At 56.0% G+C, this 57,671-nt stretch carries 53 protein-coding genes and 1 pseudogene (1 of these 54 running past the window's edge); 23 read left to right on the forward strand and 31 right to left on the reverse strand.

Features of this window, described 5'->3' with window-relative positions; genetic code table 11:
* Positions 1-337 precede the first annotated feature (337 nt).
* From ACR0C3_RS20075 to ACR0C3_RS20090, 4 genes are read right to left on the reverse strand one after another with little or no spacing between them, the layout of a single operon-like run.
* A complete protein-coding gene (locus ACR0C3_RS20075; RefSeq protein WP_170660777.1) occupies positions 338-1,099 on the reverse strand; it encodes an ABC transporter permease in 762 nt (253 codons plus the stop codon).
* A 2-nt stretch (positions 1,100-1,101) separates the two neighbouring features.
* Complete coding sequence (locus ACR0C3_RS20080; RefSeq protein WP_480760170.1) at positions 1,102-1,842, reverse strand: ABC transporter permease; 741 nt, start codon at positions 1,840-1,842, stop codon at positions 1,102-1,104.
* 9 nt (positions 1,843-1,851) lie between these two features.
* Positions 1,852-2,616: a transporter substrate-binding domain-containing protein gene (locus tag ACR0C3_RS20085; protein ID WP_170380295.1), complete on the reverse strand. Its 765-nt coding sequence runs from the start codon at positions 2,614-2,616 to the stop codon at positions 1,852-1,854.
* Between the two features lie 38 nt (positions 2,617-2,654).
* On the reverse strand, positions 2,655-3,452 hold the full coding sequence (locus ACR0C3_RS20090) for an ABC transporter ATP-binding protein (RefSeq protein ID WP_425085476.1): 798 nt from the start codon (positions 3,450-3,452) through the stop codon (positions 2,655-2,657).
* Between the two features lie 51 nt (positions 3,453-3,503).
* On the opposite strand from ACR0C3_RS20090, the gene ACR0C3_RS20095 reads away from it, so the two are divergent.
* The 4 genes from ACR0C3_RS20095 to ACR0C3_RS20110 are packed head-to-tail and all read left to right on the forward strand — an operon-like array spanning position 3,504 to position 7,761.
* Positions 3,504-4,193, forward strand: coding sequence for a TetR/AcrR family transcriptional regulator (locus ACR0C3_RS20095; RefSeq protein WP_480760298.1), 690 nt, complete (start codon positions 3,504-3,506; stop codon positions 4,191-4,193).
* Positions 4,190-5,374 carry a pyridoxal phosphate-dependent aminotransferase gene (locus ACR0C3_RS20100; protein WP_480760172.1) on the forward strand — a complete coding sequence of 395 codons (1,185 nt, stop codon included), beginning with the start codon at positions 4,190-4,192 and terminating at the stop codon, positions 5,372-5,374. Before ACR0C3_RS20095 ends, ACR0C3_RS20100 begins: the two co-directional genes overlap by 4 nt.
* The gene (locus ACR0C3_RS20105; RefSeq protein ID WP_480760174.1) at positions 5,371-6,975 is read left to right on the forward strand and encodes a 5-guanidino-2-oxopentanoate decarboxylase; all 1,605 of its coding nucleotides are present in this window, start codon (positions 5,371-5,373) and stop codon (positions 6,973-6,975) included. Before ACR0C3_RS20100 ends, ACR0C3_RS20105 begins: the two co-directional genes overlap by 4 nt.
* Before the next feature lie 3 nt (positions 6,976-6,978).
* Entirely contained in the window at positions 6,979-7,761 is a 783-nt protein-coding gene (locus ACR0C3_RS20110) for an arginine deiminase family protein (protein WP_480760176.1), read from the forward strand.
* Between the two features lie 467 nt (positions 7,762-8,228).
* Here the strand turns inward: ACR0C3_RS20110 and ACR0C3_RS20115 are convergent.
* The 11 genes and pseudogenes from ACR0C3_RS20115 to ACR0C3_RS20165 form a co-directional block, all read right to left on the reverse strand.
* A pseudogene (locus ACR0C3_RS20115) lies at positions 8,229-8,471 on the reverse strand (IS6 family transposase); the annotation flags it as partial.
* A 131-nt stretch (positions 8,472-8,602) separates the two neighbouring features.
* Positions 8,603-9,163 (reverse strand): D-glycero-alpha-D-manno-heptose-1,7-bisphosphate 7-phosphatase, encoded by a 561-nt coding sequence (locus ACR0C3_RS20120; RefSeq protein ID WP_480760177.1) that lies wholly within the window; start codon positions 9,161-9,163, stop codon positions 8,603-8,605.
* A 3-nt stretch (positions 9,164-9,166) separates the two neighbouring features.
* Positions 9,167-10,105 (reverse strand): NAD-dependent epimerase/dehydratase family protein, encoded by a 939-nt coding sequence (locus ACR0C3_RS20125; RefSeq protein WP_480760178.1) that lies wholly within the window; start codon positions 10,103-10,105, stop codon positions 9,167-9,169.
* Positions 10,106-10,128: 23 nt separating this feature from the next.
* Positions 10,129-10,713: a D-sedoheptulose 7-phosphate isomerase gene (locus ACR0C3_RS20130; RefSeq protein WP_480760180.1), complete on the reverse strand. Its 585-nt coding sequence runs from the start codon at positions 10,711-10,713 to the stop codon at positions 10,129-10,131.
* Positions 10,714-10,782: 69 nt separating this feature from the next.
* Positions 10,783-11,499, reverse strand: coding sequence for a sugar phosphate nucleotidyltransferase (locus tag ACR0C3_RS20135; protein WP_480760181.1), 717 nt, complete (start codon positions 11,497-11,499; stop codon positions 10,783-10,785).
* Entirely contained in the window at positions 11,499-12,668 is a 1,170-nt protein-coding gene (locus ACR0C3_RS20140; RefSeq protein WP_480760182.1) for a DegT/DnrJ/EryC1/StrS family aminotransferase, read from the reverse strand. The genes ACR0C3_RS20135 and ACR0C3_RS20140 overlap by 1 nt, the downstream gene beginning before the upstream one ends.
* Positions 12,669-12,714: 46 nt before the next feature.
* Positions 12,715-13,674, reverse strand: a complete 960-nt coding sequence (locus tag ACR0C3_RS20145) for a transketolase family protein (RefSeq protein WP_480760184.1) — start codon at positions 13,672-13,674, stop codon at positions 12,715-12,717.
* Positions 13,671-14,501, reverse strand: coding sequence for a transketolase (locus tag ACR0C3_RS20150; RefSeq protein WP_480526260.1), 831 nt, complete (start codon positions 14,499-14,501; stop codon positions 13,671-13,673). Before ACR0C3_RS20150 ends, ACR0C3_RS20145 begins: the two co-directional genes overlap by 4 nt.
* Positions 14,502-14,516: 15 nt before the next feature.
* A complete protein-coding gene (locus ACR0C3_RS20155) occupies positions 14,517-15,512 on the reverse strand; it encodes a GHMP family kinase ATP-binding protein (protein ID WP_170692589.1) in 996 nt (331 codons plus the stop codon).
* Positions 15,513-17,039: a B12-binding domain-containing radical SAM protein gene (locus tag ACR0C3_RS20160; RefSeq protein WP_480760185.1), complete on the reverse strand. Its 1,527-nt coding sequence runs from the start codon at positions 17,037-17,039 to the stop codon at positions 15,513-15,515.
* A gap of 41 nt (positions 17,040-17,080) precedes the next feature.
* The gene (locus ACR0C3_RS20165) at positions 17,081-18,280 is read right to left on the reverse strand and encodes a glycosyltransferase family protein (protein ID WP_480760187.1); all 1,200 of its coding nucleotides are present in this window, start codon (positions 18,278-18,280) and stop codon (positions 17,081-17,083) included.
* A 226-nt stretch (positions 18,281-18,506) separates the two neighbouring features.
* Here ACR0C3_RS20165 and fcl point away from each other — a divergent pair, with 226 nt between their 5' ends.
* Together fcl and ACR0C3_RS20175 are read left to right on the forward strand one after the other, a co-directional pair.
* Complete coding sequence (gene fcl, locus ACR0C3_RS20170) at positions 18,507-19,472, forward strand: GDP-L-fucose synthase (protein WP_480760188.1); 966 nt, start codon at positions 18,507-18,509, stop codon at positions 19,470-19,472.
* A gap of 900 nt (positions 19,473-20,372) precedes the next feature.
* Positions 20,373-21,503, forward strand: a complete 1,131-nt coding sequence (locus ACR0C3_RS20175) for a hypothetical protein (protein ID WP_480760189.1) — start codon at positions 20,373-20,375, stop codon at positions 21,501-21,503.
* A 393-nt stretch (positions 21,504-21,896) separates the two neighbouring features.
* Here ACR0C3_RS20175 and ACR0C3_RS20180 read toward each other — a convergent pair whose 3' ends face one another.
* From ACR0C3_RS20180 to ACR0C3_RS20250, 15 genes are all read right to left on the reverse strand, one after another.
* Entirely contained in the window at positions 21,897-22,592 is a 696-nt protein-coding gene (locus tag ACR0C3_RS20180; protein ID WP_480760190.1) for an RraA family protein, read from the reverse strand.
* Positions 22,589-23,284 (reverse strand): alpha/beta fold hydrolase, encoded by a 696-nt coding sequence (locus tag ACR0C3_RS20185; protein ID WP_480760191.1) that lies wholly within the window; start codon positions 23,282-23,284, stop codon positions 22,589-22,591. Before ACR0C3_RS20185 ends, ACR0C3_RS20180 begins: the two co-directional genes overlap by 4 nt.
* Entirely contained in the window at positions 23,284-24,405 is a 1,122-nt protein-coding gene (locus ACR0C3_RS20190) for a cobalamin-independent methionine synthase II family protein (RefSeq protein WP_480760193.1), read from the reverse strand. Before ACR0C3_RS20190 ends, ACR0C3_RS20185 begins: the two co-directional genes overlap by 1 nt.
* A 10-nt stretch (positions 24,406-24,415) precedes the next feature.
* Positions 24,416-25,018, reverse strand: coding sequence for a class I SAM-dependent DNA methyltransferase (locus ACR0C3_RS20195; protein ID WP_480760194.1), 603 nt, complete (start codon positions 25,016-25,018; stop codon positions 24,416-24,418).
* Entirely contained in the window at positions 25,015-25,974 is a 960-nt protein-coding gene (locus ACR0C3_RS20200; protein ID WP_480760195.1) for a cupin domain-containing protein, read from the reverse strand. Before ACR0C3_RS20200 ends, ACR0C3_RS20195 begins: the two co-directional genes overlap by 4 nt.
* Before the next feature lie 148 nt (positions 25,975-26,122).
* The gene (locus ACR0C3_RS20205) at positions 26,123-27,112 is read right to left on the reverse strand and encodes a nuclear transport factor 2 family protein (RefSeq protein WP_480760196.1); all 990 of its coding nucleotides are present in this window, start codon (positions 27,110-27,112) and stop codon (positions 26,123-26,125) included.
* Positions 27,109-28,152: a LacI family DNA-binding transcriptional regulator gene (locus ACR0C3_RS20210; RefSeq protein WP_480760197.1), complete on the reverse strand. Its 1,044-nt coding sequence runs from the start codon at positions 28,150-28,152 to the stop codon at positions 27,109-27,111. Before ACR0C3_RS20210 ends, ACR0C3_RS20205 begins: the two co-directional genes overlap by 4 nt.
* Complete coding sequence (locus ACR0C3_RS20215; protein ID WP_480760198.1) at positions 28,152-28,916, reverse strand: SDR family NAD(P)-dependent oxidoreductase; 765 nt, start codon at positions 28,914-28,916, stop codon at positions 28,152-28,154. Before ACR0C3_RS20215 ends, ACR0C3_RS20210 begins: the two co-directional genes overlap by 1 nt.
* On the reverse strand, positions 28,916-29,968 hold the full coding sequence (locus tag ACR0C3_RS20220) for an ester cyclase (RefSeq protein WP_480760199.1): 1,053 nt from the start codon (positions 29,966-29,968) through the stop codon (positions 28,916-28,918). The genes ACR0C3_RS20215 and ACR0C3_RS20220 overlap by 1 nt, the downstream gene beginning before the upstream one ends.
* Complete coding sequence (gene hisD / locus ACR0C3_RS20225) at positions 29,965-31,296, reverse strand: histidinol dehydrogenase (protein WP_480760200.1); 1,332 nt, start codon at positions 31,294-31,296, stop codon at positions 29,965-29,967. The genes ACR0C3_RS20220 and hisD overlap by 4 nt, the downstream gene beginning before the upstream one ends.
* 11 nt (positions 31,297-31,307) lie before the next feature.
* Positions 31,308-31,838, reverse strand: coding sequence for an ester cyclase (locus ACR0C3_RS20230; protein WP_170380320.1), 531 nt, complete (start codon positions 31,836-31,838; stop codon positions 31,308-31,310).
* Between the two features lie 4 nt (positions 31,839-31,842).
* Positions 31,843-32,997, reverse strand: coding sequence for a carbohydrate ABC transporter permease (locus ACR0C3_RS20235; RefSeq protein ID WP_475220094.1), 1,155 nt, complete (start codon positions 32,995-32,997; stop codon positions 31,843-31,845).
* Between the two features lies 1 nt (position 32,998).
* Entirely contained in the window at positions 32,999-34,021 is a 1,023-nt protein-coding gene (locus tag ACR0C3_RS20240) for a carbohydrate ABC transporter permease (RefSeq protein ID WP_170380322.1), read from the reverse strand.
* Positions 34,022-34,088: 67 nt separating this feature from the next.
* Positions 34,089-35,300 (reverse strand): extracellular solute-binding protein, encoded by a 1,212-nt coding sequence (locus ACR0C3_RS20245; RefSeq protein ID WP_170380323.1) that lies wholly within the window; start codon positions 35,298-35,300, stop codon positions 34,089-34,091.
* Positions 35,301-35,375: 75 nt separating this feature from the next.
* Positions 35,376-36,422, reverse strand: a complete 1,047-nt coding sequence (locus ACR0C3_RS20250; protein WP_480526241.1) for an ABC transporter ATP-binding protein — start codon at positions 36,420-36,422, stop codon at positions 35,376-35,378.
* A 152-nt stretch (positions 36,423-36,574) separates the two neighbouring features.
* Here ACR0C3_RS20250 and ACR0C3_RS20255 point away from each other — a divergent pair, with 152 nt between their 5' ends.
* On the forward strand, positions 36,575-37,588 hold the full coding sequence (locus ACR0C3_RS20255; RefSeq protein ID WP_480526239.1) for a nuclear transport factor 2 family protein: 1,014 nt from the start codon (positions 36,575-36,577) through the stop codon (positions 37,586-37,588).
* Positions 37,585-38,457, forward strand: coding sequence for an amidohydrolase family protein (locus ACR0C3_RS20260; RefSeq protein WP_480760202.1), 873 nt, complete (start codon positions 37,585-37,587; stop codon positions 38,455-38,457). Before ACR0C3_RS20255 ends, ACR0C3_RS20260 begins: the two co-directional genes overlap by 4 nt.
* A gap of 209 nt (positions 38,458-38,666) precedes the next feature.
* On the opposite strand, the gene ACR0C3_RS20265 is transcribed toward ACR0C3_RS20260, so the two are convergent.
* Positions 38,667-39,914: a flavin-containing monooxygenase gene (locus tag ACR0C3_RS20265; protein ID WP_480760204.1), complete on the reverse strand. Its 1,248-nt coding sequence runs from the start codon at positions 39,912-39,914 to the stop codon at positions 38,667-38,669.
* 200 nt (positions 39,915-40,114) lie between these two features.
* Between ACR0C3_RS20265 and ACR0C3_RS20270 the strand changes: the two genes are divergently transcribed.
* The 15 genes from ACR0C3_RS20270 to ACR0C3_RS20340 all read left to right on the forward strand — a co-directional run.
* Entirely contained in the window at positions 40,115-41,257 is a 1,143-nt protein-coding gene (locus ACR0C3_RS20270) for an aromatic ring-hydroxylating oxygenase subunit alpha (protein ID WP_480760205.1), read from the forward strand.
* A 2-nt stretch (positions 41,258-41,259) separates the two neighbouring features.
* Entirely contained in the window at positions 41,260-41,676 is a 417-nt protein-coding gene (locus ACR0C3_RS20275) for a RidA family protein (protein WP_170473868.1), read from the forward strand.
* Between the two features lie 4 nt (positions 41,677-41,680).
* Positions 41,681-42,355, forward strand: a complete 675-nt coding sequence (locus tag ACR0C3_RS20280; RefSeq protein ID WP_480760207.1) for a DUF1028 domain-containing protein — start codon at positions 41,681-41,683, stop codon at positions 42,353-42,355.
* Between the two features lie 24 nt (positions 42,356-42,379).
* Positions 42,380-43,489, forward strand: coding sequence for an aromatic ring-hydroxylating oxygenase subunit alpha (locus ACR0C3_RS20285; RefSeq protein WP_480760208.1), 1,110 nt, complete (start codon positions 42,380-42,382; stop codon positions 43,487-43,489).
* 54 nt (positions 43,490-43,543) lie between these two features.
* Positions 43,544-44,479 carry a LysR family transcriptional regulator gene (locus ACR0C3_RS20290; protein WP_480760209.1) on the forward strand — a complete coding sequence of 312 codons (936 nt, stop codon included), beginning with the start codon at positions 43,544-43,546 and terminating at the stop codon, positions 44,477-44,479.
* Complete coding sequence (gene argE, locus ACR0C3_RS20295) at positions 44,476-45,621, forward strand: acetylornithine deacetylase (protein WP_480760211.1); 1,146 nt, start codon at positions 44,476-44,478, stop codon at positions 45,619-45,621. Before ACR0C3_RS20290 ends, argE begins: the two co-directional genes overlap by 4 nt.
* Before the next feature lie 613 nt (positions 45,622-46,234).
* On the forward strand, positions 46,235-48,652 hold the full coding sequence (locus tag ACR0C3_RS20300) for a DUF3141 domain-containing protein (protein WP_480760212.1): 2,418 nt from the start codon (positions 46,235-46,237) through the stop codon (positions 48,650-48,652).
* A gap of 158 nt (positions 48,653-48,810) precedes the next feature.
* The gene (locus tag ACR0C3_RS20305; RefSeq protein WP_170692650.1) at positions 48,811-50,172 is read left to right on the forward strand and encodes a V-type ATP synthase subunit B; all 1,362 of its coding nucleotides are present in this window, start codon (positions 48,811-48,813) and stop codon (positions 50,170-50,172) included.
* Positions 50,150-50,755, forward strand: coding sequence for a V-type ATP synthase subunit D (locus ACR0C3_RS20310; RefSeq protein ID WP_480760213.1), 606 nt, complete (start codon positions 50,150-50,152; stop codon positions 50,753-50,755). The genes ACR0C3_RS20305 and ACR0C3_RS20310 overlap by 23 nt, the downstream gene beginning before the upstream one ends.
* Positions 50,752-52,548, forward strand: a complete 1,797-nt coding sequence (locus ACR0C3_RS20315; RefSeq protein ID WP_480760214.1) for a V-type ATP synthase subunit I — start codon at positions 50,752-50,754, stop codon at positions 52,546-52,548. The genes ACR0C3_RS20310 and ACR0C3_RS20315 overlap by 4 nt, the downstream gene beginning before the upstream one ends.
* The gene (locus ACR0C3_RS20320; RefSeq protein WP_170324458.1) at positions 52,545-52,988 is read left to right on the forward strand and encodes an ATP synthase subunit C; all 444 of its coding nucleotides are present in this window, start codon (positions 52,545-52,547) and stop codon (positions 52,986-52,988) included. Before ACR0C3_RS20315 ends, ACR0C3_RS20320 begins: the two co-directional genes overlap by 4 nt.
* The gene (locus ACR0C3_RS20325) at positions 52,988-53,665 is read left to right on the forward strand and encodes a hypothetical protein (RefSeq protein WP_170702247.1); all 678 of its coding nucleotides are present in this window, start codon (positions 52,988-52,990) and stop codon (positions 53,663-53,665) included. Before ACR0C3_RS20320 ends, ACR0C3_RS20325 begins: the two co-directional genes overlap by 1 nt.
* A 1-nt stretch (position 53,666) precedes the next feature.
* Positions 53,667-54,359, forward strand: coding sequence for a hypothetical protein (locus tag ACR0C3_RS20330; RefSeq protein WP_480760216.1), 693 nt, complete (start codon positions 53,667-53,669; stop codon positions 54,357-54,359).
* Positions 54,356-56,197: a V-type ATP synthase subunit A gene (locus tag ACR0C3_RS20335; protein ID WP_480760218.1), complete on the forward strand. Its 1,842-nt coding sequence runs from the start codon at positions 54,356-54,358 to the stop codon at positions 56,195-56,197. Before ACR0C3_RS20330 ends, ACR0C3_RS20335 begins: the two co-directional genes overlap by 4 nt.
* A gap of 380 nt (positions 56,198-56,577) precedes the next feature.
* On the forward strand, positions 56,578-57,671 hold the 5' portion of the coding sequence (locus ACR0C3_RS20340) for a sugar phosphorylase (protein WP_480760220.1). The gene runs 649 nt beyond the window's last position; 1,094 of the gene's 1,743 nt are visible here — the first part of the coding sequence; its start codon is at positions 56,578-56,580; the stop codon falls past the right edge of the window.

Here is a 57,671-nt window from a genome sequence, read left to right on the forward strand (position 1 = left end):
TTCAGCAGCGGCAACGCTCGTCGGAATCGAAGTGTCGCATATGATCGGCAAGGGTCAAATCATGCCCGGACTCTGCCCAATTCAACAGTTCGCTGAGCCCGCCACCTGATTTACAAGCGATTGCTAAAACAACTCAACCCGCTCAAATCTGTGCAACAAGACAGCCATCGCAAGCTTTGAACGCGGAGTTGAATCGCGAGCGTGGCAACAGCGTGAAGACCGTGGCCAAAAGGCGACGGCCCGGACTCTTGGGGATAGATAGATGGGGCCGAAAAAGCCGAGGTCGAATGCTCTAAGCAACTGTACCTATCGACCGTACGTAGGCATTGCCAACGCCTCAAACTCCCTCAAATCGTCGGAAGGCCAAGGCAATTAAGCCGGCGATGGCCATGTAAACCAATGCAAGCAACAGCAGGGGCTCGTAGACCACGAATGTGTCTGCTCGAACCCGGGACGAAACCGCATATATCTCGACCACTGTGATCGTTGCTACGAGTGGCGTTGCTTTGAGCTGCAAGATGGTTTCTCCGCCCAAGGTAGGCAGAACATTGCGTACGGCTTGGGGTAGCCAGATCCGGCGGAACATTGTGAAACGTGGCATCCCGAAAGACTTTGCAGCCTCCAACTGGCCTTTTGCCACGCCTGAAAACGCGCCACGCATGACCTCGCCCTCATATCCCGCAAAGGAGAGCGTCAGCGCTAGGACGGCGTAGGGCCAAGCCTGACGCAGGTAGGGCCAAAGCTCAGACGACCGTATCCAGGGAAACTGCGGAAATAACGAACCAAGCCCGTAGTATAGCAACCAGATCTGCAAAAGCAGCGGTGTGCCTCGAATTATCGTACAGAACACGCGGGCGGGCGTTGCCAAGTACCATGGGCCCACCGCCTGCGCCAATCCCAGAGGCACAGCCATTAGAAAGCCGAGTACAGTTGTGACCACCAAGAGCCAGATTGTGGTCCAGAGACCTTGCAACGCCAAAGGGGCATATTTTGGAATCCAATCCCAACGCAGCGAGAACGCACACCAGATCACCAATGCTGCAAATAGCAACATCATGACGATACGGTGCGGTTGCATAAGAGCTTTTACAGTGATCATGCCTAGCCACCCTTCAACGAAGGTTGACCACGCCGCGCCCATTTCTCAATGCGCGCAAAAACGACCCCTGAGAAAAGGGTCACCATCAGGTATAAGAAACCTGCAGCCAAAAAGAAGGTGAAGTAGGCGCGGGTACTGCTGGCCGCCTGTCGTGTTTCCAGCGTCAACTCACTGAACCCGACGACAGCGAGCAAGGCCGTGTCCTTGGTGGCGATAAGCCAAAGATTGGCCAGCCCGGGCACCGCAAATCCCATCATTGCTGGTATGGTCACCCGACGCATGATCATGAAAGCGGGCATTCCATAGGACTTCGCCGCCTCGATCTGCCCGACGGGCACCGCTTTTATCGCGCCTCGCAGAACCTCGGTAGCATAGGCCCCTTGTACAACGCCCAGAACCCAAATACCGGCAGCTACACCGTTGATCTCAACCCGACCGCCTCCGACCGCCTCAGAGATCTTGTTGATGATATCACTGCCGACATAATAGAGGATCAGGATCAGCACCAGTTCAGGCACTGCCCGGATCACAGTCGTATAGATGGCAAGAAGGTCACGCGTGACCTTCCCGCCGTAGAGTTTTCCGTAGGCCCCGAACAGCCCGATAACCAGCCCCATTCCAAATGCGCCGAAGGCGATTTGCAGGGAGTTGGCAAGCCCGCGTAACAGGTTGCCACCCCAACTAGACAGCGACAGCAACTCTATGCTGGTGCCAAGGCCCAGTGTCTCTAACAGTCCGGTCACAGCAACGCCCTAGTAGATGCTGGTGGTGAAATAACCCGAGGTGATTTTCTCGTGGGTCCCATCGGCAAGGATCGCTGCGATCCCTTTGTTGAGCGCTTCAAGAAGTTCGGTGTCGCCCTTACGCACACCTGCACCGACGCCACGGCCCAAGATTGCCGGATCATCCGCGACAGCGCCTTTGATCTCGCAACAGCTGCCATTGTCCGAATTCACAAAATCAGCCATGGCAATACTGTCCGCCTGAGTAGCATCGATGCGACCCGCGAAAAGGTCTTGGTTGGCCTCATCCTGAGTCTGATAGACTTTCAGCTCTGAATCCTTGAAGTACTCCTGCGCATAGGCCTGGTGGATGGTCGAGGCTTGGATCCCGATGATCTTGCCAGCAAGGGACTCTGCGGTGGGTTCGATGTCCATCGACTTGTCCGCCACAATCACTGCGGGTGTGTTGTAATACGCATCACTGAAGTCGATGGTTTTCAGACGCTCTTCGGTGATCGACATCGACGCCATGATCGCGTCGATCTGCTGGCCGGTCAGCGACGGAATGATTCCGTCCCAGGCGACAGGGGTGATTACACAGTCAAGCTCGGCTGCGGCGCAGACGGCATTGATCACCTCGATCTCCCATCCGACCCAATTGCCCGAGCTGTCGGGTGACGCAAATGGGGGATAGGGTTCGGCGGCGATACCGATCTTAACTTGTTCAGCTGCGGCCGCGCCTGCAGTTAGAACGGCTGCGGCTGTTGCTGCAGTCAGAAGTGCTTTCAATTTCATTAGGAGTCTCCCGGTTGGTTTTATTTGATGTTTTGATGCTATCCGACTGATCTGAGGAATTGCTTCAGTCGTTCTGATTGTGGATTTCCAAAGAGGTCGGCAGGTGGTCCCTGCTCTTCAATGCGCCCCTGGTAGAGGTAGACGACATGGTTCGCCACTTCACGCGCGAACTTCATCTCATGAGTAACCAATAACATGGTTCGCCCTTCGGCAGCCAGATCACGGATCACCGTCAGCACTTCGCCCACGAGTTCCGGATCCAGTGCGGATGTTGGCTCGTCAAAGAGCATGGCTGAAGGATCAACCGCCAATGCCCGAGCAATAGCGGCCCTCTGCTGTTGGCCCCCGGATAAATATGCTGGGAAGGTGTCCTCTTTGCCGCCCAGGCCAACCCTGACCAGCAATTCGCGCGCGCGTTCGATCGCCTCGGGTTTGGGCACCTTCAACACATGTACCGGAACTTCGATTACATTCTCAAGAAGAGTGCGGTGGGTCCACAGGTTGAATTGCTGGAACACCATCGCCAGCTTTGTCCGAATGCGCTCTATCTGCTTTTGGCTGGCCGGGCTGCCATCCGCCCGCATGGCCACTTCCTCGCCTCCGATTACGATTTTGCCGGAGGTCGGTGTTTCAAGGAAATTGATGCATCGCAGCATGGTCGACTTGCCAGACCCCGAGCCACCAATGATCGCTACGACATCGCCCTGATGTGCAGTGAGGTCTACGCCTTTTAGCACCTCGAGATTTCCAAAAGACTTATGCAAGTCTTCAACGCGGATCGCCTCTCGGCGCGTATCCGGTCGTTCAGCGACTGCGTCAGCGGCGGCTGTGTCCATTTTTCTTTGACCCCAACTTTCTGATTGCAGTAAGCCGTGAGCATAGTAATTATGCAAGTGTATAATTACGGCATCCGCAAAAAAGGACCAATCGTGAGCGAAGACCGCAAGAAATTTAAGCGTGAGTCGGCCGAAGCCAGACAGCACGCACTGATTCTCGCGACGCTTGATTTGGTGGCGGAGCAGGGCGTCCGCGGCGCCACAGTGCGGGGAATCGCAGACCGCGCAGATGTGACGCAGGGGCTCATCCGTCATTATTTCAACTCCAAGGAGGAGTTGATCGTCGCGGCGTATGAGCACCACATGAACTCGATGACAGATCAGACATTCGCACCCGCGAGCCAAGTCGAAGCCAGCGCCCAAGCCAAGTTGGCAGCTTTCGTGAAGGCGTCGTTGACGCCCCCGGTTGTCGACCCCCGTGCTATCGCTCTTTGGGCCAGTTTTTTGAACAAAGTTCAGCAGGACCAGCAAATGAAGGCGACCCACGAACGAACATACGGCTATTTTCGGGACCAGCTTGAAGGGTTGATCGCGGCCTCGCTGAAAGAAGCGAACCGCTCGGCATCGCCTGCCCAATTGCGGCAGCTGGCTATCGCTTGCAACGCGGTGATCGACGGTCTGTGGCTGGAAGGCGGTGCGTTGCCCGATGCCTTTGAGCAGGGTGAACTGGTTGAAATCGGGCTGCAATCCGTTTCCGCCATTATCGATTTAGATCTAACGCAGGAGAGCGAGCCCCTATGAGGTTGACAGCAATTACTGACCGGCTGGCCGGATTGGGTGGCGGCAAGTGGGAAGTACACTTGAAGGCGCGCGCCATGGTTGAGGCAGGCGCCGATCTGGTGGAAATGACAATCGGCGAGCCGGACGTGCCAACGCCTCCAGAGCTATGCGACGCCGCTGCCTTGGCCTTGCAGTCTGGCCGTACCGGGTATTCCAACGGCCGGGGAGAGGCCGGGCTTTGCGCAGCCTTGGCAGAGTCGTACTCCAAAAGCCGCGGCCGGCATTATTTGCCCGAGAACATTCTTTGTTTTCCCGGCACGCAGACCGCGCTTTATACAGTGATGCAAGGCGTCGCCGAAGCAGGTTCCGAAGTGTTGGTTGGTGACCCGATGTATGCCACGTATGAGGGCGTGATCCGCGCATCAGGAGCCGAACCCGTACCGGTGCCGCTCCGCCCAGAAAACGGTTTTCGGTTGCAGGCCGAAGACATCGCCGCGCGCATCACCCCGCGCAGCCGCGCTATACTTCTGACGACTCCGCATAATCCGACAGGCGCGATCCTGACCGCTGAAGATGTACGGAAAATTGGCGAACTTGCGATCAAGCACGACCTCTGGATCATCTCGGACGAAGTGTACGAGCATCTAGTGTTTGAAGGAGCAGAATTTGTCTCTCCGTTGTCTGTCCCGGACTTGGTCGATAGGGTCATCGCGGTGTCGTCGATTTCAAAATCTCACGCAGCCCCTGGATTTCGCAGCGGTTGGTGCGTAGGCCCAGCCGCGTTCTGTACTGCGTTACTACCGGTCTCGGAAACGATGTTGTTTGGCAACCAGCCCTTTATCGCAGACATGACGGAAAAAGCTGTGCGAGACGGATCTTCGGTCGCCGCTGGTATGGCTTCCCGTTTTGCAGCCCGCGCTGATGGTCTGGCACGCCGCCTTCATAGTGAAACGCCTCTGACCGTCCACCAACCGGAAGCGGGCATGTTTGCGTTAGTCAACGTGTCGGGCATTGGAATGGATGGTGACGCCTATGCTTGGGATCTTTTGGAGCATGGCGTTTCAGTGATGCCGGGCTCGGCCTTTGGTGAAAGCCTCAAGGACTGGGTTCGGGTCGCCCTCACCATCGACGACAGCCAATTCGCGACCGCGCTAGAGCGTATCGTTGCCCACGCAAACCTCAGCAAACGGAATGTTGCATGACCAACCAAACAGTGGGCGAGGCACTGGTCGCCGAGTTGAAGCAACGAGGCGTGTCTTGCGTGTTCGGTATTCCCGGTGTGCACACAGTTGAGCTTTACCGCGGTCTTGCGGCCTCGGGCATTCGGCATGTCACCCCAAGGCACGAGCAAGGCGCAGGTTTTATGGCTGACGGCTATGCGCGTGTTTCAGGCAAGCCGGGCGTTGCATTTGTCATAACAGGACCCGGCCTGACAAATACGCTGACACCGATGGCGCAGGCCCGGGCGGATTCCGTTCCGATGCTGGTGGTTTCCGGCGTCAACGAGAAGAGCACGCTCAACAGGGGTCTTGGACACTTGCATGAACTGCCCGACCAACATGCTCTGGCCAAAACTGTAGCGCTGGTGTCCGAACATGTAGACCAGCCCGGTGATCTGAGTGCTGCATTGGATCGCACGTTTGCCCCTTATTCCGCTGGACGACCGGGTCCTACCCATATCCAAATTCCGCTGGATGTGGCGGGACTGGTCGCTGAAAGCGCCCTGACTTCGGAAGATCATCCCCATCAGGCCCTGGACAGTGACTTGGTTCAACAAGCTGTAGACCGGCTGTCGGCCGCGCGAAAAGTCGTCATCTTGGCGGGGGGCGGAGCGAAAACGATCGGGGAAGGTCTTCAAACTCTGGCAGAGCGCCTCGATGCGCCTGTCGTACAAACCGTAAATGCGCGCGGTATGATGCATGGGCACCCACTGACTGTTCCCGCTAGTCCAAGCTTGAAAACCGTCAGGGCATTGATCGAAGAAGCCGATTGCGTCCTCGCTTTGGGGACCGAGTTGGGCCCAACGGACTATGACATGTATGCCACCGGAGATATGGCCTCTATGTCAGGGCTCATACGAGTGGATATTTGCCCGGATCAATTGACCCGTCACGAAGCCGCAATAGCCATAGAGGGTCGCACCGGTCAGGTTGTTTCGTCCTTGCTGTCGGCATTGCCCGGAAAATCCAACCGACGAGATGGAAAGGATCGCGCTGAAAGAACCCGCGCTGCGGCGTTTGAAGAGATAGGTTCGGACTACCGCGCTCAAGTCGGGATTCTCGCGGCCATGCGCGCCGCAGTCCCGAATGCGCTCATGATCGGAGATTCCACTCAGCCGATTTATGCGGGCAATCTATACTATGATCATGACCGTCCCGGTGGTTGGTTCAATGCGGCCACCGGATACGGGGCTCTTGGCTATGGTATTCCGGCCGCCATCGGTGCCGCGATTGCCGACCCGGAGGCGTCCGTGATTTGCATCGCCGGAGACGGAGGTGCCCAATTCTCACTGCCCGAGATCATGGCCGCAGTGGACCAAAACCTCCACATTACCTTTGTTCTTTGGAACAATCATGGCTATGGCGAAATCGCCACGTCAATGGAGGGCGTGGGGGTCGAGGTGATCGGTTGCGACCCAACCCCACCTGACTTTGCGGCCACTGCTGCCTCGTTTGGCATCCCATATAAACGCGTTCGCCAAGACCCAACATCTATTGCCGCTGCACTGGCAGACGCCGACGCCCAAAACGGCCCCTCGATTCTGGAAATTGATATTGCCGGGCGCCGTCCGGATCAGGAGTGACTCATGCGAAACCCGACCTTTGAATTTACCCGTGCCATAACGCGCAAGCCTGCCTCGACCATTGCAGACGGCCTGCGCGCCGAGGATATCGGCAATCCCAGCCTAGAGGGTATGCTGGCTGCGCATTCGGCCTATGTCAGCGCGCTGCGCAGCACCGGAGCAGAAATTATCGAGCTTGACCCGCTGGAAGCGTACCCAGACGCCCAGTTCGTCGAGGATACTGCGCTGTGCCTGCCGCAAGGTGCTATCTTGATGCGCCCTGGCGCGCGCTCCCGCCTGGGTGAGGTGGCAGAAATTTCGTCGACGATCCGTGCCTGCTACGACGACGTCCGCGAGATCAAAGGCCCCGGCCATGTCGAAGGAGGTGATATCCTGGTAACCGGAAAGGAAATCCTCGTCGGCCGCTCGGATCGAACCGATGCTGCAGGCGTGGCCGAACTGGCAGAAATCGCCAATGAGTGGGGCCATGCTTTGCGCGAGGTGTTTACGCCTGAAGGCGTGTTGCATTTCAAGACCGATTGTTCGCTGATGGATGCCGAAACCATCCTTTCAACCAAGCGCTTGGATGTGTCCGGGTGTTTTGAAGGCTACCGGGTTCTGCATGTTGCCGACGGTGAAGAAGCGGCCGCCAATGCAATACGTTTCAACAATCTGGTGCTCATGGCGGCCGGTTTCCCGCGCACTGCAGATGTTTTGGACAAAGCTGGGTATGAGGTCATCCAGATCGACAATACCGATTGCGCCAAGTTGGATGGCGGCATGTCATGCCTTTCTCTGAGGTTTTGATGGCAAAAAAGCGTTCGGGCATAGCGAGGGAGTTCGCTCAGGTCAGAGCACAATGGACCCGCTTTCTGTTGTAGGTTCAGGACCATTGGTTTTTTGCCGGCTAACATGATTCACGTTTCGATAAATGATTGTCCGCATGCCTGATCTTTTCGGGTTGAGCGACGTACAGATGGCGCGCCTTGAAACTTTCTTTCCAAAGTTACATCGCAAGCCCGGTGTCGAGGATCGACGGGTGTTTAGAGGGATTGTCTTCCACAATCGCAAAGGTTTGCATTGGTGAGATGCATTCAGGGAGCAGTGTCCGCAAAAGACGCTATAAAACCGCTGGAAGCGATGAGCGACAAAGGCATTTTTTGCACGGATGATGACCAATCGGGATTCTGTTGCGAATTTTTGGCTGTATGACAACAATGCGCTGTGGCAGCCGATCTGTTCCTACGGTTTGAAAGAATATAATCGAACGGTTAGCCGTGTATGTCGACGGATCAGTAGAGGTAAACCCACGCGTCTCTCACCTTTATGTAGGTCTCGTCTATCCATCATGAGCTGTCACACGACCCCTCGCGCGTGCGTCATACTTCGGCAATTGCACTAGTGTATTTTGTTACCCGGCGGTTCAGCGTCGTGTGATGTACCGCGATGCCACGCTCAGCCTCAAGATCACGATATGACACACCATATAGAAAGTAGAAGAATACAACGAACAGGATTACGTCCTTGGGGTACTGCGCGCCTGCAAATTAGATCAGGGTCTGACTTTAAACATGATATTTTCGATAGTTATTCACCCGCTTGGGGCGAGCGCGTCAATTGCCGATAACTTGCAACAGAGCCCTATCCGCTAAGTGAACGGCAACTTTGATAGCTCCGTTTCGATCGACCTATGCCTATCAAAAAACTTTGTTGCTGTCGGGATCTGGACTCTATCAGGAGTTAGCATGAACCTATTCGGAATGCCGGCGCGATGAGCTGCGATCATATCGCTTTCACTGTCTCCCACGAACACGCTCTGCGACAGACTGAGAGATAAATCTTCCGCAGCCTGTAAGATCATGCCTGGGTTTGGTTTTCGGCAAAAGCAATCACGCTTGTATCGCCCTATTCCATGTTCAGGGTGGTGAGGACAGAAGTAAACGGCGTCAATGTTCGCTCCACGCTTGAGAAACACGCCGCGCATCCACGCCATGTAGCCTTCAAAAACCTCCTCCGAGTAGTACCCGCGCCCAATTCCAGCTTGATTGGTAGCCACAACAACAGCGTAACCCAGGTGGTTCGCACACTTTACAAGTTCGAAAATTCCATCAATGAAATCCGTATCTTCGGCCTTGTGTACATACCCGTGGTTTACGTTGACCACCCCGTCACGATCCAAGAAAAGGGCTGGGCGCGATGAGCCCGTCATGACCTAGACGTTCCCAAACCCTGATTTGCTGATCATACGCAAACCTTTTACAAGCTCTCCCAATCCTGCATCCAAAGACACCTCAGGCTTAAATCCCGAAGCTTCAATTTTTTCGTTTGAAACTATGTAGTTTCGTTGATCCGGGTCTTTGCCGACTTCGGCTTCGATGAATACAAAGTCAGGCACATGCTTTTTGATGCGTTCGCACAATTCCCACTTGGAGACATTGGCGTTCGACAGACCAACGTTGAAGATTTCGCCCTTCATCGCATCGAAATTGGCAATTCCGTGTTGGAATACTTGGCTCACATCCCGCACATGAACATAGTTTCGTTTGAAGTGACTTTCAAAAAGAACGATAAAACGGTCGTTTAGCGCACGATATGCAAAATCGTTGACCAAGAGGTCGAGCCGCATCCTCGGCGACATACCAAAAACAGTCGCAAGCCGGAAACTGATCGCATTTGGATGATCCATAAGGCGTTTTTCGATTTCGACTTTGTCGATCGCGTATTTCGAAATCGGCCGCAGTGGACTATCTTCGGTGCAGTAGTTGTTCTCGTCACCGGTTCCGTAGGCACTGTTGGTTGTCGGCATCAATATCCGCTGATCTTTTGATGCAAGTTGGAGCATCAGGTTTATCGCGTCGACGTTAACACTTTGGGCGCCAATTGGATCACGTTTGCACAGGGGGGCCCCCACGTAAGCCGCTAGTGGAATGATTACGTCGGCCTTTTTGATCAATGGGGCGACTGTTTCTTCAAGACGAATATCACCCTTAACGATATCAAAATCAGGATAACGGCATGCGTGATTTAGGCTGGATTGCCCAAACATGAAATTATCCAGAACAGTCACTTTATGGCCTTTTGCCAGAAGCTCTGGCACCAAGGTCGAACCAATGTACCCGGCACCGCCGGTAACTAGGATATTGTGTGTCACAGTTAGTTTCCCTTATCTCGTCTCTACGGCCCAAAGAGCTCTTGTTCAACGCATTGGCACAAGGAATGAGCAAGAACAATATGCATCTCCTGGATGCGTGCAGTATCACGGCTCGGCACGATTAATGAGTGGTCTGCCAATTCTTTTGCGACGCCACCGTCACCACCCAAAAACGCAATAGTGGCGATGCCGATTTCACGCGCCGCCTTCAGAGCTTGGATGATGTTTGGGGATGTACCCGACGTCGTTATAGCCAGAAGAACATCATTTTTTTGCGCTTTACCGAGCAATTGGCGCGCAAACAATTGTTCAAACCCGTAGTCATTTCCAATGGCAGTCAGAATAGAGCTGTCTGTAGTCATCGCTTCTGCCGGAAGTGGTGCCCGGTCCCGAGCAAGTTTACTGACAAACTCTGCCGCCAGATGCTGTGCATCTGCGGCCGAACCACCGTTCCCAGCGATGTATAAGCGTCCACCCACCTTGTATCGTGCCACAAGGACCTTCGCGGCGGTCTCAAACTCGGCAAGTTGGCCAAGGTCCGCGACGTACGCAGTTTTAATTTCTGCCGAGGCCGTTGCATTCGTCTTTAGGATGTCTGAATAGCTCATAGTTTTCTGGTCTCGCCCTTCAACAAAAGCCAATATACTCCTGCACTCAAGTTTTCGCGGATTGGATGCCTAGTGATCATCTGACACGTCCGGTAGGAACGTCTGAGCATACTCAAAATCCTTTGGTACGCCGATATCGATGAATCTGCCTTTTTGTTCGAGCCCGAATAGTCGAGCCTTGTTCTGTAAAAGGCTCGGAAATATCTCGGACTCCAGAGAAACCGGTTGCGTAACCGGAAAGAAGGGTTCCAAAACCGCGGTTTCGATTAAATATACGCCACCGTTTACAAGAAAACTGGAATGCTTTGGGGCGCTTCCGAACGCGGATACCCGATCGTCTTCACTCAACTCAATCGCCATGTAGCGCGCTGAGTCATCCGAACGAAAAACAGAAAATGTGACGGAAGCATTGTTTTGCTCGTGCACACCTTCAAGTCTAGGCAGATCGACGTCAAAATATGTATCGCCATTGAGCAGCAGAAACCGCTGCTGATCTTGAGGTGCACTCAGTAGAACTCCTCCGCCGGTACCCATCAAACTTGGTTCGACATTGTAGGTGATTTCCGCACCTTCAAATTGCGAGCCATAGCGTTCCTGGATCATTTCGTGTTTGTAGCCGACGGACAAAACAAAGTGATCGATACCTTTTAGTCGCCAATGGCTCAGCAGTCGGTCAAGAAACGGTCGGCCGCGAATGGGCGCAAGTGGCTTTGGAACGCCCGGCACGGCGGAACGCAATCGCGTGCCAAGCCCTCCTGCCAAAACAACTGCTGTGCGAACAGGCATCAGTTTACTGCATTCAATACATCACAAATTTGGTCTACCTCTGCGAGGCTCAGATCCGGGAAGTTCCCAATATAGAAGCCAAAGAAGTGGACATGTTCAACTTCAGGATAATCCCGATAATCACCGATATCCAAGTTCTGAAGATAAGGCTGACGCATCTGGTTTCCACCGCCGGCACTGCCACGACGGAACTCGATGCCTGCATTTCGCATGGCTTCCATCAAACGTCCGGCCAGGTCCATATCCGCCTGTTTCAAGACCAGATTGAACGCATAGTTGGAGGAACCTTCCACAGCGAAATCAGTTCGGTAGAGGTTTGGATCAATGCGCTCCAGAAAGTGCAGAAAATTCTTGGTTCTGCGCGCATTGTTCGCATCCAACCGCTTCAGCTGCGAGCGCCCCAAAATGCCGCCCAACTCATTGTTGCGAGCATTGTAAGCCGGAACGGCGAAAATGAAGTCAGGGTTGAGTTCCGGATTGTCAGCTACGTATCGCGCTTTCATGTCTGGATCTGTCAGTTCGCGTACCATCCCGTGGGAGCGGAACATCCTTGCAGCCTGATATGTCTCGGGATCGTTGGTGCACACCATTCCGCCTTCGATCGTGCTCATGTGATGTGCATAATAAAAGGAAAAATTGGACATCCACCCAAAAGAGCCGAGAAGCTGTCCGTTGTGTCGTGCCCCGTGGCTTTCACAAACATCTTCGATCAACGGAATTCCGCGTGCTTCCAACTCTTGCAGAACGGTGTCATCCAATCCGCTGAAACCTTGGCAATGAGTCACGAATACTGCGCGGGTCTCATCAGTTATTTTGTCCAGTGTCTGCTTTGGATCCATTGAAAGGGTTCGTGGATCGATATCCACGAAAACGGGTTTGAACCCATGAGCCAATACGGCCGAAACATCTGAAACCCAGGTTAGAGGCGGCAATAGCACCTTGCCGCCCTCAGGGTGGCGCTGCTTCAGAATTGCCAGGCTGATCATGTTTGCCGAAGACCCGGAGTTCACAAAGACTGAGTATTTGACGCCTAGCCACTCCGACCACTCTTTTTCGAACTCCCGGCAGTTTTCCCCATTGGTCAGAATGGGATCATCTCCCTTAAGGTGCTCAATGACCGCATCCAGATCTTCGCGGGAGAAATTGTTGCGCATCAGTGGGAATTTCATGTTTTTCTCTCTCGATATGTGCAGTTGTCTGGATCGGCAGGTCGTATTAGCAGGCCGTCAAAAAGCCGTTTATCTGGTTGAGGACGGCGTGTTCACCTATACCGACCTCTTCATGCAATTCTTGACGCGTGCCAAGCTCAAATCTGTAGCCGCCGGTAACGCCCAGATTGAGATGTGGTTTGCCAGGTAAATTTTCGCGCAGGATATCTGCTATCAACGCGTCCAAACCGCCACGCGCGCGAAAGCCTTCTTCAAGTGTGGTGACGCTTTTCGCAGGCTCTAGGATTTCCTTCAACGCCGACACGTCCAAGCCAGAAAAATCGACCAGGTCGATCAAGCCCACGGACCGCCCTTGCTCTCTTAGGTTTTGCGCCACCTTTTGGGCCGTGTGGACCATATATCCGGTTGCAACCAAAACGATGTCGGTGCCTTCCTCCAGGACCCTGAACCCTTTAGTTGGATCATAGGGTCTTTCCGCATCCACGACTGGCAGAACCTGCGCATCCAGCCGTAGGTATTTTATTCCGTTTCCTTGAATACACCTATCAAACAAAGCGGCAGAACTTGTGTGATCCGCAGGGGATAAAACCTGCATGTTCGGCATCGCCCGCATGACGGTTAGGTCTTCATAGCATTGGTGAGTGGGACCAGACACTACGTAACTATAACCTGCACCCACACCGATTAGATTGACGTTCATGGGCCTGACTTCACTCAGCAGTGCAAGGCTGACACGTACCTGTTCCAGGCAGCGCATGGTGATGAAAGGTGCAATTGCGTAAGAAAACACCTTGAACCCTTCTAGCGCGAGCCCTGCCGTAACATTGATAAGGTTCTGTTCAGCGACACCAACATTCATAAAGCGTGTTGGATGGTCAGCTCGGATCTTGTCTAGAACTGGTGAGCCAAAATCTGCAGTTACAAAGTAGATGTCATCTTGCGTGCCCATGGCTTGCCAGATGCGTTCGAGCAGTGCATCCCGCATAGCCCTCGGTTTCTCGGTCATTTTGCTTTTCCCAGAAGAGAGTCAACCGTTTCAGGCTTTGGGTTTAGAATATGGCTGAGGGGTTCACCCTCCAGCCCCGGTACTCCGCGTCCCTTAATCGTGTGCGCTATGAGCGCTTTGGGTTTGCCCGATTTTTGCGACTTCTTTTTGATAAGTGCTTTGCGAAGGGCGATCACATCATGCCCATCAACTTCATCAACATCGAAATCGAACGCAGAAAGCCTTGGGTTCAAGTTTGCCATGGACAAGATGTTGTCGGTGAAATCCAACATTGAGGTGGCATTGTTGTCGACAATCAGCGTCAGGTTGTCCAAGCCATGTTGCGATGCAAGCATGATCGCTTCCCAGTTGGCGCCTTCGTGAAGTTCCCCGTCTCCGCACACTACAAACACGTCCCGCTGGACAGCCTTGCTTTTTAGTGCCAACGCCATTCCGGTCGCCACACCCAGCCCATGTCCCAAAGAACCGTTCATGGTTTCGTATCCCGGGATAACCGGATCCGGGATTCCGCCCAAAATTCCACCAGCCCGACAAACGCGATCAAGCTCATCCTTAGGAAAGAAGCCCAGATCTGCCAGGATCGGATACATGCAGATCGAACCATGGCCTTTTGAAATCACGCACCGATCACGCTCCGGGTGAAGTGGCTCGTCAGGAGCAAACCGCAATACACCCCCATAGTAGAGAGCGACAAAGATCTCGATAGAAGACAGGGACGATGCAAGGCGTACCTCAGGAGCGCCCCGAAACACTCCCAGGGTCTCTCGCCACACCCAATCAGCTTTGTCCACAAGGGCATTGTCACCTAAGGATAGACTGTTTGCCATAAGGTCTCCTGTCCGTCAAAAGCCTTTGGGTTGATAAACCACGACTTTGCTGCCGGTGTTGTCGAAACGGAATTGCACGGGCACAAAGTCTCGTAGGCGATCTTTAATTGCCGCGTGGTGTTGCGGTTGAGCGAAGACCAGTAAAAAACCTCCGCCGCCTGCACCAAGGATTTTACCTCCGATCGCACCAGCATCGTGAGCGGCTTCCATCGCGGTATCGATATCCTCGGTAGATACTCTGTCCGACAACTCGCGCTTCAACAGCCAGCTATCATGCAACAAGTTCCCGAATTCCTCTATTGGAGTCGAGTCTGATGCGAGTATTTGGATGGCCTCATCAACCATTTCGCGCATGCGGAACAAACTGTCCTGCTTCTTTTTGAGGTTCGCAATCTTAGACTTTGCGATGTCGGCAGCAATTCGAGATTTGCCTGTGTAAAACAAGATCAAATGATCATTCAGGCTTGCCAAACGCTCTGGCGGAGCGATCAAGGGTGCGACTGTCAGGCTGTCATCCCGGTGAAACTCGATCTTGTTGAAGCCCCCAAAAGCAGCTGTTGTCTGATCCTGAGCCCCCACTGCTTCCTTAATGACGTTTTGCTCTACATGAATCGCACTTTCAGCCAGTTCTTGTTTGGAACTGTACCGACCTTCCAAAGCACGCAGGGCGTGTATCAAACCAACTGTAAACGAAGAACTGGAGCCCAGCCCGGACCGCGCCGGCAAGTCACCGTCATGGTGTATTTCGAGTCCTTCGTTAACCCCTGCCCATGCCAAAACTTCGCGTACTGCAGGATGCGCAATTTCGCTGATTTCCCGCACGTTTTCGATGGCCGAGTAAACGATCCGAAATCGGTGGTCAAAAAAGGGAGGCAAATGACGGCAAGAGATGTAACAGTACTTGTCAATCGCAGTTGCAAGAACCGCACCGCCGTGCTCGCGGTACCAAGCGGGATAGTCCGTGCCTCCTCCGAAAAAGGAAATTCTAAAAGGCGTGCGCGTGATGATCATTTAGTCCCCCAAAAGCTTACGTTTCAGGCGCACTTTGGACATTTCCTCGACGTTCTGACGCTCCTGCTTGCCAAAACTCTCTTCGACTAACGCGAGGTACTTGGGATTGGTGAAATAGGTCTGCCATGCCTCGTCCCGAAACCGCAGCACATCTGCAGAAGACAAGGTCTTTGTCGGCAGAGGCTTCGATTCGTACGATAGAAATGCAAACTCTTCCGCAGTTGTCGGAAGATCTTCACCACGTTTAACTGCATTAGTATACATAGGCGATCCTGGCAGTGCCTGACAGGGGTACATGTTTGCCATTTCTGTATTCAGCTCGAGCGCTAGATCCAGCGTCTGCTGCATAGTTTCAAGCGTATCGTCTGGAAAACCGAATATGTAGTTTGAGATTATCTTGATGTCCGCTTCGCGCACGGTATCACATATCTCTCGAATGTTTACATCTCGGAAGCTACCTTTTGAAACCTCCTGCCGGACATCCTGATTTCCAGCTTCAATGCCAAGCGCCAGCCAATTGATTCCCGCTTTCTTGAACAAAGCGAGCTGGTCTTCGCGGACAGTATCGACCCGTGAGTAGGCCCACATATTCAGGTCGAGACCTCGGTCGATGATCCCTTCCAGCAAAGGTTTGTAGTACTTGCGATTCAGGAAAAACATCTCATCGCTGATGCGTAGAGTCTGAACTCCCATTTCCGCCAGTTTTTCCATTTCCTGCAGAACCCAATCCGGGCTCCAGAACCGCATTCCCTTGCTGTCGGCTGCGCTGATAAAATCATCGTTGTTGTTGCGGTTGACAATGTTGATCATGCAAAAATCGCAAGCAAACTGGCATCCCAAAGATGTGTAGATCGCGGCAAAGGGTGTGCGTTTTGCATGGTCGAAATCAGCATGCCAAAAATGGGCGCGGTACAGATCCAACGGCTTTTTGTCATACGGCAAAAGATCCCAGGCATAGCCTGGCAAGTCGCTGTCCATAAGGGCGAGCGGAACCACACGCTGTGGGGCATTCAAAACCAAGTTCGCTTCGCCGCCGGGACCACGTTCCTTGTATCCAATGCCCTTGATCGTCGCCAAATCGCTGGACAAGTTGCTGTCAGACAATTCGTGCAACGCATACACACCTTCGTTCAGCAGAACGATATCGACACAATCCTTGGCCAGAACCTCTTTTGGGAGCGCTGACACGTGCGAACCCACAAAACAGATTTTTGTGTCAATTGCTGCCTCTCGTACCGCATCGGCCAGCGCGTAGGCACCGATCATTCCTGTAGTCCCGGAGTTGGGATTTTGCCCATAAACAACCATTACGACCAGGCGCGCTTTGCTGTCTGCGATGCGTTGAGTGGCAGCGTCGATATCCAGACGCTCTGCGTCAACATCAAGAATACCGACATCTTTCCCGCGGGACCGGCATGATTGAGCTAGTAGCAAAGCCCAGGTCGGGGGTTCAATCGCAGCGAAAGTTTTTGCGAGATCCTGATACGCCTTGGCTGCGGAGCTTGGGTTTACAAAAAGAACGTCCATTGAAGCTACCTGCCGAATTTGTTTCCACTTACTGGCATGAATTAGAATTTCGATTCAATCGAAAACCGAAGTCTTTGCAGCTTCTTGCCAAAGTTCTCTTTAATGACATTGACGGTCCACGAAAAAGCGACTGAACATATTGTGGGCACAGTGATGATTTCACTTTCTGGCGCGACATTGTGCATACGGCGGCGGAACGACTTCACCTCACTTACCACAAGTCCAAAGTGTCGGGTTCTGTACTTGGACAGCCTGCCAAGTAATGACGCCAATTGATATGACTTAGGCAAAAGTAACTCGTTTTCTCGCCTTTTTGCATGTGCCAGCTTCTCTGTTATTTCGCGCATTTGCTCAGAGTCCTCAAACTTGGCGCAAGCCAGCTGCAAACGCAAAGCATGCTCTTGGCGTAGGTTTTCGTTGGCTTGGTACTTTCTGATCAATGCTACCAGTTCTTGGGTTGTCCTGAACATCGGTACCTCACCATCCGGAAACAGCAATTCCAGTGCAGGTGTGTACTCGGACACACACAGTGTTCCGCATAATCCAGCTTCTATCACGCGGCCCTTGAACTGTAACAAATACGGTGCACCGCTTTGGTCAACGGGTGAGCCTGACTTTGCAAAGTTTAGGACGATTTTTGAACGTCCGATCAGCTTAGTCAGATCCTCGTAGCTCAGAAACCCATCTTCGCGGGACGTCATGTCCACATGCAGATCTGCTTTGACCAGAGCATCGACAAAGGATTGGCGATCTGCCTTCGTGATATGCCCAAAATGAAATAGGTTATAGTTGCGGTCCAATTGACGATCGAAAAGCAACGTCTTGCTCGCCTCCAACGCCAAAAAACAGCTTGGGATGTCGCGCTCTAGGTATTTTAGAACAGAAACGGGATCTGAACTAAGTACAAAGTCGCATGCTGAAGCGGTAACCCGATTGAAATCGTGCTGAACAAGGTCGTCAAACGTAACCATGACTCGAAGGCGTGCTGCTGTTGCGCTTTCGCGTATCAACGAGGCGTCAACGGCCCGGTCGAAGTCAACGTCAAAAAAAACGATCTCGCAGTTGTGTTCACGAATGTTTCGCTGAATCTCACCAACGACCTTATTTGTTCCTCCTGCCGTGAAGAGAGGGTGCGTTTCCAGAAAGTGCGTGTCGTAAGAGACATTCAACTTCCGAATGAAATGGTCGTGACGGATCCCTTGTGCGGATGCGACCAAAAGAATTGACGGTTTCTTGGCCATATGCGCTCCCGCTGGATGCAATTTAGACACTGCGTTCAGCCAATAGATTTAATGGCCCAACACGCGTTGTAAGCCAAGCGCGTATCATCTTTTTGGGCTTTGTTGTCAACCTGAGGCGTTGTCGCGCCCGTTGTTTAAAAGTTGTGAAGTGCGAATCCGACTGAGTATTGATTTGAGTTGTTTCTGACTGTAGAGCCAGCAGTGTTTCACAGCAAAAGGTATCGCAATGACCAAGGTTTTTGTTGCCGGTCATCGGGGGATGGTTGGCTCTGCGATCGTCCGAAAATTGCAGACAACCGGAGAGTGTGAGCTTGTCACTCGAAACCGCGACCAGTTGGATTTGACGGACCAATCAGCTGTTCGTGCGTTCATGCAAAAAGAGCGTCCCGACCATGTTATTCTGGCTGCTGCAAAGGTAGGCGGGATACATGCGAACAACACGTATCCTGCCAACTTTATCTACGAAAACCTGATGATTGAATGCAACATTATACATCAGGCATTTGATGCAGGCGTGCAGCGTTTGTTACAACTAGGATCAAGTTGCATCTATCCCCGCCTGGCCGACCAGCCTATGTCAGAAGAGGCGCTGCTGACCGGTACTCTGGAGCCTACCAACGAGCCCTATGCCGTTGCAAAAATTTCCGGAATTAAACTTTGTGAAAGTTACAACAGGCAATATGGCGTGGACTACCGCTCTGTAATGCCGACCAACCTTTACGGACCAGGTGACAATTTTCACCCTGAAAACAGCCACGTACTGCCCGCCTTGATCCGCCGCTTTCACGAGGCAAAAATGCAAGGGGCTGAACGTGTTACCATTTGGGGTAGCGGTCGTCCCAAACGCGAGTTTTTGCACGTGGATGATATGGCAGACGCAAGTTTATTCGTTCTGAACTTAGATACTGCAAAATACAAAGCGAACACTTCTCCGATGCTAAGCCATGTGAACGTTGGTTGTGGTGAGGACATCAGCATTTTAGACGTAGCCAAACTCGTCGCTGAAGTAGTTGGATTTGACGGTCAAATTGATACAGATCCGACAAAACCCGACGGTGCTCCTAGAAAGTTGCTGAACGTCCAAAGACTGAAGGCGATGGGTTGGGAAGCGCAGATCTCGCTCGAAGATGGTCTGAAGGATGCCTACTCGTGGTTCCTCAAGCATCATGTGAATTCGACTGAAAAGGACTGACCCATAGACAGCGAGTGCTCTGCCCTGCCGCCGATCCGCGGATCTGCCATCGATGTGAAGACGTTGTGACAGGGTCTTTGGGCGGATCGGCTATCAGAGGGCGATGAGATTCGACAACGGCGGCAAATTTTTCTCTCGCGAATTCGATCTTTAAGCCTATACCAATGGGTTCTGTTGCGAAGTTTCTTGCTGAGTGCGAGTGGGTTCTATTGAAGTCTTGTGACCCTTGACCTTCGTAGCTTTAGCGCCTGTATGGCGACCGGCTAAATCCAGTTGAAAGCCATCCGCCCGCAGCATCTGCCCTCGTCAATGGCCAAAAGTTTACGAAAGATCCTGAAATACTAGGCGTCGGTACACTAGGATCAACTTGTAGGCGCGGGGGTCAAGGATCGATAGTCTCAAAAGTGACTGCATCCCCAAAGGCGAAAGGGAAGGGCCTTCCGGGTGAACCCGCGATGAACGAGAGCTGCATACCAGTTAGTTGCGTTGTCTAAATCCAGCAACAGCTCGATATTCAACTAAGACCGGAAGTTCGCTCAGTGACCCTTTGCCCTACTGAACCAAATTCAGGGTGAAACAGGGAATAAGATCCCGTGTTTGTTCGATTTACCGTAACTGAAGGTTTCCTTATGCTTTTACAACTATTTCGACGCTACAATTTTTCGATCTATTCCGAAACCTAGACTGATCATGCCTTCAGTCAGCGGAACTTCGCAATTCTGATGCAGTCGCGCAAAATTTGTTCCGGTGAAAGTTGTTCAAAACATTTCCCTAATTTATTTTAGAACCAATACATCTTCCAGTCACCACTCGGCGCCTTCTTGAGAACATCTTGAACGCAGCTTAACATCCTAACCAACAATATGTTTGAACAAATTTGATCATTAAGGGTGGGAATATATGCTGTTTGGGTCAAGGCGCTTTAACGTGTTGCTTGTTTCATTTGTTTTTCTTGTGTCGATAGCGCTTTTATTGCGGCGTCTAATTTATTTGACCAAAGCTGGTGGTGGCGAGTTTCAGCACGCGGATTGGTTGGTGAACTTTTCAAGTGGTATCGTTCGACGGGGCATTTCGGGTGAGTTCTTTCTGAAACTTTCCGAACTGTCGAATGTCAGTCCCTTGGTGTTGGTAAGCCTGGTACAAGCGGCTTTGACAATTCTGATAATTGTGGTGCTTTTCTGCAAAGGCCTTTCACTAAAAATGCCGGATGTGGTTGTGATCCTTTTGGTCAGCCCGGCACTCGTATTATTCTGGGTCAACGATACTACGTCTGCGTATCGCAAAGAGCTGATTGGTTTAGCCGCGTTCCTTCCATTTCTATTTGCCAGAAGTAGCGGCTTTATCGGAAGTATGACCGCCTTAATTCTCTATGGCGTATCTGTCTTTTTTCATGAAGGAAATCTAGTCTTGGCTCCGGGCTTGAGCGTCGCGTTTTATTTGCGTCACGGAAAACAAGCGTCGCTTGGTTCGATTGCATGCCTATGCTTAATCTCGCTGACAGCAGCCGTGTTCTCCACAGTTTATGTCAGCGTTCCGGATACCGACGCTATGTGCTCACGTCTGTTGGACGCCGGGCTGTCGGACCGGTTGTGCGGCGGGATATTTCCATGGCTTGTAGACGGATTTGGAGGTACGACCTCGGCGGTTAAGATCATAGTGCTGGATCGAGTGAATGTTCCCGTCGTAGTGTTGATGACTTTACTGTTAATGTTGCCTTGTTTGTGGGCAGCGACCCGGGTGTTAAGTGGCGGCTTTGAATGGAGTCTGTTTCTGCTAAGTGCTTGCACTCCATTTCTGCTTTATCCGATCGCCACTGACTGGAGCCGTTGGTTGTCGATGCAGGTATTTGTAATGACGTTTTTACTTTTGATCCTTGCAGAGACCCGGGATGGCCTGAAACTTCCAATGCACAAGTTGCCCTATGCTTTGGTTTTGTGTTTTTGCTTATTGATCGGGATCAACCAGATCGCGCCTGAACCAATTGAAGGCTTTGCCTTTAATTTCGTTCATGCCCTGTTGGTTGTACTGTGATGGGGATTTGCTTTGAAATACGGGTTGTAGCGGTAGTTGCTTTTTTTGTGGACTTAGCATTGGACTGCGTGACGGCCTAACGAAGTTTGCGCGGTCTTTGCATTACCGCTGCTCAAGTTGGTATTGTTACGAGTTTTGGAACCCAATCATCCCTAGAAGAAAGAGTGGACTGGCTGTTCAGTCAACACGGTTTTGCATCTGGCCGGTTCTAAGGCGCCATCTGACGAACGGCTATGCTCCGTCAATCCTGGTTTCTGGCAACCTTACAATAAGGCTGCCTTTGTCTTACGCCGACCAAGATGCGAAAGTCAGACTTGGACTTGTGATGCCATTCTAGAGACTTGTGGTCTGTAGATTACTATTCAGGGAAAGTCTGTCGCTTGTTTGCTGCAATCAAACTCTTGCCTTTTCGAACTCGGCCCATGCGGTTTCAAAGGTTTCAAAGTCAAACCCAGATTGGCGTGCAGCATCCAAGACGATACGCTCTGTCACCAGCAGTTTTTGGATCGCCGCTTCCAGATGCACAATGATATCTTCTGGTATCACAAGTGCTCCGTGACGGTCAGCGTGTACCAAATCACCTGGGCGTACAGTCATGCCGAACACGGAAACCGGTGTATCAATCTCGCGTATGTGGACGAAGCCATGGCTCGGGCCGATTGAACCGGCGACGACGGGAAACCCATCGGGTAAGTCCCCAAGATCACGCATCACGCCATTGGTTACGACCCCCGACATACCAAACCCTTTGTGGACCGACGTGTTGATCTCACCCCAATAGGCGCCGATACAGTCCGGGTAGTCTACATCCTCAATCACCGCGACAGATGGCTCTGGGGCCTCGGCCATATATTTGTAATAGGCCATGCGCCGCGCCCGGATCACATCTGCTGGCTCGGTTGGCGGGTGAATAGCGGCGATCTTGGCGGTGCGTGCATAGCCGACAATTGCTGGCTCATCGGGGGCAGAGCACTGCAGGGTGCCCCGGGTGAACTGATCAAAGCCCCTTTTGCCCTGTGCCACCTCGATGGCGTTGCATACTGTGGGCGTGTCGACCTTGCGAAGCAGAGACAGAAGCGATGGGGTCATGTGTCCTCTAGCCAGCGGATCAGGGCCGCCGTGGTTTCTTGTGGTTGTTCCAGAGTGGGTAGGTGCCCTGCGTCTTCAATGATCGTCAGCACGCTGTCCGATAGAAGATCGTGCATAAGTTGGTGGCGTTCGACAGGGCAAAGACTGTCGGCACGCCCGCACAGAACAAGCGTTTTGCCGGTATAGGCCGACAGGGTCGCGCGTTGGTCGATGCGATCCATCAGGGCTTGCGATTGACGCAGAAAGACGTCTGGCCCCAGATCCGTAGCCATAGCCATGCACAGGTCCAGGATAGCGCCCTGTCGTGGACCATCCGCCAGATAGTTGGGTTTCATCTCATCGCGCATCACCTGTCGCAAGCGCCCTTCGCGCACAGTGGCCATCTGCGGTGCACGGCGCGCTTTGACCTCGGGCGTTTCTGCCAGAGGGTTGGTATCGAGTAAAGCCAGCCGCTCCACCCGATCCGGGGCCTGACGCAGCACTTCCATTGCAACAATCCCACCCATCGACAGCCCCGCCAAAGCGAAGCGTGGAGGGGCATTGTTCAGAACCTCGGCGGCTATGGCCTCGACGCTGTCCTGCTGGCTTAGCGGGAAGCTCATCAACGGAGCTCTGTTTGACAGCGCGTCGAACTGCGGACCAAAGAGGCGCGCATCGCACATCATGCCGGGCAAAAAGATCAAAGGCGTCATCACGCAGCCAGCTTTGCCCCTGCCGACAGCGCCGCCAATTTGGCATAGGCTATTTGCGGATCAACCGCGCCGAAGCCTGCGAAGGTGCCAAAACCGCAATCGCTGCCTGCAATCACCCGATCCGCCCCAACGATGCCCGAGAACCGGTCGATGCGCTGCGCCACAAGCTCGGGGTGTTCGATGAAGTTCGTGGTGGTGTCGACAACGCCGGGCACCAGGACCTTGTCATCGGGAATCTCATTTTTACGGTCGCGGAACACAGTCCATTCATGGGCGTGTCGCGGGTTCGAAGTTTCAAACAGAACATAGCGCGATTTGGTCGCCATCAGCGTGGAGAACACCTTGTCCATTGCGATGTCACAACAATGCGGGCCCTCGTAATTGCCCCAACAGATATGTACGCGCACACTGTCCTGCGGGACGTTCTGCAGCGCATGATTCAGAGCCTCGACATGCATATTGGCGATCTTCACGAACGCGTCGTCCGACAGATCGGTGAACAACATATGCCGAGACAGGGCCAAATCGGGACAATCCAGTTGCAGGTCCAGACCGGCGGCCACAATGGTTTCGTATTCTTCTTTCATCGCATCGGCCAGCGCGGCCAGATACGCCTCGCGCGTTGGGTAGTGGTCATTCTGCAAAAACAGCGAAATCACCCCCGGAGAAGCGGCATTCATGAAACCTCGGTCTATCCCTTGCCGGGACATCGCCGACTTGAGGTTAGCGATGTCCTTCTGCAACTCGCCTTGCCCTTTTGAACGTACCTCGCCCGTACACATGGGGCGCGCATATTTCGGGGTGCCTCCATCATCGGCCAGACGCTGCAAAAAGCTGGGAAACATCTTCAGATCCGCAGGTGCATTGCGCGGGCTGTCACCGGAAAACCCGGTATAGCGGTCCTTGACATAGGTAGCGTAGGAAATCTTTGAGGTCTCGCCATCGCTGACGATACCCACCCCGGCTTCGACCTGTTTGCGCACCGTCTCGGAGACCGCTTTGGTCATGCATGCATCAAAACCTGCGGCATCATAGGGCTTGCCGTTTTCACGGGCGAAGATGTAGTCCACCACGTCCTGCGAGCGGGGTAGGGATCCAACATGCGTGGTCTTTACGGTCATCGGGGCCTCCTCAGATTTTGTGAGCCATCAGGATTGTGTGGCTTCGGGTTTCAGGGTCTTCGGCCAGAAACCCGGTCAATTGCAGCCCGTTCTCTTCAAGGCAAACAGCATAGCCTGCCGGAGACAGCGAGGCGTGATAGACGCGTTCCGATCCAACTGTACCACTGTCCTCTCCTGCGCGGGGACCGACGGTCAGCATCAGCATTCCACCGGGCCGCAAATGACGGGACATACGGGCGATACAATCCCTTTGCTCGTCCGCTGTCAGATGGAAAAAGCTGTTCCAGGCGATGATGCCATCGAAGGTCTGATCCAGTTCGAAATCGCGCATATCGCCATGACGCCAATCGCCATCGGGCCATCGGGTTCGGGCAATAGTCAGCATCGCTTCGGAAAAATCGACACCCGTGACGTCAAACCCTTCGGCCTTGAACCACCGCGCAATGGGATCGCCTGTCCCGCAACCTAAATCCAGAACGCAATCGCCGGGCTTCAGGCTGGCAGTGAAGCGCGCAAGCCAGCGCGCTTCGAACAAGGCCTTTGAGCGGCGTTTGTCATAGTCGGTCGCCTGCCGCTCATAAATGGCATGCGTGTCGTTTGGATCTGCGGTCATCCTGTCCAGGTGGCTCCTGCCGGGTCATCGGTCGCTGTAATCCGGTACAGACCCGCCTGTCCGGTCATCGACGGTTCAACGCTATAGCGTTCTCCCGGTAGAACCAAGGCAGTGTCTCCATTTGACAGAGCGGTCTCATAACCATCAATCGAGATGCGCCAGTGACCGCTGGCGGGCATTAGAACAACTGGCTTTTCAGCGACAATCGGATCATTGACACTCGACCCGCGTCCGAGGAAGTCGACCTCGAACCCTGGTTTATCTTTGATCAGAGCGTTTTCGCCAATCACCGGTGCTGGTTTATTGGCCGACAGCGCCATGAGATCCCAATAACGGGCCACGTATTTGCCCACCACATCCTCGACCGGTACTTCGGGGTAGTCTTTCAACTGTTCCTCGGTCAGCAGAGGCATCGGCCGCACGTTGTGGGGCAGCTCTTGGCCTTTCTTGCTGTCATACAGCACACCATTGTCACCCAGCATCAGCCCGTGGGCTTGCGCGTCCTGAATGACTTGCGGCGCCCAGGTCACGCCACCCCCGGCATCGTCGCCACCGAGGATCGACATGATCATCCCATAATCCTGACCGACATTTTCGAACCCTCGAAAAATACCGGTCGGGATGTTGAAGATGTCGCCTTCTTCGGCAATGAACTCACCCGCAGTGCCATAGCGACCCCAGAAGAACCGCCAGCGGCCCTTGGCGACAAAGAACACTTCGGCCGTGGTGTGGCTGTGCAGAGAGTTCCGGCATTTTGGAGGCTGTCCCGCAGCGCCGATGTTAAAGCCGATCTTGTCGGTGATGTGGACGTGCTGGTCGGGCGATTCCGAGACGCCGCCGCCGATGATGGTGAAGTTTTCCTTCTGATCGCTGCCCGGCGTATGGGCGTCGATGAAAGCGGTTTTGCAGGGCTGCAGCTCGCCGTAGCGGACGATGCGTTGTTGGATTGTGCTCATGATGGTCTCCTTGAAAATGGGGGTGATGGGATCAATCCCGTCCCCCGGGAGGTCGGTTGTTCAAACGCCGTGCGCGCAGCGACGCGCGATGCGTGTGAAAGCGCCGCGCCGCCTGACTGGCGTTCAGGGAGAGGCCCATCGCAGCCAATCAGCCCTCCTGTCCCTGCAGCAGGATCTGTTTCCAGACCGAGGTCTCGTCAAACAGGGTGTATTCCCGGCGCAGCTGCGGCTGGCCGCTGATCAACTCGCCGAACTCGCCGTGGCTGATGCCTAGAACATAGACCTGCGCACCGGTTGGCGCGCCAAAGACACCCCAGCCATCATGCTTGCCCCACAGGCTCCAGCGGATTGCGGCGCGAGGGGGCATATTCGGGTCGTCGCGGCCAATCTGGTGTTCGATCTTGAATTCGGCGTTTGGGAAGCTGGCGCGCAAACCCATCCAGAACCGATCCACAGAGTCCCAGCCATGGCCGGTGATCCCGCCGACATATTCGGACTGAACAGCGCGATCATATTCGGTTTCGATTGCGCCCATATCGGCATTCATGATCCGGGTCAGGATGTCGGCGTAACGCTGCCCCCATTCATTGTCGTTGCCGGTGCCCTTGTAGGGGCCGGGCTGGTCGATCTCGGGTGTCAGCGGTTTGACGCAGTTCTCAGGTCCACCTTCGCGGGCGATCAGATCGGCGGCGTATTCCTTGGGGTCCCAACCCATCTGACGCACGATCGCCCCCTGATCGCGGATCAGCCATTCGTCATTGATCTGATTGTCGATGGCGTGGCAGTCGGCGAGAATCCGATAGCGCAATTTGGTTCCGGTCGCTTTACCGTAAACACCCTCGGCCAAATGTGTCGCGGTCGAGATGATCCGGTGAGAGCTCAGCATCCCATCTTCCGGCGTACCGGACCAGATCACATCCTCGCCAAGCAATTGACGGTCGGGAAATTCGGCCAGCGTCGCCATGGTCGCACCGATAACGTTCTGGTTGCCCAGCACCACCGAGCCGGGCGAGCGCACAACGATGTCCTTGCTGTAATAGTCATGCAGCGTGGCGATGCCCCGGTCTTCCCAGATCTCTTTGGTGATCCCGATGATGTAGTCCGGAAAATCCCGGAATTTCGGATCAAAGCCCTTCATGTCTCAGTCCTTTGTGGTTTCCACCCCTTCGGCAAACGCGCCGAGGTCCGCACGATCAGCGGCCCATCAATGGCCACTTTGCGTGGTTCGGCCGTGGCCGGGGTGTCGATATGGTCAAGCAATGCGGTGACGGTTTCAGCCACCATCAGATTTGCGCGCTGGCGGATTGTCGTCAGGTTGTAGGCAGGCCACCCGGCGGGCGGCACGTCGTCATAGCCGATGACCGAGACATCCTCGGGCACGCGCAGGCCAAGTTCAAAGCGGATCACGTCCATCACCGCCAAAGCCATGTGATCATTGGCCACAAAGACCGCGTCAGGTCGTTTATCAGGGGCAACATCAAACATCCGACGGGCGGCGGCGCGGGCATTTTCGGTGTGGAAATCTCCGACATCATGAGCGAACACATCCTGCCCTCCTTCAGCCAGGGCAGCACGGAACCCAGCCTCGCGGTCACGCTGGGTCGAGGCGCCCTGCCAACCCGCGATATAGGCGATACGCTTATGTCCTCCGGCCAGTAGAAACTCAGCCACTTTGCGCCCGCCCGCATAGTTGTCCGAGGCCACCGTGGTGATCCCATCAATATCCTGCGAACGGTTGAACAGCACCACCGGAACGCCGGCCTGCTGACAGCGCGTGGCGATATCCGACGACATCGGAACCGAGGCAAGAATGACTCCGTCCACCTGATAATCCAGAATTTCATCCATCACGTCATCAATATTCCCGGCCGAGCGTGAGGCCATGAAAATCAGCACGTGATAGCCTTGTTCCTGCAACGCATTGGAGAGCTTCTCCAACGCCTCAGGGTAGAAGTAGTTCTCAAGATACCCCACCACCAAACCGATGATGCGGCTTTTGCCCGACACCATGGCGCGGGCCAGAACATTGGGCCTGTACCCCAGTTCAGCGGCGGCTTTGCGCACTTTGTCTTCGGTCTTTTTGCTGACGGATGCACCGGGCGTAAACACACGGCTGACCGCCGATTGGCTGACACCGGCCAGTTGCGCAACCTGCAAGGATGTGACTTTTTCAGCCATCAGTCCGCCGTCCACCCCCCGTCAATCAGCATCGAGGTGCCCGTCACCAGCGCCGAGGCGTCTGAGGCCAGATAGGCGACCGCGCCCATGATGTCTTCGACTTCGCCCACGCGGTCGAGCTTGATCTTCTCCATGATCCAAGCGGCACGTTCGGGGTTATCAAACGTGGATTGTGTCAGTGGCGTGCGAATGAAAGTCGGGCAGACGGTGTTGATGCGGATGCGCTGTTTGCCCCATTCGATAGCCATCGCTTTGACCATGCCCTCAAGCCCGTGTTTGGTGGCGCAATAAAGCGCCCGGTCCACGCCGCCCACATGGCCCATCTGGCTTGAGATATGAATGATCGACCCCGGCCTGTCCGCCGCCAGCAGCGCCTTGGCCGCATAGGACGACAGAAAATATGCCGAGCGCAGATTGACGCTGGTAACTGCGTCGAAATCTTCAGGCGTGGTCTCCACAGCCGGGCTGTGGCGGGCGGTTCCGGCGGAGTTGACGACCACGTCAAAAGTACGGCCTTCGAACAGCTGTTTCAGCGCCTGCAAGTCGCCCTGATCCACCACAGTGGCCTCGGCCGACCAGCCCTGCGCCTGCAGTGCGGCGACTGTCTCAGCCAGGCGATCCGCCCCGCGCGCGGCACAGACCACATGCGCCCCAGCTTCGGCCAGCGCCACGGCGCAGCCCTGCCCTATACCCGACGAGGCGCCGGTAACCAGCGCGGTTTTACCGCTTAGCGAAAACGAGGGGGTGCGGGGCAGGTCAGTCATCAGTTCATTCCATCCGGTATTTCAATACGGCCCATATTCCGGGCCTTGTTGAATTCCCGCAGACGGGCGAACACGTCAACTCCCAGTTGGCGATAAGCGTCCAGAAGATCGACCAGAACCCAGTTTTCGCGGATCAGGCCATTCTCGAGCCGCCAGAAATCCAGGCTGCGCATGGTGATCCGCTGGCCCGAGGGCGCAATCCCCATCCAACCGTCATGGGTCACCGTCTGGATCATGTTCGGCCAGCCGGTGACGGCGGCGTATTCGCCATCGCCAAAGAAGTGATAGGTGATGTCATCCACATACTGCCCGCGATCCGGCATTCCGTTCAGAAACGGAATCTGGTGCCAGTTGCGAAACCCAGCATAGCCGCGCCCGGTTCCGATCCCGGCGGGGCCGTACCAGTTCATGCGGGGATGCCAGAACTTCTCCATCTCCATCACCTCTGGCCCACCTTCTGAGGGGTGTTTCTTGAGGTGATCCAGCATGTCGATGATGTGCTGGCATGTCTGCTGGCCCTTGGCGGCATCATATGGCCCCGGTACCAGACCGTCCTGCGTCGCGGGACCTGGCACATGCCATTCGAGCCCCAGACTTGGGGCCATGGGCCAGGCGTTGGCCTGCAACATCACTTCGGGGATGTCCCACAGCGCCTGCATCTCAACGATCTTGCCGTCGCTGAAGCGATAGAATTCATGGAACCGCATCGTCACCTGATGGCCGGTCGGCGGGATATCCAGCCACGGCCCAGTGAACGTGCCTGTATAGAAGCCGCCACACCCGACCCAATCCGCGCCGTGTTCATCCGGCCCGGCTGTGACGATATAGTCGCGCCGCTCCAAGTCAGGCCATGCGTCCAGCAAATCCCTGTAAGCTGTGTCATAGAACGCGTCGCTGCCTGTGCTGTCGCCGAACGGGTGGCACAACCGAAACAGGGCATCCGGAGCGCTGACATTTGCCAGCGCCTGCCGCACACCCGTTTCGGTAAAGTCATACATAGCCGCCCTGATTTGCGCGATCAGGGCCTTGTGCTGCGTATGGATGTCGCTCATTCCGCGGCGTCCCGATAGGGGGCTGCCTCGCCATAGGGGACGTTGATCCCACCATAGCGGCGGACGCGGACGTTGCATTGCTCGGCATGGCCCACGAAGCCTTCCAGCATACAAAGGCGCGAGCCATATTCACCGATCAGCGTCGCCGCTTCATCGGTCAGAACCTTCTGATAGCTGTGGGTCTTCAGGTATTTACCTACCCAAAGCCCACCGGTATAGCGGCCCGCCTTTTTGGTCGGCAGCGTGTGGTTGGTGCCAATCACCTTGTCGCCGTTCGACACATTGGTGCGAGGGCCAAGGAACAGCGCACCGTAGCAGGTCATGTTCTCAAGGAACCAGTCATCGCGGTCGGTCATCACCTGCACATGTTCGGATGCGATGTCGTCGGCGACTTTCAGCATCTCGTCATAGGTTTCGCAGACAATCACCTCGCCATACTCGGCCCAGGACACTTTCGCAGTGTCGGCGGTGGGCAGGATGCCCAGCAGGCGGTCGACCTCGGCCAGAGTATCCTCGGCCAGTTTACGCGAATTGGTCAGCAGTACGCAGGGGCTGTTGTAGCCATGCTCGGCCTGACCCAAAAGGTCGGTTGCGCAGAGTTCCGCGTCTGCTGCGGTCTCGTCGGCGATCACCATGGTTTCGGTCGGGCCGGCGAACAAATCGATGCCCACACGGCCAAACAGTTGGCGCTTGGCCTCGGCCACAAAGGCGTTGCCGGGGCCAACCAGCATGTGCACGGGATCAATGGTTTCGGTTCCCAGCGCCATCGCGCCGATGGCCTGAATGCCGCCCATCACATAGATCTCATGCGCACCGCCCAGATGCATAGCCGCGATCACCGCTGGGTTCGGCTTACCCTGAAACGGAGGTGTACAGGCGATGATGCGCGGCACGCCCGCGACGCTGGCTGTCGCCACCGACATATGGGCCGAGGCCACCATCGGGAACTTGCCGCCGGGCACATAGCAACCCACCGACTGCACGGGGATGTTCTTGTGGCCCAGTATGACGCCGGGCAGGGTTTCAACCTCGATATCCAGCATCGAGTCCCGCTGCGCCTGTGCAAAGTTGCGCACCTGCTCTTGGGCGAACTTGATATCGTCCAGCTCGCGGTCGGTCAGCTGGCCGATCAGATCGTCGATCTGCTCGTGCGACAGGCGGAACGAGGCGGGGGAATAGTTGTCGAACTTCTCGCTCAGCTCGCGCACGGCGGCGTCACCACGGGTTTCGATGTCTTTCAGCGTGGCCTCGACCACGGCTCGGGTCTTTGCGTCATCTTCGGCCCGGTCAGCGTCGGATTTGCCGCGTTTCAGATACTCGATTGCCATAATCCTGATCCTTACTTGTCGGGGCGGGGTGCGGTTTTCTCACCCCGGTCATAGGCTTCCCAGCCCTCACCGTTAAACAGATCGACCCCCAGCTGCGCGGCCACATGGGCGAAATCCACATTCACCCAGTTGTCGACGATCTTGCCGTCGACCACTTTCCAGAAATCCATGTAACGGATCTCGACCCGCTTTCCGGTGGGGGCGATGCCCAGAAACTCGCCGGAATGGGTGGCCTCTTGCCGGCCAAAGGCTGCGGCCCATTCGCCCATATAGAGGCGTGCCTCGTCGATACAGGTTTTGTCCGAAAACGCGGCCTGGAAGGGGCGCTGCCAGTTATCCTGAAATTCCTTCAGGCCGGTCTTGGTGCCACAGCCCTGATTGCCCATCCAGCGGAACCCCTTTGAGAAGAACTCACCAATATCGTCAATACGGTGGTCGTTCAAACCGTCCACCATGGTTTCGATCACGCGGCGCGTGTCTTCGGTTTTGCTCAGATCCGTATCACGGGTCAGAACGGCTTGTTCCGGGCGGGAACCCTTCATTTCTTTATCCTTTTACTGCGCCAGCGGTCAGTCCGCTTACGATTTGGCGTTGGAAGATCATCACAAGGAAGAACAGCGGGGCGATGATCGACACCGCAGCGGCCACGGCGACCACCTGATCGGTCGTGGTTGTTTCGCGGTTGAACATGCCCGCAATGGCAGGGACCATCGTTTGGTTCTGCGCATCAAGCAGCAGCGAGGTCACCAGAAAGTCGTTATAGGCCAGCAGGAAGCTGAACAGCCCGGTCGTGATCACCCCTGGCCACATCACCGGCATGATCACGCGGCGGAAGGCCTGAAAGTGGTTGCAGCCATCGACCCGCGCGGCCTCGTCCAGTTCGGCCGGGATGTTCTGGAAGAACGAGCGCAGCATCCAGATCGTGAACGGCTGATTGATAGCAACCAGCACCGCGATCACGGCGAAAGGTTTGCCATAAAGCGTCGGCGCGTTCTCCCCCAGAATAGGCGCCAGCCATTCGGCCGAGTTTATGAAGACCGGCAGATAGCCTGCCACCAGAACCGAATGCGGCAACGCGCGAAAGATCAGCGCAATCAGCAAGATCCAGAAGGCCAGTGTCGAGCCCGACCGCGCCAGGCCATAGCCGGCCAGCGTACCTACGGTCAGCGATACGGTCACAACCCCGGCGGTCACGATCAGCGAGTTTTTGAAGTTGTTGGAAAAGCCCCGGTCGACCCAGACGGTTTTGTAGTGCTCGGTCGTCACACCCAGCACATCGCGACCCAGAGGGCCGAACAGCGGGTTCAACACGTTCAGAACCGCAGGCAAGACTACAAAGAACACCAGCAGGAAGGCGATCAGGGCGACAAGCACTCCAACGACCCAGCCGAACCACGCCTGACCCGGCGCGGTGTATTCCTTGATTTTCGCGGGCAGCACCTTGGTTACGACCACGGCCGCACCCCAGATCACCGCGATCCCGAGAATGATATCCAGAACCGAAAGTCCGTTCCCGGTGGCCAGCGTTGCCGGGCCAAAGATCACGTTCAGCGCGTTGCTGTCATAGGCATCCACGGGGGATTTGACGCTCATGATCGCGATCCAGACGATCGGGAAGGCGGCGACAAGGCACCAGAACGCCAGGAAGATGTTCGAAGTCAGCCGCAGGCTGAGGGGTTGGCGAAGCGCGCGCGAGGACATATCAGTGGCCTCCTTTATGGTCGCGCCAGGTGCGGCGCAGCGGCAGGATCAGCAGAATGACGATCCCGATCATGGTCAGCATCGCGCTGGCCGAGGCCCGACTGATCGACCGGTTGCCCGCCTGATCCGGCACGAGGAAGTCGAAGGTCAGCCATTGCAGCGAGATGACGTAAGCCTGGCTGGAGAAACCGACGATCTCTTCGAACACCCGGTAGGCGTCCATCAGGTGGATCATCGACACGAAGATGATCAGCGGCATCAGATGCGGAATGACGATGTATTTCATGCGCTGCCAGCGAGTCGCCCCGTCGATCACGGCGCTTTCGAGACTGTCCTGATTGACGGTTTGCAGCCCGGCATAGAACACAACGGCCGCAAACGGGGCCACGTGCCAGACGCGGTAGAACATCATCAATATTTCAATCGTCCAGGCCTGCGCGAACAGGGCGATGTCTCGGTTCAACCACCATTCCAGCAGCGCCGTCAGGATGCCGTCACCACGGAACAGCCAGTTGATCGACAGCGCGCCGATCACCGGCGTGATGATGAAAGGCAGCAGCGAGATGAAGATGACCGGCCCGCGGATCGACCCTGCGGCGTTGTTGATCAGAACCGCGATGCCCAACCCGAACCCAATGACCAGAGGCAGCGTGATTAGCGTGAAAGTCAGCGTGAATCGCAGCGCCTTCCAGAAATTGATGGTGGACAGGACCGACCAATTGCCCTCGGTGATCGCGCGCCAGGCCCGCTCGGGTTCAAGCACGTTGCGATAACTTTGCAGGCCGACATATTCGGTCTGTGTGATCACCTCGCCATGTTCGTCCAGCTTGGGCTGCGATTTCTGCTCGGTCACGCAGGTCTGGGTCAGGAAGCCAGGGGTGCAGGTTTCGACCTCGACCATCTCATAGACGGGTTGGGTGATGTAAAAGCTCTGCTTGAACACGCTGACCAACGGGAAAGCGATAAAGAGAAGCATCATAAAGACAGAGGGGCCAACAAAGGCGGCAAATGTCCTGAAATTCATGGCTCTGCCTTTCTCATGGTTCTCGGGTGAGGAAATAGGGAGGGCACGGGGCCCTCCCCGGGGAGGATCAGTTGCTGATCAAACCAGCTTCTTTCGCGGCGGTGATGTAGTCCGCCTCGATATCGGCCAGCGCAGTCTGTGCGTCCTTGGCGCCGGTCAGGTAGTCGGCCAGACCGTTACCCAGGGCGCTGTGCAGAACACCCATGGCGGCGCTGGCCGGGTAGGCCCCCGCACCGTTTTCCGCCGAGGCGGCAGCGCCTGCAGCCAGTTCGCCGGGCTGGTAGGCCGCGTTCAGCCAGACGGCGGTGTCATTGTTGGCACTGACCATGTCACCGTCGATTCCTTCCATGACCAGACGGAAGGCGGCATCGGCCTCTTCATCGCTCATGTTCGAGGCCAGAACGATGCCGTCCCACCAGATTGTGGTCGAGGGGCGCTCGGATCCCATCGGAGCCGAGGCCATGGTGACCTTGCCGACCACTTGGCTTTCGGCCTCGTCATTCATGGCAGCGGCGCGGCTGGCCCACAGGTTCGCCATAGCGATCTTGCCCTGTTGGAACTGCTGCTGCACATAGGTGGAATCAGACACAAGGTATTCGGGATCCATGAACTCGGTCATGGCCTTCATCGTCTCGAGCGCCTTGACGCCCTTTTCGTTGTTGATCGCGGGCATGTTGCCTTCGCCGATGAACGTGCCGCCTTCGCCCATATACATGTTGACGAATTCCTGGGCCAGGTTCCAACCAGTTTTGAAGGTTCCGCCGATGGGGTATTCCATCACGCCGGCCTCTTTAATCTTGGCGGCGGCGGCCAGAACATCGTCATAGGTCTTGGGCTCTTCGATGCCCAGCTCGGCCAGAACATCGTTGCGATACATCAGGTGCTGCGCGTTCACCATCATGGCGATCGCCATCACCTTGCCGTCGACCTTGATCAGCTGATTGGGCAGCAGGTCTTGCCCGTATTTTGCAACCAGATCATCCAGCGGACGGATCGTGCCCGCGTTCAGAAGTGGGATCATGGTTTCATTCGCCACGCCGCCGATCTGATAGAGCGAGGGGTCGGCCGCAAAGGCTTCTGGCTGTTTCTCGCGGAATTCCTGGTCTAGCGAGGCGCTGAAATTGCCGCACTCGGCCATCGCGTCCGTCACTGCTTTCCAGGCTTCGAACCCTGCCGACAGTGATTTCAGCGGCACTTCGTTTTCATAGGAGCAGGCTGCCGATGCACCGCTTGCCGCGATGGCCATGGCGCCTGCCATTAGGATCGTCTTGAGTTTCATGCGTTTCTCCCTGTCAGGATAGGTCCGTCGTCGACGCCCGGACCGCTGTTATGCCCCGAAGGGCTGTTGGCGGGGTTACTCCCCGATCCGCGCACCGCTTCCAGCTTCGAAGAGGTGACAGATTTCTGTAGGCACCGAGAATGAGACATCATCCCCGATCTCGGCGCGGAAAGATTTGTCGGCCTTGACTGACACCAAAGCCCCACCGACCCGGACCGAGATCATGGTCGCGTCGCCCAGAAGCTCCAGCGTGTAGATCGGTGCGGTGATCTGGCCCGCGCCTTCGGCAAGGCTGGCATCCTCGGCCCGGAAACCCAGTGTCATGGCGCCATCGGGTGCGTTGACCGGGATTTCGACATGTTCCGCACGGAACACGCCGCCCGCGACCTCACCCTCCATCAGGTTCATGGCGGGTGAGCCGATAAAGCTGGCCACAAAGGTATTCGCTGGTCGGTCATAGATTTCGGTCGGGCTACCGACCTGCTGCACCACGCCCTGTTTCATCACCACAACGCGGTCAGCCAGTGTCATCGCCTCGATCTGGTCGTGGGTCACATAGATCGTGGTCACCGCCAGCTCATGGCTGAGGTTCTTGATTTGCGCCCGAGTCGAAACCCGCAGCTTGGCATCCAGGTTCGACAGAGGCTCGTCCATCAGGAACACGTTCGGTTCACGTACGATGGCGCGGGCCAGGGCCACGCGCTGCCGCTGACCGCCCGACAGTTCGGCGGGTTTGCGATGTAGGAATTCGTCCAGCTCGACCATCGCGCTGGCGCGACGAACCTTGTCGTCATGGGTCGCCGGGTCGATACCGCGCACCTTTAGCGGGAAGCGGATGTTCTCATAGACGTTCATGTTGGGGTAGAGCGCATAGCTTTGGAAGACCATCGCTACATCGCGGTCCTTGGGCTCCAGATCGTTGACGACCTTGCCGTCGATCAGGATATCGCCCTCAGTCACGTCCTCAAGCCCGGCGATCATCCGCATCGTGGTGGTTTTGCCGCAACCCGATGGTCCCAGCAGCACCAGAAACTCGCGATCTGCAATGGTTAGGTCAAAATTGTGGACCCCAACAAACGAACCCCATCGTTTGCCGACGTTACGCAGTTGAATTTCCGCCATGGTGCCCCCAACTAGGATTCGTTTTGCATACGTTTGCAAAACTGTAATTCGCATATATCAAATCAGGCAAGACTTTTTTGCATACGTATGCAAGAATGTGGAGAATACCCGATTCATTCTAGCGACACAAAACGCGCAACACCCTGACACAAATGGAAAATACCGTGACCTTCCAGAAAGAGAAAAAAGTTATCTCTGACTTTCATTCCGCATTGGATTCAGCGACGCCCCAAGACGTTCCTAGCGTCATGAGTCGTTTCTGTACGCCTGATTCACTGTGGCGCGGTTTTCACCCGTTCAACTTGATCAATGATGCAGAACAGGTGGGCCAGCAATTCTGGATGCCCCTGAAATCCAGTCTGACACGATTGCAAAATCGGGTGGATATCATGTTCGCCGGGCAGAATTCGCTGCGTGATGAATCAGATGTGTGGGTCGTCACTATGGGGCATTTGATGGGCCTGTTCGACCATCCCTGGTTGGGCATTCGCCCGACCGGAAAGCTTGCGTTTCTGCGCTATTGCGCCTTCTACAAGGTCGCCGACGGCAAGATCACGGAAACGGCGATGTATTTCGACATACCACACCTGATGGTGCAGGCCGGGCAGAACCCGTTTCCTCCGCAAACAGCGGCGCATCTGGTGCAACCCGGCCCAATGCCACATGACGGCCTGCTGCTCACGGAACAGCCGGTTGCAGAGGGTGAGAAAACACTGGCATTGATCAATGCGATGATCTCGGACCTTGGCCAGTGGCAAGGCGGGTTACCGCTTGAGGAAGAGTTGGCCAGAACCTGGCATCAAGACATGATCTGGTGGGGGCCCGAGGGGATAGGTGCGACCTACACGATCGAACGCTATGCCAAGCAACATTCGGGACCGTTCCGTGCGGGTTTCAAAGACCGGTCAAAGACCAAGCATATCTGCCGTCTAGCCGAAGCGCATTATGGCGGCTTCTTTGGCTGGCCCAACTTCACCGCAACGCCCTCAGGAGGGTTCATGGGTATGCCGGCCACTGGCAAACCGGGTGAGTTCAGGGTGATCGACATTTATCGCCGTGCCGAGGACAAACTGGCCGAAAACTGGATTTTCATAGACCTGCTGCATTTCTGGAAACAACAGGGCGTCGACGTATTGGGTCGCACTGCTGGGATCGAAACACCATGAAGATAGACGCACATCACCATCTGTGGGATCTGAACGCCGTGGAGTATCCTTGGTTGATGGAAAAGGGCGCCGTTCGGTTTTTTGGCGACCCCACGCCGATCCAGCGTGACTACTTGTTGCCAGAGTATCGCGCGGATGCGTCGGCACAGGGCTTCTCGGCTTCGGTCCATATCCAGGTCGGCGCCGCCGATCCCTGGGCCGAGGCGCAGTGGGTGCAATCCGTGGCCGATCAATATCCTGACTGGCCGCTGGTTCAGGTCGTATTTTGCGATCTGACGGCCAACGATCTAGAGTACCAGCTGGACCGCTTTCAATCGCTACCCTCGGTTCGGGGTGTTCGTCAGATCGTTGGGCGCGCGCCCGGCGAAGATGCCAAGACCGGCACAAACAAATTGCTTGAAAACCCGGATTTCCGGACCGGCTTAATTGCCGTGGGCGAGCGGGGCCTTTCCTTTGACCTTCAATTGCTTCCCGAACTGATGGAGCAAACTGCCGAAGTGCTTTCTCAGGCACCACGCACGCCTGTTGCTCTTTGCCACGCAGGCTCACCACATGACCGCAGTGCCGAGGGATTAAGTCATTGGGAAGAGGCGCTTAGTTCCCTGTCTAAACTGCCGCAGGTCCATTGCAAACTATCTGGGCTTGGCATGTTTGATCACAATTGGAGCGCCCAAAACGTCGCGCCAATCGTTTCAACCTGCTTGTCGCAATTCGGCGCAGATCGTTGCATGTTCGGATCGAACTTTCCGGTCGACAGTCTTTCTTCTACTTACCTTGAGCTGGTTTCGCGCCTTCAAGAACTGATCCCTGACGCGCATCAGAACAGCGTGTTCCAAGATACTGCAAAGAGGTTCTACCGTTTTGAATGAGGTTGGAAACTGTACTCGAAGTTGATCGGCCCGTTGCAATTGAGGGTACCGCGTGGGGCGATACGTTTAGATATGCGCACGCCCGGATTCATTCGGTTTCAACATGTCAGGCAATCACAGCCAGACTTTCGACTTCAAATTAAAACCGAGCCAGGCAGATCAGGCCGCTCATGCGAACGGCATAGATCTCTTTGGTGGATCGACACCTCTCAAGGAGAGTTTGGTGCATAGGCCAGATAGTTTTCCTGAATTGAAATCTGGTCCGCGATGAACTTTGCATCGTGCCAAACGCCCCAGATAAACGAGGACCCACGGCGCGATTGCCACGGCAGCCCGACGAAGTAAAGTCCGGGCACCGGAGAGACTCCACGCTGATGGATCGGTCTGCCCCGGTCGTCCAGCGTGTCTGCCTCCAGCCAGTCATAGTCAAACTGGAACCCTGTTGCCCAAATCACGGTGCGGATATTGTTGCGCTCAAGGTCCAGCTCGCGAATTGGGTCTGACACACAGGCGGGATCGTCCCCTACGACCCAGGCCTCGGGCTCTTCTGGTAGGTCCATGCCGGTGCGCGCAACATAGGCATCGGCGGCTTCGAGCAGGGACAACATGTTTGCGTCGCCCGCATCGAGATTGGCTTTGAGATCATCGGCGATATGGAGAACGCCGTTTTCATATCCCGACGACATCCCCAGCAAAGTGATGCCGCGCTGGGCAAGTTTCCTGAAATCTACGGTTTTGCCGCCATGCGCGCCACTGACAGCGATCGTGACATGCTCGGTGCCAGGAGCCGGTGTATCCAAATTCCAAATGCCGAGAACGCCCAGCCACCAGACATTGTCGCGCCCGCGGTAGCGACGCGGAGGCCGGTCATGGGGGCCAATGGAGAAGAAAACCTCGCGCCCAGCATCGTGCAACTCGGCCGCGATCTGCGATCCTGAGGAACCGCCGCCGATCACCAAAACGGCACCCTCAGGCAAAGCATCGGGATTCCGATAGGCGGTGGAGTGCATCTGCAGAACGCCAGAGGTTTCGGGGATGATCGGCGGAATCGCCGGTTTCTGAAACGGCCCTGTGGCACAGACGAGGTGGCGCGCTTCTATGGGACCTTGCGAGGTTTCGACCAAAAAGCCCGCGCGGTTTTCATGCGGTCGCGCACGCGTCACCGTGACGCCAGTGCGAACGGGCGCGTCGATCAATTTGGCATAGTCTTCAAAATACTGGGCTACGCATTCCTTGCGTGGAAAGGCGTCGCGGTCGCCGGAAAACTCCAGGCCCGGGAAGCGATCATGCCATGCCGGGCCATTTGCAACGAGTGAATCCCACCGTTCGGATCGCCAACGTTCGGCAATGCGGCCCCGCTCTAAAAGGACGTGGTCAATGCCTTGGGCACGGAGATGCTCGCTTGTGGCAATGCCCGCCTGACCTGCGCCAATCACCACCGTGTCGAAGTTTTCCATCGCGTCACCTTTTTTGCCGTGCTGGGTTTCTGTTGGCCCGGCTGCTTCTTTTGCTTGTGCAACCCTAATTTTGTATCATCTTATGTCGATTAGATTTTACCTAATCGCCGGTAAGATAGACTTTTGGTTTGTTTCCGGCAAAAGCCGTCTCAGTATGTGAATGCGGTGGCCGCCCGCGACTCAGGCAAAGAGGTTCGTTCATGCCCAAAGACCACGTTGATCCCATCGCCGCTCTGCGCGCGAATACCTCGGTCCCCTTTGAACGTGCGCGGGCCATGCCGACCGAGGTCTATACCGAGCCGAGCTTTGTCGATGCAGAGCTTGAGCACATCTTCCGAAAGGACTGGTACTGTGTGGGCCGGGCCGACGCCTTGTCGTCTGTAGGGGACTATGTGGCCTGCGAACTGGCCGGGCAGCCAATCGTTGTGTTGCGCGACAGGGACGGAGATCTGCGCGCGATGAGCAATGTGTGCCTGCACCGCATGTCGACACTTTTGCATGGGCGCGGGAATGCCAAGATGATCGTCTGCCCCTATCACGCCTGGACCTATAACCTCGACGGCAAGCTGCGCGGTGCGCCCGCGATGAAGCAGAACGAGGGGTTTTGCAAAGAAAACTACGCGCTGCCTCAGGTTCGCTGCGAGGAATGGCTGGGCTGGGTCTTTGTCTGCCTTGATCCAAATGCAGCCCCCGTGGCCGAGCAACTGTCCGAAGTGGCGACCATGATCGAAGGTTATGACATGGCCAACTATTCCGAGGCGTTCTACGAAGAACACGTCTGGGATACCAACTGGAAAGTGTTGGCCGAGAATTTCATGGAAAGCTACCATTTGCCGGTGTGCCACGCGGGCACGATTGGTGGCTTGTCGCGGCTGGAGGACATGATTTGCCCACCCGGCAGCACGGCCTTCAACTACCACACGATTCTGAAGGATGAGTCCCTGCGCATTGCCATGGCGCACCCCAGCAATGACCGGCTGAAAGGCGATGAACGCCGCACGACCTTTCTTCTGGCGCTTTATCCAAGCCTGATGATCACGCTGACTCCAGGGTATTTCTGGTATCTGTCGTTGCACCCCAAAGGGCCGGGTCAGGTGCATATCCGCTTTGGCGGCGGTATGTCGAATGACTTTGCTGATGACCCGGATGCGCAAGACAATTTCACCGCGCTGAAGGCGCTTCTGGATGACGTGAATGTCGAAGATCGTGGCTGTACCGAAAAAGTGTTTCGGGGCCTGTGTTCAGAAGCAGCAACGCCTGGGCATCTCAGCCATCTGGAACGCCCGAACTACGACTTTGCGCAGTATCTGATGACAAAGATCGACGCAGGAGGCGCGTCCTAAATATGGCTCACACCCGCATCCGCCCATTCAATACCGGCGATACCTACCCTGAGCAATCGCTCGACAATGACCTGTGCCAAGCCGTTGTCACTCGTGGCGGGAGTACTGTCTGGATGCGCGGGCAGTGCCCGCAGAACCTGGACGATGCCAAGAACATCGACAGCCACGACCCGGCAGAGCAGACCCACAAGGTGATGCAGAACATCAAGCAATTGATCGAAGAAGCAGGCGGCGAAATGGAGCATCTCGTCAAGGTGGTCGTCTATATCACCGATGTCCGCCACCGTGAGGCTGTGTATCGCACCATGGGCGAATACATTAAGGGCGTGCATCCTGTCTCGACCGGGCTGGTGGTGCAGGCTCTGGCACGGCCCGAATGGCTGGTGGAGATTGACGCCACCGCCGTGATCCCGGACTAGCCCTGTGACTTTCTCTCTTGTGGCCCGATGCGCGCAGACCGGCATGTTTGGCATGGCGATCTCGTCTTCTTCTCCGGCAGTTGCAGCCCGTTGCGCCTATGCCCGAGCAGGCATTGGCGCGGTGGCGAGCCAGAATGTCACCGATCCGAGCCTTGGTCCAAAAACGCTCGATCTGATGGAACAGGGCGCCTCGGCTGAGGTGGCGGTGAGCCAAATCACTGGTGAGGCCGCGCACATCGCGTACAGGCAGCTTCTGGCAATAGACCGGAACGGAACTACAGCCATCCACTCAGGCCAAAACGTGCTGGGCAACTGGAACGAGGCGCAGGGCAGGGATGTTGCATCGGGGGGCAATCTTCTGGCCCATGATGGTGTGCCCGCCGCCATTGTGTCCGCTTTTGAGGACGCGACGGGTCACTTGGGTGATAGGCTGGTTGCTGCAATGCGCGCTGGGCTTGCTGCCGGGGGCGAGGCCGGGCCCGTGCATTCCGCGGGTCTGATGCTGGTCGACAAAGTCAGCTGGCCCGTGGCCGACCTGCGGTGCGACTGGACCGAGGATTGCCCCATTGAAGCGGTTGCAACCGCCTGGAACGTCTACAAACCACAACTGGACGATTACGTGCGCCGCGCACTCGATCCCTCCGCCGCGCCCTCCTATGGCGTGCCGGGGGACGCATAAGACATAACAACAAGGGAGGCCGGGATGACCCATTTGCGAACGAAACTTCAAGACTTGGCCGCCTTGCCCGCGGATCGCCCGATGGGTATGCCCGGCGCATTCTACACCTCGCAGGAGCAATTCGACCACGAGGCGCAGACTGTGCTTCGCAGCGGGTGGCACTGCTTGGGTCGGGTCGATGAAATCCCGGAACCCGGTGATTTCTTTACCGTCCAGCTTCTGAATGAACCCTTGCTTGTCGTGCGCGGCGATGAGGGTGAAATCCGTGCCGTTGCAAATGTGTGTCGGCATCGCGGAATGCCACTGGCAGAAGGAAGCGGTAATACAAAGCGGTTTGTATGCTCGTATCACGCATGGGCCTACGGGCGCGACGGTGCCTTGCTGCGCGCCCCGCGAATGGAGAATGCGGGCTTTGATCCCAAATCCTGCCGGCTGCCGGAACACCAGGTGCAGCTTTGGAACGGGTTCATTTACGTGAACCTGACGCCGGACGCCCCGCCGTTTGAGCACCCCGAGCTTGATGCCATGCTGGCGCCTTATGAGACCGAGGATTTCCGCCTTGTGCATGTGGCTGAAGAGAACTGGCAGACCAACTGGAAATGCCTGGTTGAGAACTTCATGGAAGGCTACCACCTGAGTGTGGTCCATCCGCAAACTCTGCACGGCTACACCCCGTCAGGGCTGTCGCGCAAGCTGGTCAGCGGGGACGGGTACACCTCCTACGCTGCCAATTACCCGGACAATATCACGCCGCGCGGAGACGGCGCGGCGGGCCTGAGCGAGGCAGAACGAAAACGGTCGTCCCTCTTTGCCAAGTTTCCCACGCAGGTGGCCAGCCAAGCTGCCAGCCTGCTTGTGTCACTTTCTATTTTCCCGATCAACGCGAACCTAATCCGCGTCAAATGGACGATGTCCGTCTATCGCGATAACCTCGATCACGACACGATCCAGGGGCGAATCGCGCTCTGGGAAGAGGTCAACCGCGAGGATCGCGAAAAGCTTGAGCGCATGCAGGTCGCGCTGCATTCTGCCCACGCGATCGAAGGGCCGCTGGCAGGGGATGACTATGAAGGCACGATCCGTGATTTCCAGATCTGGCTGGCCCAACAGGATAGTGCCCCTGATCTGGCCTGAGAGTATGCGAGCCCTGAAGACCTCTGCCAACGTCTCTAAAATAGGAGTGTCTGCGTGCCGCGTCTGACCCTCCGGCAGTTGGAGTACCTCGTTGCGGTTGGCGAAACAGGTAGTATAGCGCGGGCCGCAGACCGGTTGAACGTCTCGTCGCCGTCGATCTCATCGGCCATCACCCAGCTAGAAGAAGAGTTGGCGATTTCGCTGTTCGTGCGGCAACACGCGCAGGGTCTGTCACTGACACAAGGTGGGCAGAGGGTGCTTGAAAAAGCCCGCCAGGTCCTGAACGACGCAAGAGAGATCGCAAACATTGCCGCCGATATTTCAGGTACGGCGCGCGGCCCTCTTGCGGTGGGCTGCCTGCTGACCTTTGCGCAACTTGTCTTACCGCGGTTGCGGCGCGGGTTTGAAACCGGATTTCCAGATGTCAGGATCGCCCAGAAAGAACTGAACCAGGCCGAGATATTCAACGCATTGCAACGGTCCGAGATCGACATTGCGCTGACCTATGACATGGATATTCCAACAGACCTGAATTTCATCGGGTTGGTGCGCCTGAACCCATTTGCTTTGTTGCATGCTGGGCACGAGCTAGCGACGCGGACATCCGTATCCATTGATGATCTGGCGGACCTGCCAATGATCCTCCTCGATTTGCCGATCAGTACCGACTACTTCCTGTCGCTTTTTACGGCATCCTCGCGCCAGCCTCGTATCGTGGAGCTGACGCGAGACATGGCCGTGATGCGTTCAATGGTTGGGAACGCCTTTGGCTATTCCATCGCCAATGTGCGCCCGCAAAGCTATACATCACCGGACGGCAATCCGCTTGTTTGCGTGCCGATTACCGGGCCGGTTCGGTCCTTGAGAATGGGCCTTTTGACCACCCACGGTGCGGAAAAGTCGCGCACGGTGTCTGCGTTCATAGACTATGCGCAGGCTCAGGCCCGCGCGGGCGCCTTCCGCGCCATCGGAGGAGAAGCGCTTTCATGAGTGTCTCGCTAGAGGTTCTGGAGCGTCTGGTTGCCTTTGAAACCGTCAGTGCCCGATCCAACCTCGATATGATCGCCTATATCGAAGACTTTCTGCGCAATCGTGGCTTTCGGGTGCAGCGCATCGCGGATCCTGATGAACCTAAGGCAGGACTTTTTGCAGAAATCGGGCCGTCTGTTGAAGGCGGGCTGTTACTCTCTGCGCATTCCGACGTGGTGCCGGTCGAGGGGCAGGACTGGAGCGTAAGCCCCTTCAGACTGACCTGTCAGCGAGGCCGATTGTTCGGGCGTGGAACGACCGACATGAAAGGTTTTCTGGCTGAGATGCTGGCCCTCGCCGATGCCGTGCACGGTCGGGAATTGAAAACGCCCCTAAAGCTCTTGGTTTCTTACGACGAAGAGATCGGCTGCGTCGGGATCTCACGCATGAAAAAGCAGCTACCGTCGCTGCTGGGGCGTCCCAGACTGGCCATTGTGGGCGAGCCGACCGAGATGCAGGTCGCCATTGGTCACAAAGGCAAGCGTGCCTACCGCGCCGACATAAGAGGAGAGGCCGGACATTCCGCACTGGCCCCGCAATTTGTAAACGCACTCCATGTTGCCGTCGATTTCGTCGCAAAGTTGCGCCAGATGCAGCAGAAGGCCCAACAAACCGGGATCCGCAACGACGCCTACGATGTGCCCTATACGACCTTCCATGTTGGCCAGCTGTCCGGCGGCACAGCTCTCAACCTTGTACCCGACAAGGCGACGCTTGTGTTTGAGTTCCGGCATCTGGCGGAAGATGACCCCGACGAGATCGAAGCCGAGCTTCAGCAGGCAGCAGACGCGGTTTTGGCCAAGTTTCCAACGGCTGCCCAAATCTCGCTTCGGGCGTTGGCGGGATACCCCGGGTTGTCAGTCTCCAGCTCTGAGCCAGAGGTCTCACTTGTCAAATCCTCTGGCGGCGGCGAAACAACCCACGTTGCATTCGGAACTGAGGCTGGCGTTCTGTCAGACCTTGGTATCGCGACAGTGGTGTGCGGCCCAGGGTCTATGGCGGAACAAGGCCACAAGCCTGATGAGTACGTTTCCGAGGAACAATTGGTTGCTTGTTCCGTCATGCTTGGAAAAGTCGCGAATGAGGTGTTGTTTGGCCTCTAGGGCAGATGTGTTTTTTGTGAGGTCAGTTGCGAAGCTTCCGACAATTGACGCCCACACTTGATGCGTATGAATGCCGTCTGCTCCGGTAAGGGGCGGTCCTGGATTGGCGTATTGTGGTCAGCTTTAAGCGTTGTCCATTCTAATGGATCGGTTGCGTGTCGTCAGAGATTGTTGCGGAGACTAATGTGCCTCAACCTTGCTACAGAACGACTTTGACGCAGCGTTGGCGAGGTAGTTTGACCATTCAAATGTTTCGAATCGATTGAGAAGTGGTATGCTGCACTGCAGAAATCGAGGCGCCACGATGTTCCACCTGAATAGGTCAAAAGCTGTCGTCATCGGAGTAGCGAGCGATCGGTCGATCGCGTGGGGTTATGCACGCGCGCTGCAGTCGCAAAGCGAAGATGTCGCCGGGCCTTCTGAAAACCCGCGTCGTCACCGGGATAGCCAATTTTGGTGCGCTGCAGCAAAGCATGCACCCACACATCACTTCGAGACCATCGAAGATGTCGACCTGTGCATCGTTTCTTGCAAGCAGCGAGGCGTTCAATTTTACCGGGGGCATACTCGCCGTCGACGGTGAAACCAACATCGTCCGAGGAAGGATAGATCAATGGCTCGGAATTCATTCGCGAATGAAAAGGCATCGAACCTTGCAACGGGTGAAAACATAACGGCCGTGAACAGCAAATTGTTTGACGCGATTTCTAACGTGCTCGATCAATCTGGTGTTCAGTATGAAATTCTGTCTCGTGCCGCCACCATTCAGGCACAAAAAATAACTGAGCACCATTCGGATCGGGTTCTGAACCTGACAAGCGATCTGCGAGATCTTGCGGTGCAATTCACGCAGACGAAATCTGTTGGCTCGGCTTGGGCGGACTACGTCAAGGATGCTGGTCAGCGCGTCGCCTTGACGATGGACGCCTTGCGTGAGCGTGGTGATGTTTTCATCGAACATGAAGCGGCCGGTTGCCCGCCAGTGCTTGCCTATGACTACGAAGTGATCGTTGATGGGGCGGAGCTCGACCGGCCTTGCAACTATCAGCTATTGCGCATTGTCCCCCCGCAAGGGATCGACGTAGACGATCACAAACGCCCCTACATCATCATTGACCCGCGTGCCGGTCATGGCGGTGGTATTGGTGGTTTCAAGTCCGACAGCCAGGTCGGCGTGGCGCTGGCCAAGGGCCATCCGGTCTATTTTGTGAGCTTCGGCCGTGATCCGGTTAAAGGTCAGACATTAGCCGACGTCATGCATGCCGAGGCTGGATTTGTTCGAACAGTCAGCGCGCGTCACCCCAAAAGCCCGCAACCAGTTGTGACAGGAAACTGCCAGGGCGGTTGGGCGACATTGCTGATGGCGGCCTGCAACCCAGATCTGAACGGACCTTTGGTGCTCAACGGAGCGCCGGTTGCACCTTGGTCGGGTGAGGTTGGTGAAAACCCCATGCGCTACAACGGTGGTATGCTTGGTGGCACCTGGCAGCCGATGTTCTGGTCAGATTTGGGGAATGGCAAGTTCGACGGCGCCAATCTGGTGATGAATTTCGAGCAGCTAAACCCCAGCCGAAACTACTTTGGCAAATATTTCGATCTGTATCGCGATCCCGAAGCCGGCAGGCAGCGCTTCATTGATTTTGAGCGCTGGTGGGGTGGGTTTTTCATTCTGAACGAGGCCGAAATTCGATGGATTGTCGAACAGCTGTTCGTTGGAAACCGGCTGGTCAAGAATACCGCGCAACTGGAACCCGGAGTTCCCGTTGATCTCAAGGCGATCAAAGCGCCGATATTTGTCTTTGCAAGCCATGGCGACAATATCACGCCGCCGCAACAGGCGTTGAACTGGATTGCCGAAACCTATGCGGACGAAGAAGAGATACGGGTACGCGGCCAGCGCATCATCTACATGCTTCATGATGAGGTGGGACATCTGGGCATCTTTGTTTCCTCCAAGGTCGCGCGCAAAGAGCACGCAGGCTTGGCCTCTACACTTGAGACGGTCGAGGCAATGGCGCCTGGTCTCTATGAGATGGTCATTGACAACATCGAAGGGGACGGGGTCGATAAATCCTTCGAAGTTCGTTTCGTCGAACGAACGCTGTCGGACGTCGCGGCATTGGATGACGGTCGACAGGATGAGAACAGTTTTGCCGCAGTGGCGCAAATGTCCGAAGTGCAAGCAGGGGCCTATGAAACCTTCGGTCGCCCAGCAGTGCAAGCCCTGTCGTCACCGGTGATGGCCCAGGCTTTGCTAAATGCACATCCATTGCGAGCACAACGCGCTGCGATGTCTTCGAGCACAGTTTTGGGGAAAGGAATCGAAACTCTGGCGAAGAATGCCAGAGCGGAGCGCGCTCCCGCCGATGCTGAAAATCCGTTTCTGAAATGGGAAAAACTCACCGGTGAATGGATTGAGCAGTCGATGGATCTTGGCCGAGATTTGCGCGACGCCTGGTATGAGACGTCCTTTTTCGCCATTTGGGGTGGGCCGTTTGCGTCTTGGTTCGGGCAAAGGAATGCAACGCGCCGAACGCTGCCGGATCCGGCGACTTTGCGCGATCTGCCCGAGGTCAGTGCGGTGCTTGCTCATATGCGGCAAGGAGGTCTACCCGAGGCGGTCATTCGTATACTGGTTCTATTGGCCGACAGTCACAAAGGCTTTCGTGCCGAGATTTTACACCGGTGGGCGCATATCTTTCACCACGAAGCGCCGTTCAAGTCCCTTTCGGTTACCGACCGTCAGCGGATTCTGTATGAGCAATCCCTGGTCGCCACTTTTGATCCGAAGGGCGCGGTCGACACGTTGCCTTATCTATTGCCCGACAAAGCGCGCCGCACTGAAGCCGTCGAGCTTGTCAAGCACATCATAGGTGAAGTCCGAACGCCGTCTAAAGAACTAGAAGAAATGGCCAATCTTCTTGTACGGGTTTTGGACTACAGTGGGGATGCTGGAACTGAGGCAAAGCCAGCGTCAGAGTCATCACCAGCAAGACCCAGAAGGCGAAAAGTAACCCGAAACCCAGTCTGAATTGAAACGATTTCATTGCTTTAGGCCGGAAACGTCTATTAACTTGGCGGCAACCAGATTTATCAGATCAATATAAATCCCTCCGGCGCTGATGCTTTGGTGGGCAGCACGAAGGTGGAAAGAATTTAAACTCTTAAACATGCGACTTAGGGTAGGCGATGTCTCAGAGTCTTTTGAAGTATACACGTGTTTTGGAAATTGTCGGCGACACGATCAAGGTTCGTGTGCCGGTTGACGATGGTGGCGCACCGGCTGTTCGGTTCAATGATCTGGCGGTGATCGAAACGGTCGATGGGCATAAAACGTTGGCCCAAGCGATCTTTATCGACCGGGATGTGGTGACGCTGCAGGTGTTCTCGGGCACCAAGGGCATCTCGACCGAGGCGACAGCGACCTTCCTGGGTCACCCGATGCAGACGCCGTATTCTGCCAATATTCTGGGACGCGTTTTTGACGGCGCGGGAGAGCCGATTGACGGCGGCCCTGACCTGTCTGCCGAGCCTCGGATCGACATAGGCGGCCCGACGGTGAACCCGGCCGAACGGGCCGTGCCCAACAAGATGATACGCACCGACGTGCCAATGATCGACGTGTTCAATACGCTGGTCGAAAGCCAGAAGATCCCGATCTTTTCGGTCTCGGGCGAACCGTTCAACGCCTTCCTCAGCCGCATCGGCATACAGGCGGACGCGGATATCGTGGTCTTCGGCGGCTTGGGGTTGATCTTCGATGACTACCACACGTTTCGGACTTCGTTTGAGGATGCAGGGGTGTTCTCGCGCACCGTGATGTTCGTCAATCAGGCCATGGACCCTCTGGTGGAACGCCTTCTGGTGCCAGACATGGTGCTGGCCGTGGCCGAGAAATTCGCGGTGGAAGAGGGTAAGCGCGTTCTTGTGCTTCTGACCGACATGACCGCCTATGCAGATGCGATGAAAGAGGTGGGCATAAGTCAGGAGCGCGTCCCCTCGCAGCGTGGCTATATGGGTGATCTCTATTCGCAGCTCGCGCGGCGCTACGAGAAAGCCTGTGACTATGCCAAAGGGGGCTCGGTGACTGTTCTGACCGTCACGACAATGCCCGGCAACGATGTGACCCACCCTGTGCCGGACAACACGGGCTACATCACCGAGGGGCAGTTCTACCTGCATTCGGGTGTGATTGACCCATTTGGCAGCCTCTCGCGCCTGAAGCAGAACGTCATAGGCAAGACCACCCGCGAGGATCACGGGCAGATCATGAACACGATGATCCGCTTCTATTCGGAAAGCCGGGACGCCGCGCAGAAACAGGCGATGGCGTTTGATCTGTCAGACTACGATCATCAACTTCTGAAATTCGGTGCGCTGTTCCGAAAACGGTTCATGGATATCAATGTCTCGATCCCGTTGGAGGATGCGCTGGATCTGGGTTGGAAAACACTGGCCGAATGTTTTGCGCCTGAACAATTGCTGATGAAGCAAGCTCTGATCGACAAGTATTTCCCAAAGGATGGTGATGGCGCGGTTGCAGCTGAATAAGTCGTCGCTCGCCCGCGAGCAGACACAGCTGAAAAGCTATGAGCGGTTCCTGCCGTCGCTGGACCTTAAACGCCAGCAGTTGATGGCCGAGCGCGCCAAAGCACGTGAGGACGTAAAGCGTCTCGAAGACGAAGTGAGCGATCTGGCGCAACAGGTCGGCGCGAAGCTCCCCATGCTGGCGCAGAAGGACATTGATCTGGACGGGTTGGTCGAGCTGAAAGACTACAAGGTCAAAGAAGTGAATGTCGTGGGCGTAAAGATGCCCGCCCTTGACCGGATTGAGGTTTCGGTGCGGCCATACTCGCGGCTGGCCAAGCCCCATTGGGTCGACGCCGCCGCGCAACTGCTGCACGACATGATCGAGGCGCGCCTGCGGGTCAAAGTGGCAGAAGAGCGTGTGAAGATTTTCGACAAGGCCGTCGCCACGATCACGCAGCGGGTCAATCTGTTCGAAAAGGTTCTGATCCCGCGCGCAAAGGCCAATATCAAGAAGATCCGCATCTATCTGAGTGATGAGCAGATGCAGGCCGTCGTGCGCTCGAAGATCTCCAAGCGCAAACATGCGCATGAGGCCGTGTCATGAGTGTTGCACGGCTCAAGAAGCTGTCTCTGGTGGGACGGGCGGCGCAGAAGATCGAAACGCTTGAGGCGTTGCAGGCGCTGGGCTGTATGCATGTTCTGCCTCTGGCTCCTCCGCCGGCTGAGCCGGAAAAGGTCAATGAACGGGGCGCGCATGAAGCATACAAGGCACTGCGCTTTCTGACCGATGTCCCCGAGCCTCGCAGGCAAATACAACGCGATCCTGAGTTCCAGATGGATCAGTTCGTCAAAGACGTGCTGGACCTGATGCAGCGTACGCGTGACATGTCAGACCGGCGGGATTTTCTGGCCCATCGGATTGCTCAGGTGCAGCCTTGGGGGGATTTGGATTTCCCGCCAGACGATGTGCTGGCGGGCAACCGGTTGTGGTTTTACCAGTTACCACTAAAGCACCGGGATGCGTTGGAGAGTCTGGCGCTACCTTGGGCCATTCTCGAACAGGATCATCGCTTCATCTATGCCGTTCTGATTGCGCCAGACGAACCCGCCGACGATATCTTGCCGGTTCCGCGCACGCATACCGGCTCTTTGCCGATTCACGAGTTGGAAGCGCAGCTGGAAGAGGCAGAGATCGCGATCGAAGCGCTTGAGGCGGAACGGGTTGCGCAGACCCGCTACTTGACGCTGATGCGGCGCAACCTGTCCGTAGCTGAAAGTGCGGCAGAGCTAGCCCACGCCACCCAGAAGGTCCGCGACGAAGAGGCGATGTTTGCCCTGCAGGGCTGGGTGCCAGAAGATCGGATTGATGCGGTTCTGGAGATGGCGGGGGCGAAAGATGCCGCCGTTCTGATCGAAGACCCGGGCGCCGATGACACCCCGCCCACATTGCTGGAGCAGCCGGAACAGCGCAGCGCTGCTGTGGACTTGGCGCTGTTTTACCAAGTGCCGGGCTACAAGGACTGGGACCCGAGCGTGATCGTCGCTGCCTCTTTCGCGTTCTTCTTTGCGATGATCGTGGCAGATGCAGGATATGGGGCCGTCATTCTGCTGGGCCTGTTTTTGTTCTGGAAGCGTTTGGGCGGGACAGTCAGCCAACAATCCTGGAGGCGCTACGGCGTCATCGTTTCGGCGGCGACAGTCATTTATGGCGTGCTGGTTGGCAGCTATTTTGGGGTCGCGCCGCCCGATGGGTCCCTTCTGGCAAAGGCCAAATTGCTGGACCTGAATAACTTCGGCGCGATGATGATGATCTCGATTGTTGTCGGTGTCTTGCATCTTGTGCTGGCCAACGCTTTAGCCGCGCGTGCGGCATGGGGGCAGCGCAAAGCTGTTGCCAATCTTGGTTGGATCGCGGCGCTGATCGGCGGGTTCGTCCTGTGGCTCAGCTACATGAAAGGCCAATCAGCAGCGCCGGGCGCGATGATTTTGGGCGCGGGTCTTCTCGCAATCCTGCTGTTTACCAGCGAGAGGCAGATCAAAAAACCAATCGACTGGCTCTGGCGACTTATTGACGGTGTACAGGGTCTTGCCGGGGCGATGGGCGCGTTCGGAGATGTCCTCAGCTATATGCGCCTCTTTGCACTCGGGTTGGCCTCAGCCTCGCTTGCGATCACCTTTAACGATCTGGCCGTCTCGATTATCCACGCGCTGAAAGGGCCGGGCATTTTGTTCGGCCTGCTGATCCTGATCATCGGCCACATCCTGAACTTCGCCCTCGCCATGATGAGCGGCGTCGTCCACGGGTTACGTCTCAATTACATCGAATTCTTTAAATGGGGCCTGCCGGACGAAGGCATCGTCTTTCGTCCGTTCGCCCGCAAGGAGGTTCAGAAATGAATGAGCTTGTTCTGACATTGGGTTGGCTGGGCATCTACGCCCCCATGGCGCTGGGCGCGGCGGCCAGTGCGATTGGCTGTTCGATAGCGGGCATGGCCAGTATTGGTGCGATGACCGAGACCGAGGGCGGCTATGGCCGTTTCGTCGGCGTCTCGGCCTTTCCGTCAACGATGGTGATCTATGGGATCGTCATCATGTTCACGCTCAACCGCGATGTGACGCCGGAAAACGCGGGCGGGTTGTTCGGGATCGGCATCCTGTCCGGCATCGCATTGATGTATTGCGGTATCTGGCAGGGGCGCGCCTGTGCCGCCGCGATCAATGCAACGAAAGAGAAGCCTGAGATTTTCGGCCTGTCCTTGGCTCCGGCGGCAATTATCGAAGGCTTTGGCGTCTTCGCCTTCGTCTTCGCCCTCGTGATCAGTGCGGGGATCAGTTGATGGCACAGGATGGCATGATCTCGCACGGCGTTGACGCACTGATCGACAAACTGCGCAATGATGGGGTGGCCGCCGGGCAGGCGGATGCCGAGAAGCTGAGGGCGGATGCCAAGGCCGAGGCGGCCAAGATTCTGGCGGACGCCAAGCGTGAGGCGGATGCCTACCAGAAAAAGGCCCGCAGCGACTCCGACAGCTATCGCGCGGCAGGCGAAGAGGCGCTGAACACCGCCATGCGGGACGCGGTTCTGACCATGAAGGCGGGCCTGACGGATCGGTTTCGAGAGGACGTGGCGCGCCTCGTCACCAAGGAAATGGCAGACCCGGACCTGCTGAAACAGATGATCCTGGAGGTTGTCGGGCGCGCGGCTGAGGGCGCCAATCTCGAGGGCAAGGTTCAGGTCATCCTGCCCGCAAAGGTCGCCACGCAAGAAGACATCAAGCAAAACGCTGATGACATCCAGTCCGGTAAGCTGACGAAATACGTACTTGGCCTGACCGCCGAAATGCTGCGTGAACAGGTGGAATTGCATGCTGCGGACGATGCGCAGGACGGTATCCGAGTGCGGGCGGAAGATCAGGGCGTGGTTCTGGATTTGACCGACAAGGCCGTGGCCTCGCTGCTGATGCAGCATCTACAGCCCCGTTTCCGCGCCGTGCTGGAAGGGGTGATCCGGTAACATGTCGGACCCCGACGCCTATATCGCTTTGATCAGCAGCCTGCCGGGCTCGGAACGGCTGTTCGTCGCCAAGCAGCCGCCCTTGTCGCGCCTCCGCCTTGAACGGCGCTTGATGGCGCTGACATCCGAGGACGCGCGCGTTTTGAAGGCGTTGGAGCATGCTCTGAACTGGAGCGGCTATGACATGGACGTGACGGATGCTCAGGCGATCAAGCGATGCAAAGAAGCACTAGAAGATACGCCGCAACCAACTTTGCGGAAGATCCTTGTGGAGCGCATGGATCTGCGAACTGCCGTTGCCGCACTGCGCCTGCGTAAACAAGGCGGCAGCCCCCCGTCAGGGGTGTTCGGAATGGGGCGTTGGAGCCGACACATTCCGGAGAATTGGGGCGACCCGCATTTCCGTCTTGAAGGGGCGATGCCATGGATCAAGGACGCGAAACAGCTATTGGAGGCCGAAGATCCACTGGGCCTGGAGCGGTTGCTCTTGTCGGTCAGTCACAAGCAACTGAAACGGCACGCATCTCGTCACTACTTCGATTTCGAAGCCGTGGCGATCTATGTGCTGAAATGGAACATTTTCGACCGCTGGGCGCAAAGCAACGCGCAGGACGCGGCCAAGAGATTTGAGCATCTGGCGCAACAGGCCATGGCCGATGTCGCCGATATCGATTTTGAGGGAGCATACGCATGACCGCCCCAACCCCCGCCACACAGACCGCCACCGCCCGCGTCGTTTCGGTGCAGGAGGGGCTGGTGCAGATCCAAGCCAACGCCGACGCCTCGGGCCAGCCCGGACAGCTGGTCAAGAACGAGGTGGTATTCATCCTGCCCACGCGCTCCGGCCCAGGCGGCAGGCAAGAGCGTCTAAAGGCCGAAGTATTGCGCGTACGCGGTGATACAGCGGATGTTCAGGTCTATGAGAGCACCGACGGTGTCGCCGTCGGCGATCCGGTAGAACAATCGGGCCAGTTGCTGTCGGTCGAACTCGGGCCGGGCTTGCTGGGGCAGGTGTTTGATGGCCTGCAATCGCCGCTGCCCAAGGTGGCTAGCGAGTTTGGAACATTCCTGCCGCGCGGGGCAGACGTAGCCCCTCTGGACGATCAGGCAAAATGGTCATTCACGCCGTCGGTCAAGGTCGGGGATACGGTCACAGCGGGCGACAGCATCGGAACGGTGCCCGAAGGCCACTTCAGCCACAAGATCATGCTGCCCTTCAATTGGACAGGCGACTACAAGGTCGTTTGGGTCCAGAAGGGCGCGGCCACGATCCACGACATCGTTGCCCGGCTGGAGGATGAGCAGGGTGGCGAACACACACTCACCCTTTCGCAGAAATGGCCGGTGCGGCGCCCCTTGCCAGAGAGCATCCTGAAACGCGCCCTGTCCGAACGCCTCTATCCGACCGAGCCGGTTCTGACCTCGCAGCGCCTGATTGATACGTTCTTCCCAATCGCCCGCGGCGGAACGGCCTGTATTCCCGGCCCGTTCGGAGCGGGCAAGACGGTGCTGCAAAACCTGATCGCGCGGAACGCCAAGGTAGATATTGTCATCGTCGTGGCCTGTGGCGAACGCGCCGGTGAGGTGGTCGAGACGATCCACGAATTCCCCAAGATGACCGACCCGACCACCGGCGGCAGCCTGATGGATCGCACGATCATCATCTGTAACACCTCCTCGATGCCGGTCGCCGCACGCGAGGCCTCGATCTTCACCGGCATCACGCTGGGCGAGTATTACCGCCAAATGGGCTATGACGTTCTGCTGATCGCCGACAGCACTAGCCGCTGGGCACAAGCGATGCGCGAAACCTCTGGCAAGCTTGAAGAAATTCCGGGCGAGGAGGGGTTTCCGGCCTATCTGGAAAGCTCGATCAAGGGTTTGTACGAACGCGCGGGCGCGTTGAAAACCAATGATGACGATCTGGGCAGCCTAACCCTGATCGGGACGGTGTCACCTGCTGGGGGCAACTTTGATGAGCCGGTGACGCAGTCCACTCTTTCTACCGTGAAATGCTTCCTCGGCCTGTCCTCGGAGCGGGCCTATAAGCGGTTCTATCCGGCCGTTGATCCGATGCTCAGCTGGTCGCGCTACACGGATCAGCTTTCCGACTGGTATGACAAGAACGCGGAACCCGGATGGACAGGTAAGGTCCGGGACCTGCTGGCCCTGATCGAAAAAGGTGAGCAGGTCGACCAGATGATGCAGGTCACCGGCGAAGAGGGTGTCACCATCGAGGACTTTGTCACCCAACAAAAGGCGCTGTTTGTGGACATGGTCTACCTGCAGCAGGATGCTTTTGACCAGGTGGACGCAACCGTGCCGCTGGAGCGGCAAAAGATTACCTTCAAACTGGTCTACGATGTCACCCAGTCGAGTGCCGATTTCGCCGACAAAGCCGAGGTGCGGCAGGTGTTCACGCAACTCACCGGATTGATGAAAAACTTTCACTACGCAGCCGAGAACACGCCGGAATTCAAATCAATCTGGCAACAGATCACCGATCTCTTTCATGAAAAATTCGGGGTCTGAGGAGTTGCTTGCCATTGAGCACATAACTCGGACTTGTGAGGACAATGCATGTGAGGTTTCTGGTCGGGCGAGTCATCGTTCCCAGAGCTGTTGCAAACTTTTGACAGCCCAAAGTGCCTTGGCTAGCCGGAGCACGACTTTCGAAGTCATCGCGCTGAGAACCAATCCAAGATTCCGTCAAAAGTAATCGATATCCGAAGGATGCTATGCGCGATGGCCACATCGCAAGCGCGTTATTTTTTCTTTGACATCGACCAATTTACAGGCAGATGGATCGATAAACCTCGAGATGGTGCGCAGCTGGAATTGGACTTGTTTGACAGATCTACTGCTCTGGCGAACAATTGGCATTTGACGAAGCCGAGCCAAGCACAATTACCATGAGCCAGAATTTCTCCCGGCGACTGACGGATCTTCTGATCCGTATCTACCCGGACCATGACCATGCAGAATTATCCGAGCAGATTGTGCAAGCGTTCTGGCCGTCCGGACACCACCAAAGAAAGCAGGGGCGAAAGCCCGGCAATGGTCTGTGGTCCGAGCGAGACAGTGTTCTGATCACTTATGGCAATTCCATCGAGGACCAGGTCCACAAACCTCTGGACTTGTTGCACGATTTTCTTGTGCGTCATCTGCAAGGGGTCGTGAACGGCGTGCATATCCTGCCATTCTTTCCCTTCACATCCGATGATGGGTTTGCGGTTTCGGATTACTACAGCGTCAGCGCGCAATTGGGGGATTGGCCAGACATCACGCGCATCGCGGATGATTTCCACCTGATGTCGGACCTTGTACTCAACCACGTGTCCAGTCAGGGGCTATGGTTCAACAACTACCTGCAGGGAAAGCCGCCGCATGACAGGTTCTTCTTCGAGGCTAAGCCTGAAGATGATCTGCAGCCGGTAGTACGGCCCAGAACCACCCCGCTTTTGCGTCAGGTTGAAACGAGCCGTGGCGACCGTCACGTCTGGTGTACTTTTAGCCACGATCAAATCGATCTGGATTTCCGCAATCCTGAGGTTCTGATCGAAATGCTGCGGATCATCCGACTGCATATCGACAAGGGCGTGCGCATCCTGCGGCTGGATGCCGTGGCCTTCATCTGGAAAGAAGTGGGTACGACTTCGATCCACCTTCCTCAGACGCATGCCATCGTGCAACTGCTTCGGCTTCTTTGCGATTTCGCGACAGAGACTGTCGTACTGCTGACCGAAACCAATGTTCCGCGTACAGAAAACTTAAGCTATTTCGGCAATCGGAACGAGGCGCATGCGGTTTACAACTTTCCCCTTCCTCCCTTGATCCTGCACGCCATGCAGTCTGGCACGGCACGATACTTGCGTGACTGGCAGGCGGCCATGCCCCCGGCGCAATTGGGGTGTGCCTATCTGAATTTCACCGCCAGCCATGATGGTATCGGGATGCGGCCCGCAGAAGGGCTGCTGCCACCCGAAGAAAAAACGCGGATGATCGA

The sequence above is a fragment of the Ruegeria sp. CK3 genome (assembly GCF_056536565.1).

What these genes read in the sequence shown, in the direction of transcription:
- ACR0C3_RS20075 (WP_170660777.1), bottom strand. Translation starts at nt 1,099, where the DNA reads ATGATCACTGTAAAAGCTCTTATGCAACCGCACCGTATCGTCATGATG.
- ACR0C3_RS20085 (WP_170380295.1), bottom strand. Translation starts at nt 2,616, where the DNA reads ATGAAATTGAAAGCACTTCTGACTGCAGCAACAGCCGCAGCCGTTCTA.
- ACR0C3_RS20090 (WP_425085476.1), bottom strand. Translation starts at nt 3,452, where the DNA reads ATGGACACAGCCGCCGCTGACGCAGTCGCTGAACGACCGGATACGCGC.
- ACR0C3_RS20095 (WP_480760298.1), top strand. Translation starts at nt 3,504, where the DNA reads ATGCAAGTGTATAATTACGGCATCCGCAAAAAAGGACCAATCGTGAGC.
- ACR0C3_RS20100 (WP_480760172.1), top strand. Translation starts at nt 4,190, where the DNA reads ATGAGGTTGACAGCAATTACTGACCGGCTGGCCGGATTGGGTGGCGGC.
- ACR0C3_RS20105 (WP_480760174.1), top strand. Translation starts at nt 5,371, where the DNA reads ATGACCAACCAAACAGTGGGCGAGGCACTGGTCGCCGAGTTGAAGCAA.
- ACR0C3_RS20110 (WP_480760176.1), top strand. Translation starts at nt 6,979, where the DNA reads ATGCGAAACCCGACCTTTGAATTTACCCGTGCCATAACGCGCAAGCCT.
- ACR0C3_RS20120 (WP_480760177.1), bottom strand. Translation starts at nt 9,163, where the DNA reads ATGACGGGCTCATCGCGCCCAGCCCTTTTCTTGGATCGTGACGGGGTG.
- ACR0C3_RS20130 (WP_480760180.1), bottom strand. Translation starts at nt 10,713, where the DNA reads ATGAGCTATTCAGACATCCTAAAGACGAATGCAACGGCCTCGGCAGAA.
- ACR0C3_RS20135 (WP_480760181.1), bottom strand. Translation starts at nt 11,499, where the DNA reads ATGCCTGTTCGCACAGCAGTTGTTTTGGCAGGAGGGCTTGGCACGCGA.
- ACR0C3_RS20140 (WP_480760182.1), bottom strand. Translation starts at nt 12,668, where the DNA reads ATGAAATTCCCACTGATGCGCAACAATTTCTCCCGCGAAGATCTGGAT.
- ACR0C3_RS20145 (WP_480760184.1), bottom strand. Translation starts at nt 13,674, where the DNA reads ATGACCGAGAAACCGAGGGCTATGCGGGATGCACTGCTCGAACGCATC.
- ACR0C3_RS20150 (WP_480526260.1), bottom strand. Translation starts at nt 14,501, where the DNA reads ATGGCAAACAGTCTATCCTTAGGTGACAATGCCCTTGTGGACAAAGCT.
- ACR0C3_RS20155 (WP_170692589.1), bottom strand. Translation starts at nt 15,512, where the DNA reads ATGATCATCACGCGCACGCCTTTTAGAATTTCCTTTTTCGGAGGAGGC.
- ACR0C3_RS20160 (WP_480760185.1), bottom strand. Translation starts at nt 17,039, where the DNA reads ATGGACGTTCTTTTTGTAAACCCAAGCTCCGCAGCCAAGGCGTATCAG.
- ACR0C3_RS20165 (WP_480760187.1), bottom strand. Translation starts at nt 18,280, where the DNA reads ATGGCCAAGAAACCGTCAATTCTTTTGGTCGCATCCGCACAAGGGATC.
- fcl (WP_480760188.1), top strand. Translation starts at nt 18,507, where the DNA reads ATGACCAAGGTTTTTGTTGCCGGTCATCGGGGGATGGTTGGCTCTGCG.
- ACR0C3_RS20175 (WP_480760189.1), top strand. Translation starts at nt 20,373, where the DNA reads ATGCTGTTTGGGTCAAGGCGCTTTAACGTGTTGCTTGTTTCATTTGTT.
- ACR0C3_RS20180 (WP_480760190.1), bottom strand. Translation starts at nt 22,592, where the DNA reads ATGACCCCATCGCTTCTGTCTCTGCTTCGCAAGGTCGACACGCCCACA.
- ACR0C3_RS20185 (WP_480760191.1), bottom strand. Translation starts at nt 23,284, where the DNA reads ATGACGCCTTTGATCTTTTTGCCCGGCATGATGTGCGATGCGCGCCTC.
- ACR0C3_RS20190 (WP_480760193.1), bottom strand. Translation starts at nt 24,405, where the DNA reads ATGACCGTAAAGACCACGCATGTTGGATCCCTACCCCGCTCGCAGGAC.
- ACR0C3_RS20195 (WP_480760194.1), bottom strand. Translation starts at nt 25,018, where the DNA reads ATGACCGCAGATCCAAACGACACGCATGCCATTTATGAGCGGCAGGCG.
- ACR0C3_RS20200 (WP_480760195.1), bottom strand. Translation starts at nt 25,974, where the DNA reads ATGAGCACAATCCAACAACGCATCGTCCGCTACGGCGAGCTGCAGCCC.
- ACR0C3_RS20205 (WP_480760196.1), bottom strand. Translation starts at nt 27,112, where the DNA reads ATGAAGGGCTTTGATCCGAAATTCCGGGATTTTCCGGACTACATCATC.
- ACR0C3_RS20210 (WP_480760197.1), bottom strand. Translation starts at nt 28,152, where the DNA reads ATGGCTGAAAAAGTCACATCCTTGCAGGTTGCGCAACTGGCCGGTGTC.
- ACR0C3_RS20215 (WP_480760198.1), bottom strand. Translation starts at nt 28,916, where the DNA reads ATGACTGACCTGCCCCGCACCCCCTCGTTTTCGCTAAGCGGTAAAACC.
- ACR0C3_RS20220 (WP_480760199.1), bottom strand. Translation starts at nt 29,968, where the DNA reads ATGAGCGACATCCATACGCAGCACAAGGCCCTGATCGCGCAAATCAGG.
- hisD (WP_480760200.1), bottom strand. Translation starts at nt 31,296, where the DNA reads ATGGCAATCGAGTATCTGAAACGCGGCAAATCCGACGCTGACCGGGCC.
- ACR0C3_RS20230 (WP_170380320.1), bottom strand. Translation starts at nt 31,838, where the DNA reads ATGAAGGGTTCCCGCCCGGAACAAGCCGTTCTGACCCGTGATACGGAT.
- ACR0C3_RS20235 (WP_475220094.1), bottom strand. Translation starts at nt 32,997, where the DNA reads ATGTCCTCGCGCGCGCTTCGCCAACCCCTCAGCCTGCGGCTGACTTCG.
- ACR0C3_RS20240 (WP_170380322.1), bottom strand. Translation starts at nt 34,021, where the DNA reads ATGAATTTCAGGACATTTGCCGCCTTTGTTGGCCCCTCTGTCTTTATG.
- ACR0C3_RS20245 (WP_170380323.1), bottom strand. Translation starts at nt 35,300, where the DNA reads ATGAAACTCAAGACGATCCTAATGGCAGGCGCCATGGCCATCGCGGCA.
- ACR0C3_RS20250 (WP_480526241.1), bottom strand. Translation starts at nt 36,422, where the DNA reads ATGGCGGAAATTCAACTGCGTAACGTCGGCAAACGATGGGGTTCGTTT.
- ACR0C3_RS20255 (WP_480526239.1), top strand. Translation starts at nt 36,575, where the DNA reads ATGGAAAATACCGTGACCTTCCAGAAAGAGAAAAAAGTTATCTCTGAC.
- ACR0C3_RS20260 (WP_480760202.1), top strand. Translation starts at nt 37,585, where the DNA reads ATGAAGATAGACGCACATCACCATCTGTGGGATCTGAACGCCGTGGAG.
- ACR0C3_RS20265 (WP_480760204.1), bottom strand. Translation starts at nt 39,914, where the DNA reads ATGGAAAACTTCGACACGGTGGTGATTGGCGCAGGTCAGGCGGGCATT.
- ACR0C3_RS20270 (WP_480760205.1), top strand. Translation starts at nt 40,115, where the DNA reads ATGCCCAAAGACCACGTTGATCCCATCGCCGCTCTGCGCGCGAATACC.
- ACR0C3_RS20275 (WP_170473868.1), top strand. Translation starts at nt 41,260, where the DNA reads ATGGCTCACACCCGCATCCGCCCATTCAATACCGGCGATACCTACCCT.
- ACR0C3_RS20285 (WP_480760208.1), top strand. Translation starts at nt 42,380, where the DNA reads ATGACCCATTTGCGAACGAAACTTCAAGACTTGGCCGCCTTGCCCGCG.
- argE (WP_480760211.1), top strand. Translation starts at nt 44,476, where the DNA reads ATGAGTGTCTCGCTAGAGGTTCTGGAGCGTCTGGTTGCCTTTGAAACC.
- ACR0C3_RS20300 (WP_480760212.1), top strand. Translation starts at nt 46,235, where the DNA reads ATGGCTCGGAATTCATTCGCGAATGAAAAGGCATCGAACCTTGCAACG.
- ACR0C3_RS20305 (WP_170692650.1), top strand. Translation starts at nt 48,811, where the DNA reads ATGTCTCAGAGTCTTTTGAAGTATACACGTGTTTTGGAAATTGTCGGC.
- ACR0C3_RS20310 (WP_480760213.1), top strand. Translation starts at nt 50,150, where the DNA reads ATGGCGCGGTTGCAGCTGAATAAGTCGTCGCTCGCCCGCGAGCAGACA.
- ACR0C3_RS20315 (WP_480760214.1), top strand. Translation starts at nt 50,752, where the DNA reads ATGAGTGTTGCACGGCTCAAGAAGCTGTCTCTGGTGGGACGGGCGGCG.
- ACR0C3_RS20320 (WP_170324458.1), top strand. Translation starts at nt 52,545, where the DNA reads ATGAATGAGCTTGTTCTGACATTGGGTTGGCTGGGCATCTACGCCCCC.
- ACR0C3_RS20325 (WP_170702247.1), top strand. Translation starts at nt 52,988, where the DNA reads ATGGCACAGGATGGCATGATCTCGCACGGCGTTGACGCACTGATCGAC.
- ACR0C3_RS20330 (WP_480760216.1), top strand. Translation starts at nt 53,667, where the DNA reads ATGTCGGACCCCGACGCCTATATCGCTTTGATCAGCAGCCTGCCGGGC.
- ACR0C3_RS20335 (WP_480760218.1), top strand. Translation starts at nt 54,356, where the DNA reads ATGACCGCCCCAACCCCCGCCACACAGACCGCCACCGCCCGCGTCGTT.